This window comes from Embleya sp. NPDC020630 (assembly GCF_044334985.1).
GTDB lineage: Bacteria > Actinomycetota > Actinomycetes > Streptomycetales > Streptomycetaceae > Embleya.
Map to the genome: position 1 here is coordinate 424,027 of NZ_JBIRUB010000005.1, position 57,671 is coordinate 481,697.

Here is a 57,671-nt window from a genome sequence, read left to right on the forward strand (position 1 = left end):
CACGGTGGATCCGAAGGCGATCCCCAGCCGACTGGCCTGGGAGACCGGACAGGCGCTCGCCGACTCGCTGTTGGCCCGCTACCGCGCCGACAACGACGGGAACTGGCCGCGCTCGGTCGGTCTTTCGGTCTGGGGCACCAGCGCGATGCGGACCAGCGGCGACGACATCGCCGAGGTGCTGGCGCTGCTGGGCGTGCGGCCGATCTGGGACGACGCGTCGCGCCGGGTGACCGGGATCGAGACGATCCCGCCCGCCGAACTGGGCCGCCCGCGCGTGGACGTGACGGTGCGCATCTCCGGCTTCTTCCGGGACGCCTTCCCGCACGTGGTGTTGCTGCTCGACGACGCGGTGCGGCTGGCCGCGGAGGCGGACGAGCCGGAGGAGGACAACTACGTCCGGGCACACGTGCGGGCGGACGTCGCGCGGCACGGCGACGCGCGGCGCGCCACCACGCGCGTGTTCGGCTCGCGGCCGGGCGCGTACGGCGCGGGCCTGCTGCCGCTGATCGACGCGCGCACCTGGCGCGACGACGCGGACCTGGCCGAGGTGTACGCGACGTGGGGCGGCTATGCCTACGGGCGGGGCCTGGACGGGGTGTTCGCGCGTGAGGACATGGAGGACGCGTACCGCAGGATCGCGGTCGCGGCCAAGAACACCGACACGCGCGAGCACGACATCGCCGACTCGGACGACTACTTCCAGTACCACGGCGGCATGGTCGCCGCGGTGCGCGCACTGACCGGGACCGCGCCGGCCGCGTACATCGGCGACTCGACCATGCCCGACGCGGTCCGCACCCGCACCCTCCAGCAGGAGACCGCACGGGTGTTCCGCGCCCGGGTGGTCAACCCGCGCTGGATCGAGGCGATGCGCAAGCACGGCTACAAGGGCGCGTTCGAGCTGGCGGCCACCGTGGACTACCTGTTCGGTTACGACGCCACCACCGGCGTGGTGGCGGACTGGATGTACGAGAAGCTCGCGGGCGAATACGTCCTGGACGAGACCAACCGCGAGTTCATGCGCACGTCCAACCCGTGGGCGCTGCGCGGGATCGCCGAGCGGCTGCTCGAGGCGGCCGACCGGGGCATGTGGGAGAAGCCGGAGGCGGCCACGCTCGACGGGCTGCGCGAGGTGTACCTGGATGTCGAGGGCGATCTCGAAGGCGGCGAGGACGCGGGGGATGGCTGACGGGAATCCCGTGTCGTGGCCGGTGTCGGACGCGGTGTCTCTGGCGGGGGCACCGTTCACCGGCACCGGTCCGGTGTCCGTGGTCGGGATCGGGGACGACGGCTGGGCCGGACTGTCCGAGGTGGCCCGGGACTTGGTGCGCGAGGCCGAGGTGTTGGTCGGCGGCGCGCGGCACTTGGCGATGGTGCCCGACACCAAGTCCGAGCGGGTCGTGTGGCCGAAGCCGTTCCAGGTGGGCTTCGTGGCCCACCTGGCGGCGTCCCGCCGGGTGTGCGTACTGGCCAGCGGTGACCCGATGTTCTTCGGCGTCGGGGCCACGCTGGTCCGCAGGTTGGGCGCCGATCGGGTCACCGTGCTGCCGGTGGCCTCGTCGGCGTCGTTGGCCTGCGCGCGGCTCGGCTGGTCGACGCACACCGTGGCCGTGGTCAGCGCGGTGGGCCGACCGCTCGACACTCTGACCGCCGAACTGGCGGCGGAACGGCGGGTGTTGGTGCTCAGCGCGGACGGGCTGACCCCCGGGCGGGCGGCGGCGCTGCTGGTGGCGCGCGGCTTCGGGACGAGCGAGGTCACCGTGCTGGAACACCTGGGCGGCCCGGCCGAGTCGATGTGGCGCGGTACCGCCGACGCGCTCGCGGCGGCCCCAAAGCGCCGGTTCGCGGACCTGAACGTGGTCGCGGTCGAGTGTGGGCCGGGCCCGGGACTGAGCCGGTTGGCCGGCCTGCCGGACGACGTCTACGCGCACGACGGGCAGTTGACCAAGCGGGAGATCCGGGCGGTCACACTGGCCGCTCTCGGGCCGTGTCCCGGCGAACTGTTGTGGGACGTCGGCGCGGGCAGCGGCAGCATCGGGATCGAGTGGATGCGCACGCACCCGTCGTGCCGGGCCATCGCCTTCGAGGCGCGGGCGGATCGGGCCGAGCGGGCCGCGGCGAACGCGACCACGCTCGGGGTTCCGGACCTGCGAATCGTGGTGGCCCGGGCACCGGAGGCGCTGTACGGCGAGCAGCCCGACGCGGCCTTCATCGGCGGTGGCCTGACCGTACCCGGCGTGGTCGAGCGGTGCTGGGCCGCGCTGCGCCCGGGCGGGCGCCTGGTGGCCAACGCCGTCGTCGCCGAGACCGAGGCCGAACTCCTTCGGCATCGTGCCGCCTACGGCGGGGAGTTGACCCGTCTTCAGATCAGCCGGTCCGCTCCGGTGGGCCGATTCACCGGGTGGCGACCGGCGATGCCGGTGACCCAGTGGGTGGCCGTGAAGCCCATGTCCGTCCTCACCTTCGACCAGGAGCAGTCCAACCCATGACCGTGCACTTCATCGGCGCCGGCCCCGGCGCGGCCGACCTGATCACGGTGCGGGGGCTGCGCATCATCGCCGCGTCGCCGGTGTGCCTGTACGCGGGCGCGCTCGTCCCGCGCGAACTGGTCGAGGCCGCACCGCCCGGTGCCCGCCTCGTGGACACCGCCGACCTGAACCTGGATCAGATCGTCGAGGAACTGCGGGCGGCGCACGCCGCCGGGCACGACGTGGCCCGCCTCCAGTCGGGGGACACCTCGTTCTTCAGCGCGGTGGCCGAGCAGCAGCGCCGCCTCGACGCGCTCGGCATCCCGTGGGACATCACCCCGGGCGTACCGGCGTTCGCCGCCGCGGCGGCGGCCATGGGTCGGGAGTTGACGCTGCCGACGGTGGGCCAGACGGTGATCCTGACCCGGGTCGCGGGCAACGCGACGGCGATGCCGCCCGGCGAGGACCTGGCCACCCTCGGCCGCTCCGGCGCGCTGCTCGTGCTGCACCTGGCGATCGGCCAAGTCGAGCGTGTCGTGGCCGAGTTGACCCCGCTGTACGGCCCGGACTGCCCGGTCGCGGTGGTCGCCCGCGCGTCGCGCCCCGACGAGCTGATCGTGCGCGGCGAACTGGCCGACCTGGTATCGCTGGTGCGCGACAACGGGATCAGGGCGGTGGCGGTCATCATGGTCGGCCGCGTGCTGGGCGAACCGGGCTTTTGTGACAGCCACCTGTACAGCGAGGCGCGCGACCGGGCGGCCGAGTCGCAGCCGGCCGGATGAACGCGCGGGCCCTACGCCGGTTCGGCGCGGCCGACGATCGTGCCGCCGCGGTCGATCGCGATCACGTCCACGGTGATCGGGATCGCGCTGCCGCGCAGGAGACCGCGCGCCGCGTCCCGGGCGGCCTCGGCCACCGCGTCGCCGAGCGGGACGTCGGCGGCGCGGGCCAGTTGCAGGGCGTGCAGCGCGGTGTTCGCGGCGCGGATGTTCGCGACCAGCTCCGCGTCCCCGCCCACCGCCGCGGCCCGCTCGGCGAGGTGGTCCAGGTTCACCTGCGAGCGGCCCGAGTGCAGGTCGAGATGGCCGTCGGCGAGCTTGGAGAGCTTGGCGAAGCCGCCGGCGATGGTCAACCGCGGAATCGGGTGCCGGCGCAGGTACTTGAGCAGCGCACCCGCGAAGTCGCCCATGTCCAGCAGGGCTGTGCCGGACAACCCGTGCACTTCGGCGCCGACCCGCTCCGACGTGGTGCCGGTGGCGCCGAGCACGTGCCTCTCGCCGGTGGCCGCCGCGACGTCGATGCCCCGGCGGATCGAGTCGATCCAGGCCGAGCACGAGTAGGGGATCACGATGCCGGTGGTGCCCAGGATGGACAGGCCGCCGAGGATGCCCAGGCGCGGATTCCAGGTCTGCTCGGCGATGCGCTCGCCGTCGTCCACGGACAACTCGACCATGACGTCACCGGTGCCGCCGTAGGCGCCGGCCACCCGCGCCACCGCCTCGCGCATCAGCATGCGCGGGACGGGATTGACCGCCGGTTCGCCGACCGGCAGCGGCAGGCCGGGCAGCGTCACGGTGCCGACCCCGGGCCCGGCCAGGAACGTCACCCCGGACCCGGCCGCCGCGTGCCGCACGGTGGCCCGGATCAGCGCGCCGTGCGTGGCGTCCGGATCGTCCCCGGCGTCCTTGACCACACCCGCCATCGCCGCGTCCGCGCCGCGCTTCTCGACGGCGAGGGCGAACGCCGGCGTCTGCCCGCCGGGCAGGTACACCGTCACCGGATCGGGGAACTCGCCGGTCAGCAGGGCCTGATAGGCGGCCGTCGTGGCAGCCGTGGCACACGCCCCGGTGGTCCAGCCGCGACGCAGCGGGCGATCGGGGCGCGTCATCGGAGCAGGAGCCGGTCATGAGCGGCAGGGCACCATCCGCCGACGGTCGGGTACTGCTGGTGCTCGGCGGCACCTCCGACGCCCGGACCCTGGCCGCACTCGTCGCGGACACGCCCGGACTGCGGGTCGTGTCGTCGCTGGCGGGGCGGACTCGGGCGCCGGTGCTGCCGGTCGGCGAGTCCCGGGTGGGCGGCTTCGGCGGCGTACCCGGCCTGGTGGCGTGGCTGCGGGCCCGGGACGTGGCGGGCGTCGTCGACGCCACCCACCCGTTCGCGGCCCGCATCTCGGCGCACGCGGTCGCCGCCTGCGCCGAGGCCGGCGTACCGCTCCTGCGGCTGCAAAGGCCGGGCTGGACGGCCGTGCCGGGCGACGACTGGCACCCGGTCGACTCGGCCGAGCACGCCGCGCGGGTGTTGCCCGACCTGGCCCGTCGGGTGTTCCTGACCACCGGGCGCCTGGAGACCGCGCCGTACGCGCACCTGGACCGTCTGTGGTTCCTGCTGCGCAGCGTCGAGCCGCCCACCGGTGCACTGCCCAGGGCCTGCGAAGTGCTGCTGGCCCGAGGTCCGTTCACGGTCGAGGACGAGATCGCGCTGATGCGCGACCGCCGCGTGGAGGCGATCGTCACCAAGGACAGCGGCGGCACCCAGACGGCGGCCAAGCTCACCGCGGCGCGCGAACTCGGCCTGCCCGTGGTGCTGATCCGCCGTCCCGAGGCGACCGCGCCGGAACAGGTCGCCGACGCGGCGAGCGCCGCGCGCTGGATCCTGGCCAGGGCGGCCGCCGGCGGGACGCCGGGCGGGACGTGAGTCGTACATATCAGTCACTGTGACACAAACCCGCATGGCGACCCCGCCCCGGACGCTCAGGCCGGGTAGCGACGCGGCGTGTACACGCCGGTGCCGCCATCGGGGCGCGGGTAGGCGCGGGTCTGGGACGAGCCGATGATCAGCAGCGTGCGCATGTCGACCACGTCCGGGTCCAGGTCGGCGAGGCGGACCACCCGTACCGACTCGGTCGCACCGCCGACGTCGCGGCCGACCACCACCGGGGTGTCCGGCGAGCGGTGCTTCAGGAACAGGTCGCGGGCCTCGGCGACCTGGGTGCGCCGGGTCTTCGAGGCCGGGTTGTAGATCGCCACCGCGAGGTCCGCCTCGGCGGCGGCGGTCAACCGGCGCTCGATCACGTCCCACGGCTTGAGGATCGCGGACAGGCTGATCACGCAGAAGTCGTGGCCCAACGGCGCACCCGCGCGCGCCGCCACGGCCTGCATCGCGGACAGCCCCGCGACCACCCGGACCGGGACCTCGGTGGCCGTCTCGTGCGCGGCCTCCAGCACGGCCGAGGCCATCGCGAACACGCCCGCGTCGCCCGAGGAGACCACCGCGACCCGGCCGCCCGCCTCGGCCAACGCGATGGCGTGGCGGGCGCGTTCGGCCTCGACCCGGTTATCGGTGCGGTGCCGCTTCTGGCTCGGGCGGGGCTGGACGCGGTCCACGTACGGGCCGTAGCCGACCACGTGGTCCGCGGCGGCGAGCGCGGCGTGCGCGTCGGGGGTGAGCCATTCGGGGCCGGCCGGGCCCAGGCCGACCACGTCGATCGAGCCGAGTTCGCCGGTGGGTTCGGGGATGGCGTAGTCCGGCTCCGGCTCGCGCGGGGTGCGGTTGGTGGCGAACTCGCCGCCGGGCGCGGTGGAGGGGGTGATCACCAGGGAGAAGTACGGAACGTCGGCCGGTTCGACCTCGGCGAGCGGACGCACCCGCTGCCGCTCGGTGGTGGCGCGCTCCACGTACCACGTGCGATCGGCCAGTCCGGCCTGCTCGAACGCGCCCCGGACGGCCGGGAAATGCCGCTTGCCGAGCTTGATCACCGCGGCCGAGTCGGCCGTGCGCAGCCGCGCCGCGAGCACGTCGGGCGGGAGCGTACCGGGCAGGATCGTCAGCACCTCGTCGTGCTGGACGAGCGGGCGGCCCAGCACCGCCGCCGCGCCGCTGACCGAGGTCACCCCGGGAACCACCTCGACGGGATAGAGGTCGGCGAGCCGTTCGTGCCAGTACATGTACGAGCCGTAGAAGAACGGGTCACCCTCGCACAACACCGCGACGTCGCGACCGGCGTCCAGATGCGCGGCGATCTCGGCGGCGGTCGTGTCGTAGTAGTCGGCGAGCGCGCCGTCGTAGCCGCCGGGGTGATCGGTGCTCTCGGTGGTCACCGGGTATTCCAGCGGCAGGCGCAGCTGGTTCTCGGTCAGATAGGGCTCGGCGATGGTGATCGCGACGCCGCGGGCGCCCTTTTTGACCGGGTACGCGACCACGTCGGCCGAGGTGATCAGGCGATGCGCCTTGAGGGTGATCAGCTCGGGGTCGCCCGGGCCGAGGCCGATGCCGTACAGGCGGCCGGTGGTGGTCACGCTGTGCTCCTGGGGGTGGGTGTGGGGGTGGTGCCGCGGGTCCGCGGGCTGCTCGTGCGGGGCATCGGCTATTCCTGCTCGCTCGCGAGCGCGTTCAGCGCGGCGGCGGTCATCGCGCTGCCGCCGCGGCGGCCGTGCACGACGAGGTAGGGGATGCCGGCGGGGTGCTCGGCGAGGGCCTGCTTGGATTCGGCCGCGCCGATGAAGCCGACCGGGATGCCGATGATCGCGGCGGGGCGCGGGGCACCCTGGTCGATCAGTTCGAGCAGCCGGAACAGCGCGGTGGGCGCGTTCCCGACGGCCACCACGGCGCCGCCCAGGTCGTCCACCCACAGGTCCACGGCGGCGGCGCTGCGGGTGGTGCCCTGCTCGGCGGCGAGCACGGGGGTACGGGGGTCGGCGAGCAGGCAGCGCACGTCGTTGTCCCGGGGCAGCCGCTTGCGGGTCACCCCGGAGGCGACCATGTTCGCGTCGCACAGGATCGGCGCCCCGGCGCGCAGCGCGGCCGAGCCGGCGCGGGCCACGTCGGGATGGAAGCCGACGTCCTGTGGCAGGTCGGTCATGCCGCAGGCGTGGATCATCCGGACGACGACGCGCGAGACGTCCTCGGGGAAGCGGGACAGGTCCGCCTCGGCCCGGATGGTCGCGAACGAACGCCGATAGATCTCGGGGCCGTCCTTGATCCAGTCGTCCACGTCGGCTGCTCCTTCGCCCGCGAGCGGGGTGATGGTGGTCGGGGTGATGGTGATCGGGGTACGTGGCGGTCGGCCACGGCGGGGGTGGGTCGGGGCATGGGCGTGGGCGCTCATGTCCGGCTCGGCGGCCCGGTCGGCGCGGTGGCCCCCTCGGCCCCCGGCGGCCCGGCGGCATCCGGCCGGAGGGCCAGGTAGCCACCGTCCTCCCGGGCCACCAGCACGGTCGCCCCGGCGGGTGTGCCACAGGCGCGGGCACAACCGACCCAGTGTGTGGCGACACGGGTGGGCGATGCCGGACCGGCGTCGCCGGAGAGGTCTTCGTCCAGGTCGCCGTCGAGGACGAGCGCGGCGGCCCGGGAGTGGCCCAGTGCGTGGCGGGTCGCCTCCGCGCGGACGTCGGCCAGGGCTCGGCGGCACGCCCCCAGGCCGCTGCACGCGCTCACCCCGCGCCACGGCGACGCGGGGTCGGCGGACAGGCCGGCCGCCGCCAACCCGGCCGACACGCCCGCCGGGTCGACCAGGTCCCGGACGACCAGGCCCCGGGAGCCGGTGATCCGTACCTCGGCCCCCGTCGCGACCAGCGCGCGCAACTGTTCCGACGTCAACCGCCCGAGCGGCGCCGAGACCCCGACGGCGTACCGGCCGTCGCTTTGCCGCAGCACCCCGATCGGCGGCCCCGCGTCGCGCCGCCGCGTATCCGGGTGCGTCGCCGCGCCGTCCGCGACCGGTCCGGGACGCCCCGGGTCGCCGCCCAGTTCGGCGGCGAACGCCACTGCGCCATAAGGGAGTTCGCGGACGTGCCAGGCGCCGCTGTCGGCACGGGCGGTCAGGAACGCGCGTGCCGCGCGCACGATCGCGGTCGCCGCGTCGGCCGGGGCGAAGCGCCATCCCGTGTCGTGGCCGGCGGCGTACAGCGCGACGGTGTCCGCCGACCGGGCCACCAGGTCCAGGTCGTGGCGGGCGGAGGCGATCGGGAGGCCGCCGTCGTCGATGCCGATCAGGAAGCGGCCGGACAGCGCGGTCAGGTCCGGCGCCGCGCACACGGCCTCGTCCACGGCGGTCAGGATCGGGTCGGCGTCGAGCAGGGCCCGTGGATCGCGACCCGCCAGGGGGCTCGCCAGGATGTTGCGCACCCGGTCGTGGCTGCGCGAGGGCATCAGGCCGGCCGCCTCGACGGCGTCGGCGAAGCCGGGCAGGTCGGCCTCGGCCAGACCGCGCAGCTGGATGTTGGCGCGGGCCGTCAGATCCACCGAACCGGTGCCGAACCGCCTGGCCAGGGCGGTGAGTTCGCGTATTTGGCGGGGTCCGAGCCGGCCGCCCGGCAGGCGTACGCGCGCGATCAGTCCGTCGTCGGCGGGGGAGGTGTCCACGACCCCGGGGCAGGCGTCGTCACGGTCTCGGATCGGCACCGCTCCCACCCCCTTCGTGCCGCCTCGCCGGCCTGCGTCGGGGTTTCCGGTCGGTCGCCCCGGGCCGGATCGTGCACCGGCCAGATGCGACACTGTTGCATATGGACGACGGTGTACAGCACCCCACCCCCGACCCCGTGGCCGAGGCGGTGCGGCAGATCCGCGCGCACGGCGAGCGGGTCACGGTGGCGCGTACGGCGGTGTTGCGGGTCCTCGCCGACGCCGACGAACACCTGAGCGCCGACGCGATCTTCGCCGCCGTCTCCCGCGCCGCGCCGGGGGTACACCGGACCACCATCTACCGGGCGCTCGACGCCCTCGAACGCCTCGACCTGGTCGCCTTCACCCGGCTCCGGCACGACGCGGCCACCTACCACTTGGCGGGCCATCTCGTCGGCGGCGCGCGGGTGTACGTACGCTGCCGGGTCTGCGGCACGGTCGGCCACGCCCCGGGCGACCTGCTGGACGACGTGGCGTTCCGGCTGGCCGCGGAACAGGGCTTCGCCCTCGACCCGACCGCCGTGGCCCTGACCGGCCGCTGCGAACGTTGTGCCAAGCCGACCTGACCCGCCGGCCCCTCCGGCCAGGCCTGGTCCGGGCCCAGGTCGCGTACGGAAGTCGACGTGGGCCCGGCGGCGGTGGCGGCGGCCCGCATCGGGTGCGGGTCAGGCCGGGTGCACGAAGCGGTACCCGTCGGACAGCGCCTCGGGCAGCCATACCTCCAGCGCGGCGATCGTCTGGTCGCGGTCCCCGCCGCCGTCGTGGTTGAGCACGATCGAGCCGGTCGTGAGCGCGCTCCGTACCCGCTCGGCGATCACGTCCGCACCCGGGCGCGACCAGTCCAGCGGATCGACCGACCAGCCCAGCGGACGCAGCCCGCGAGCGCTCAGCGCGCCCATCACCTCCGGCGACCAGCCGCCGTACGGCGCGCGGAACCACTGGACCCGATACCGGGGCAACGCCCGCGCGATCGCGGCGAGGTTGCGGTCGACCTCCTCGGCCACCTCGTCCGGGTTCAGCCGCCGAAGGTCCGGGTGCGACCACGAGTGGCCGGCGATCATGTGTCCGGCGTCGTGGATCGCGCGCACCAGTTGGGGATGCTTCTCGACCTCGCTGCCCACGACGCAGAACGTCGCGCGCACCCGATGGCGACGCAGCACCCGGAGTACCCCGGGGGTGTAGTCGGGATGCGGTCCGTCGTCGAAGGTGACCGCGACGCGTTGGGGGCCGGCGTCGACCGTGCGTACCGGTTCCGGGACGAAGGCGGGACGGGGGGTGGGGTGCTTGTCCGTGGCGGAGGCGGACGGAGCGGCGGCGAAGAGACCGAGAGTGGTGGTTGCGGCGGCGCCCATCAGCAACGTGCGACGCGACGACGTGACGGAAGTGGTGTCCATGTCGTGTGTCTGGCACACGTTTGTGATCACTTCGGTGCGGACACGCACGAGTCGGGCGGAGTTCACCGGTTCGGAGCACATGATCACACCGGCGCGGATCGCCCCGTCGAGGCCGGCCCGTCGCCCCCGACGCCGGCCCACCACCCCCCGACGCCGGCCCGGCTGATCCACCCGAACCGGCGTCACACGCGCGGCCTACTTTTGCGCGGTCCGGTGTCGCTCGGCGGCCAGTCCGACCACGACGCCCATCACCGCCGCAGCGGCCATCAGGCCCGCCTGGATCTCGAATGCCCGGGCGAATCCGTCGATCGCCGCCCGGCCCCGTTCCACGCCCGACTCGACCTGGTTCCTCGTGTGATCGGTGGCGACCGTGACGAGTACCGCGATGCCGATCGCCGCGCCGATCTGCTGGCACGTCGTCACCATCGCCGACGCGACCCCGCCCTCACCCTCGCCCGCGCCGCCGGTCGCGGTATTGATGATCGCGACGAACGCCACCCCCAGACCCAGCCCGGTGATCACCAGCGCGGGCAACAGGTGCGCGGCGAACGAGCTGTGCGCGTCCAGTCGGCTGAGCGACCACATGCCGCCCGCCGCCACCGCCGGACCCACGCTGACCGGCAGCAGCGGTCCCCGCTGCGCGAGCAGCTTGGTGGACACCGCCGCGCCGGCGCCCATGCCGACGCTGAACGGCAGGAACGACAGGCCGGTGCGCATCGGCGACCAGCCCTGGATGCGCTGCATGTACAGGGTCAGGAAGAAGAACATCGCGAACAGCCCGCCGGCCGCGACCAGGACCATGACGTCCGCGAGCACCACGTGCCGCATCCGCAACAGGGCCCGGGGCAACAGCGGTTCGGCCGCCGCGCGTTGGCGCACGGTGAAGCCGAGGGCGAGGATGACGGCCACGCCCAGGCCGACCAGGGTCCGGGTCGAACCCCACGGGTGCTTGTCGGTCTCGACCACCGTGTACACCAGGGTCAGCACGGCGGCGGTGCCGAGCGCCGCACCCGCGAAGTCCGGTACCCGGCGCGGCGCGTCGCGGTCGTCCGGGCCGATCGTGCGGGGCAGCGCGAACAGCGCGAGCGCGCCGATCGGCAGGTTGATCAGGAAGATCCAGCGCCAATGGGTCCATTCGACGAGCGCGCCGCCCAGGAGCAGCCCGGTGGCCGCGCCGAGTCCGGTGAGCGCGGCCCACGTGCCGAGTGCGCGGGCCCGCTCGGCGGGGTCGCGGAAGGTGGCCAGCAGGATCGACAGCGCGGCGGGGGAGAGCATCGCGCCGGCGATGCCCTGCGCCGCACGGGCGCCGATCAGCACCCCGGCGTTCGGGGCCAGTCCGCACACCGCCGAGGCCAGGACGAACACCGCCAGGCTGATCCCGAACAGCCGGCGCCGGCCGAGCAGGTCGGCCAGCCCGCCGCCGATCAGCAGGAAGCCGCCGAAGGTGAGGAAGTAGGCGTTGGTGACCCAGGAGAGCGAGCTCTCGCCGAACTCGAGGTCGTCGCCGATGGTCGGCAGGGCGACGTTGACGATCGTGTCGTCGACGAGCAGGACGAACTGGGCGACGCACACCAGCAGCAGCACCAGCCTGGGGTTCGTCGGGCGGCCGGATCGCTTGGGCGCGGACGTGTCGATCCCCCGTGGCGCGGCGGTGACGGGTATCCCTGAGGCAGCCATCGGCCATTCCTACGTTCGTAGAAGTAGTTTCTATAGTTGTAGAGAAAATCTCTACAAGCGTCAAGCTCGGGGATAATGGACCCATGCCGCACGACAACGAACCCGCCACGTCGTCCCCGCCCCCCGCACGGGCCGACCGCCGCACGCTGATGCTCGACGCGTCGATCCGGGTGCTTGCCTCACAGGGGTTGCGCGGTCTGACCCATCGCGCGGTGCAGGAGGAGGCGGGACTGCCCAACGGCTCGGTGACGTACTACTTCAAGACGCGCGATCAGCTGATCCTGGCGGTGATCGACCGCATGGCCACCCTCGACAAGATGTACGCCGGCGAGATCACCCACGAGCTGATGCGGATGACGGCGGTGCGCCCGATCGCCATCGACTACCCGCGGATCGCCCGGTCCCTGCGCGAGTGGTGGAACGACGGCCGGGATGTGCAGTTGGCCCGGCTGGAGCTGGAACTCGCGGGCGCGCGCGAGCCGTTGATCCGCGAGGAGATGATCCGCTGTCAGGCCGAGTTCCGCGGCTTCGCCGAACTGGTCGCGCTGGCGCTGGGATCGACGAACGCGCGCCTGGACGGGCACGTCCTGCTCGCCCTGCTCCAGGGGCTGCTGTTCGACCACGTCACCCGCGACTGGGAGGACCCGGAGATCCTGGAGGTCGGTCTGCGCCGGGCGATCGAGTCGGTGCGGTACTGAGGCCCCGGGGGCGCGTCGGGACCCGCGACGGACCGGCCCCGGGTGCCGGCGCCGAAGCCGTCCGACGGTCAGTGCCGGTGGTGGCCGTGCGAGTCCGAGTCGTGCACCACGTCGGTGATCCGGCTGACCCCGTTCACCCGCTCGGACAACGACGGCAGCACGCCGAGCGACGGCCCGACCGCCAGTGCCACCACCATCAGCACGAGCATCGCGGCGGCCTGCGTGGTCCGCCTGGTCCACCAGCGCACGCCCGCCGCCCGGCCGGGTGCCCGCTCGTTGTCGTTGCGCGTTCGTGTTGCCATCGCTCGACGAACAGCCATCTCTCCGACTCCCCATCCATCGCACGCCACCCTTCGACGGTTGTGGCCTCGCGCCGTCGATCCCCTGCCGTGCTGCCTCCACTCTCGTCCTTTTCCGCCCGGACGTCACGGGGCGTGAACCACTTCGCACAGGGTTCTCACAGACTTGTGACAGTCCATTGGTCCCGGCAACACCGACCATGGGGATTCCCGCCACGGAACGGCACGCGTCGGGCGGCGGATCGGGCGGGTCAGCCGCCGAGTTCGACCGGCAGGCTGCTCAGTCCGCGCACCCGGATCGAGGGCTGCCAGGAGATCGGCGCGTGCCGCCGGACCTTCGGGAAGCGGGTCAGCACGGTACGGACCGCGATCTCGCCCTCCAGGCGGGCCAGCGGCGCGCCGATGCAGTAGTGGATGCCCTGGCCGAAGCTCAGGTGGCGGGCCGGGTCGGGCCGATCGAGCCGGATGCGGTCCGCGTGCGGGTAGCGGCGCGGATCGCGGTTGGCCGCCGCGATGGACAGGAAGACCGTGTCGCCCGCCGGGATGGTCACTCCGCCCAACTCCAGATCCTCCAGCGGGAATCTCCGGATCGCGAGCAGCGCCGGGGACATGTGCCGGGCCACCTCCTCGACCAGGGTCGGCACCGCCTCCGGGTCGGCCCGCAACGCGTCGCGCAACACCTCGTCGTCCACCATCGCGTACAGCGCGCCGGCCATCAGATTGGCCGAGTTCTCGTAGCCGGCGAACAGCAGCAGGAAGGCCAGTGAGGTGAGTTCGTCCTCACTGAGCCGATCGTCGGCGTCCCGCGCGGCGATCAGCGCGGACAGCAGGTCGGAGCCGGGATTCGCCCGTTTGGCCGCGAGCAGCGCGACGAAGAAGGCGTACATCTCGCGCACGGTCGCTCGGATGCCCTCGCGCGTGGCGTCGGCGCCGAGCACCGCGTTGGTCCAGGTGCGGAAGTCGGTTCGGGACTCGGCCGGTACGCCGAGCAGTTCGGAGATCGCGCCGACCGCGAATGGGGTGGCGAAGTCCCGGACCAGATCCGCCCGTTCGCGGCCGGCGAGGTCGTCGGCCAACGCCTGGGCCGCACGCTCCAGTTCCGGGCGCAGGCTCGCGGTGTGCCGCGCGGTGAACGCCTGGCCGGCGAGTCGACGCAGCCGGGTGTGGTCGGGCGGGTCCATGTTCAGCAGGTTGGCGTCCAGGGCGGGCGGAAGTTCGAACCCCTTGTAACCACCGGGCCTGGCATGGGACTTGTCCAGCGAGAACCGGGGATCGCCGAGCGCCGCCTGTACGTCGGCGTGCCGGGTGACCAGCCACGCCGGGCTGCCGTCGGGCGCGACGATCGTGTGTACGGGACCGGCCTCGCGCATGCGGGCGAAGACACCGTGCGGATCGTGGGCCATGGCGCGGGCGACATCCACCGGGAACCGCTTTCGATCGGCGACAACACGTTTTGCCAACCTATCGACGCCACCGGGCGAAGCCAAACCGCCCGGCCCGGGGCCGCTCCGCCCGGGTCCGCCCTGCCCGCGCCCGGCTCAGCGCGGGAGTCGGCTCAGGAAGTCGGCGATCAGTGGGGCCACCTCCGCGAGCTTGTCCTCCAGCGCGAAGTGGCCGGTGTCCAGCACGTGCACCTCGGCGTCCGGCAGGTCGGCCAGGTAGGCGTGCGCGCCGGCCTCGGGGAAGAACATGTCGTTGCGGCCCCACACGATCAGCGTCGGCGGGCGGTGCTCGGCCAGCCACGCCTGCCAGCTCGGGTACAGCGCGACGTTGGCGTGGTAGTTCAGGGCCAGGTCGACCTGGGCGTCCTTGCGCCCCGGCAGGTCCAGGAAGTGCTGGTCCAGCGTCCAGCCGTCGGGGGCCACCAGCGTCGGGTCGGCCGTACCGCCCTCGTATTGGCCGCGCGTGACCGGCAGGACCAGCAACTCGGCCGCCCGATCCCGCGCACCGGCGACCTCGGGGGTGAGCGCGACGAAGTCGCGGGCCACTTCCGACAGGCCCTCGGTGTACATGTTCGCGTTCTGCACGATCAGCCCGGCGACCGCCGCAGGTCGCCGCTCGGCCAGCCGCATGCCCACCGGCCCGCCGAAGTCGAAGGTGTAGAGCACGTAGCGGGTCAGGCCGAGCGCGTCCACGAACCCCTCGACCACGTCGGCCAGCCGGTCGAACGAGTAGGTGAACCCGTCCGGCACCTCGGTGTGCCCGAAGCCGGGGTAGTCCGGCGCGACCAGGTGGAAGTCGTTGCCGAGCACGTCGATCAGCCGGCGGAACTGATGCGAGGCCGACGGGAATCCGTGCAGCAGGAGCAGTGTGGGCGCGTCGGCGGGTCCGGCCTCGCGGTAGAAGACCCGAACCCCGTCGACCTCCACGAACCGGTGCGCCACCTGCGGCACCACGGCGATGTTCATGATCTTCTGCCTTCGTCGTCGGGCTGGTGGGTCAGTTCTATCGATCTTTGATCTAATGAGTCAAGGAGAAAATGTGCATTAGCAATATTGGTATATCCGAAACGATATGCGTGAGCCTCCAACAGGTATTGGACGGGCATGCCGTGGCGCGGGAGGCTCGGGGTGGGAAAGCCCGAGGTGACAAACCCGGGGGCGGATGATCGACAACGATGGCGACGGCGATCGTCACCGCGGCGAAGGGATCGGCGATGGCACGATCGGTGGTCGGGAGGGCGGTCCGGCCCGCGCACTACGTGGCGGGGGAGTTCCGGCCCGCGGGCGCCGCGCGGTTCCCGCTGGTGGACCCGGTGAACGGGACGGTGGTGGGCGAGGTGCCCGAAGCCGACCGGGAGACGGTGGACGCGGCCGTGGCGGCGGCCCGGGCGGCGCTGGCCATGTGGGGCACTTCCTCGGTCGAGGCGCGGGCCGCGGCGCTGCGGCGGATCGCGGACGGCGTCGAGGCCCGTTTCGACGAGTTCGTCGACGCCGAGGCCGCGGACACCGGCAAGCCGCGCGACCTGGCCGCGAGCGTGGACATCCCGCGTGCGATCGGCAACTTCCGGGCCTACGCCGACCTGCTGTACGGCCGGCCCGAGCGGGCCCACTCGACCGCCGTGCCGGGATGGAGCGGCGGCACCGGGCAGGCGCTCAACTACACCGTGCGCCGGCCGCTCGGCGTGGTCGCGATCGTCTCGCCGTGGAACCTCCCGCTGCTGCTGCTCACCTGGAAGGTGGCGCCCGCGCTCGCGGCCGGCAACACCGTGGTGGCCAAGCCGTCGGAGGAGACGCCGTCCACCGCGACGCTGCTCGCCGAGGTGATCCACGAGGTCGGCCTGCCGGTCGGCACGTTCAACCTGATCCACGGTCACGGCGCGGGCGCCGCCGGGGAGTTCCTGACCGCGCACCCGGACGTCGACGCGATCGCATTCACGGGCGAGTCGGCCACCGGCACCGCGATCATGCGCGTGGCCGCCGAACACATCACCCCGGTCTCCTTCGAACTCGGCGGGAAGAACCCGGCGATCGTGTTCGCCGACGCCGACTTCGAGCAGGCCGTGGCGGGCACCCTGCGCTCCGCCTTCACCCACTCCGGGCAGATCTGTCTGTGCACCGAGCGGGTCTACGTCGAGCGCTCGATCCACGCCGATTTCGTCGCCGAACTGGGCCGCAGAGCCGCAGCGTTGACCGACTACGGGCCGATGATCTCGGCCGCGCACCGGGACAAGGTGCTGTCCTACTACCGGCTCGCGGTCGAGGAGGGCGCGACGGTCGTCGCCGGCGGCGGGGTACCGAGCTTCGGCGACGAGCGCGATCGGGGCTTCCACGTCGAGCCGACCGTGCTGACCGGCCTGCCGCAGAGCGCGCGCACCGTGCGGGAGGAGGTCTTCGGGCCGATCTGCCACGTGGCGCCGTTCGACACCGAGGACGAGGCGGTCGCGCTGGCCAACGACAGCCCGTACGGCCTCGCGGCGACGGTCTGGACCCGCGACCTGTCCCGCGCGCATCGGGTGGCTCCGCGCGTCGCGGCCGGGATCGTCTGGGTCAACTGCTGGAACCTGCGCGACCTGCGCACCCCGTTCGGCGGGATCAAGGCATCGGGCATCGGCAGAGAGGGCGGCGAATACTCGCTGGACTTCTTCTCCGAGCCGGTCAACATCTGCATCGCCGTCTGAAAGCGTCGAAACGTCGAAGGCATTGAAGACATCGAAGGCTCTGGAGGGTCCGGAACAGTGACGAATGCCAGCGGGACGGCCGGCGAGGCGGCCGACGGGGGAGCCGTCGAGGCGGCCGCCGCACGACTGCTCGACGCGGAGCGAACGGGCGTGCCATGCGCACCGGTTCGCGACCTGATCCACGGCGTCGAGCAGGCGTACGCGGTCCAGGAACGACTCACCCTGGCCCGGCTCGCCGAAGGCCGCCGGCTCGTCGGTCGCAAGATCGGCCTGACCTCCGCCGCCGTGCAGGGCCAACTCCGGGTGCACGAGCCGGACTTCGGCATGCTGTACGCCGACATGGCGGTGCCCGACGGGGCGGAGATCCCGGTCGGCGCGGTGCTGCAGGCGCGTGCCGAGGCGGAGGTGGCCCTCGTCCTGGCCGCCGACCTCACGCACGAGCGGCACACCGTCGCCGACCTGATCCGGGCCACCGCGTTCGTGCTGCCCGCGATCGAGGTGTGCGGCAGCCGGGTGCGCGACTGGGACATCTCCATCGCGGACACGATCGCGGACAACGCCTCGTCCGGGATGTACGTGCTGGGCAATCGCCCGGTGGCGCTCGCCGACGTCGACCTGCGGCTCGCCGGCATGGTCCTGGAGCGGCGCGGCGAACCGGTCTCCACCGGCGTCGGCGCGGCCTGCCTGGGCCATCCGCTGCACGCGGCCCTGTGGCTCGCCGACCGCCTGGTCCGCCTCGGCCGCCCGTTGCGTGCCGGGGACACCGTGCTCACCGGCGCGCTCGGCCCGATGGTGCCGGTCGTCCCGGGGGATGTGCTGGAGGCCCGGATCGACGGACTGGGCGACGTCCGGGTCGCGTTCGCCGCGAACGACACCAAGGAGAACGACCGATGAGCGGTTCGCACGACGCAGACCTCGTCGCGGCGCTCGCCGCCCGGCTGGACGAGGCCGCGCTCGCCGGGCGGACCGCCCGGCGCCCCACCGACACCGCCGACCTCGATCCGGCGACCGCCTACCTGGTCCAACGCGCCGTGATCGAGCGGCGGATCGCCCGGGGCGAGGCGCCGCTCGGCGTCAAGATGGGCTTCACCAGCCGCGCCAAGATGATCCAGATGGGCGTCGACGACGTGATCTGGGGCCTGCTCACCGATGCGATGCTGATCGAGGAGGGCGGGGTCCTGGACACCGCCGGCCTGATCCAGCCGCGGATCGAGCCGGAGATCGCGTTCCTGATCGGCCGCCCGCTCGCCGGCGCGGTCACCCCCGCCGAGGCGGTGCGCGCGATCGCCGGCGTCGCGGTCGCCTACGAGGTATTGGACTCGCGCTACGCCGACTTCGCCTTCACCCTGCCCGACGTGATCGCGGACAACGCGTCGGCGGCCGGCTTCGGCGTGGGCCCGTGGCGGGACCCCGGCGCGGTCGATCCGGCCAACCTGGGCCTGCTCGTCGAGATCGACGGCCGGCCCGTGGCGACCGGGTCGTCGGCGGCCATCCTGGGCAACCCGCTGCGCTCGCTGATCGCCGCCGCCCGGCTCGCCGCCGGGGCCCGCCTGGAACTGCGGCCCGGGTGGATCGTGCTGGCCGGCGCCGCCACCGCCGCGCTGCCGCTGCCGAGGGGCGTCCATGTACGGGTGTCCGCGGCGGGGCTTGGCCGGGCCGAGGTGAGCACCCGATGAGTGCCGACGACGCGATGGTGGTCGCGGGCAAGGCCGCCCCGCGCGGCCGGTTCCCGCACGTGCGCCGGGCCGGCGACTTCGTCTACGTGTCGGGGACCAGCTCGCGGCGCCCCGACGGCAGCTTCGTCGGTGCCCGGGTGGATTCGGCCGGCACCACCGACCTCGACATCCGCGCGCAGACCCGGGCCGTGATCGAGAACATCGCCGACCTGCTCGCCGCCGCCGGGGGCGGGCTCGCCGACGCGGTCTCGGTGACCACGTACCTCGTGAGCATGAACGACTTCGGCGGCTACAACGAGGTCTACGCCGAGTACTTCGACGAGACCGGCCCCACCCGCACCACCGTCGCCGTGCACCAACTCCCGCATCCGCACCTGCTGATCGAGATCTCCTGCGTCGCCCACATACCGCGGCCCGTCCCGTCCGGGGAACGTCCGGGGACGCCGCCACGATCCGAACCGTCTCCTCCGCTGCCTCCGTCGTCGAGTCCTGAGAGGGCGAGATGAATCTGCCGAAGCCGAGCAACGGCCTGCCGTTCAACTTCACGGCCTGGATCGACGAGCACCGGGACCTGCTCCGGCCGCCGGTCGGCAACGTCCAGATCTGGACCGGGACCGACCTCGTGGTCACCGTGGTCGGCGGCCCCAACCAGCGCACCGACTTCCACGACGACCCGCTGGAGGAGTTCTTCTACCAGCTCCGGGGGTCCATGGTGTTGCGGGTGATGGAGGAGGAGGGCCGGCCGCCGGTCGACATCCCGATCCACGAGGGCGACGTCTTCCTGCTGCCGCCGCACGTCCGCCACTCCCCGCAACGCCCGGAACCCGGCAGCGTCGGACTGGTGATCGAGTCCAGTCGGGCCGAGGGCGAGGTCGACGCGTTCGAGTGGTACTGCGTCGAGTGCCACCACCTGGTGCACCGCTCGCCGGTACAGGTGCGCTCGATCGTGGACGACCTGCCGCCGCTGTTCGAGGCGTTCTACGCTGGCGACCGCGCCTGCCCGCGGTGCGGCGCGATCCACCCGGGCCGGGTCTGGCCCGAGGCGATGCGGCCGAGGATCCTGCCCCGGCCCGGGGCGGCCGAATGAGCCCCGATCGCGCCGCCCGCTTTCCCCACGCCCCGACCGTCGGCCGAGTCCGGCGGTGGACCACGGAGGTTCCGTGACTGTCATCGACGTCCACGCGCACGTCTTCCCCAGGATCTCGCGCGCCGAGAGCCGCGTGCTGGCCGGCGCGGGCGAGCCGTGGTTGCGGGTGCGCGGGGACGGCACCGGGATGATGATGAGCGGCCCGGCCGAGTACCGCCCGGTGCGCGCGCCGCTGTGGGACGCCGAGAGCCGGTTGGTCGAGATGGACACGCTCGGCGTGGACGTCCAGGCGATCTCCTCCACCCCGCTGATGTTCGGCTACGCGGCTGAGACGGCGCGCGCGGTCGAGTGGTGCGACCTGGTCAACGACCGCATCCTCGACTACTGCTCGGCCGACCCGGGGCGGCTGCTGCCGCTGTGCCAGGTGCCGTTGCAGGACCTCGGCGCCGCCCGGGAGACGGTGTCGCGGGCGGTCGCGGCCGGGCATCGCGGCGTACACATCGGCAATCACGTCGGCGAGCGCTACCTCGGCGACGACGGCATCGTCGAGTTCCTGGCGCACTGCGGGGACGAGGGCATCCCGGTCCTGGTGCACCCGTGGGACATGCTCGGCGGCGACCGGATGCGCGACCACATGCTGCCGTGGCTGGTCGGGATGCCCGCGGAGACCCAGCTGAGCATCCTGGGGATGATCCTGCGGGGCGCGTTCGAACGGCTGCCCGCGTCGTTGAAGTTGTGCTTTTGCCACGGCGGCGGCAGCTTCGCGTTCCTGCTCGGGCGGGCCGACAACGCGTGGCACAACCGGGATCTGGTGCGGGCCGATTCGCCCAGGCCGCCGTCGGAGTACGTGCGCAGGTTCTACGTCGACTCGGCCGTGTTCGACCCGCGCGCGTTGCGATTGCTGGTCGAGGTGATGGGCGCGGACCGGGTGATGCTCGGCACCGATTTCCCGTTCCCGCTGGGCGAGTCGGACCCCGGCGGGGTGGTTCGGGGCTGCCCGGAGCTGAGCCCCGACGAGCGGGCGCTGATCCTCGGCGGCAACGCGGCGCGCTTCTTCGGCCTCGCCGACCCGGCCGCGGATCGCGCCGTCGGCCGGGCGTCGGCGGAACTCGGGCCGGGCCGGTGGGTCGGTGCCGGCCGACGCGATCAGGCCGGCTGGGCCGGGGGTTCGCCCTCGATCGTGACGCGCGCGACCGAGTCGTAGAAGCACAGGTGACCGGCGATGTCGGGCACCGACTCGATCGGCTTCGGGTATTCCCATGCCACGTCCGGGCGCGGGGCGGAGTCGGCGCCGCCCAGGTAGCTCCAGTAGGACGCCTCGCCCTTGAACGGACACGTGGTGTGCGTGTCGGTGGGCTCGAAGCGGGTCAGGTCGACGTCCTCCGGCGGCAGGTAGTAGCGGATGGGCAGACCCGTCTCGTAGAGCACGACGGGGCGGGTGGACCGGGCCACCACCTCGCCGTCGATCTCGACGGTCACGGTCTGGGTGCTGTGCACGGTGGTCACGACATGGCCGGGTGTGGACGTCGGCATCGGCTCTCCTCCGGCGGGCAGTGGTGGTGGTCCTTCGTTGGTACAACCGACCGGACCCGGGGAGCATTCCGGCCGGGCACGGGCCGAACGTGTGAGCAACGTGTGGATCGATGCATGGATCGATTCAATTGGTATAGACCTATTGCTCGGGTCGAGGGCACCGGCTAGCGTTTTCCGCGTGCGCGCCGGCACCACATGTTCCACATGTACAGCCCGAACGACCTTTCCAACGCCCCGAGTCGCCCTCGGGACGAGAACGGAGTCGAGCACATGCGCAAGGCTATGGCGGGTATCGCGTTGGCCGCGGCAATGTTGGGTGTGGGGGTTGCCGCGCAACCCGCGATGGCGGATCCGAGCGGCTTCTACCTCTGGGGTTACTACCCGAGCGCCGAGTCGTGCGACGCGGCGGGCAAGGCCACGGTCCCGGCGCACGGACCGGTGTACCTGTGTCTGAACAACGGCGGCACCGTCTACGCCCTTTGGGTGCACTGACGGATCGGTAGCCAGGGACGGCTACCCACCGGCTCGTCGGGCGGGGCGACGTCATCGCGGGATGACGCCGCCCCGCCCCACGGCGTCACACCACCGCCGGCGCCGCCACGATCGCGGCCGCGCCCCGGGAGGAGTCCTTGGCCCGAAAGGCCACGAGGCGCCGGTCGCGCCCGACCGCGGTGACCGGGGGGACGAGCGCGAACGCCATCACGAGGTCGTTGCTCTCGTCCGTCATCGTCGGGTACAGGACCAGGCAGCCACGCCGCGGTGCGGCCAGACCGTCGGCGACCGGGTCGCCGATGGAGGGCGATGCGCCGGCGATGCGGTGAGCGGCAAAACGATGCCGGGGTGCGGTGACGCTGGAAAAGAAGCCGGGTCGACGTCGACGTCGGATGACCACGTCGAGCGGACCGAAACCGTACAACTCGATCGGTTCCAACTCGGCGTCGTTCAGCTGCGGCACCAGCACGATCCAGTCGTCGATGCCTGCGACCACCTCGGGGTTGCCGAGGTAGGCGAGGTCCGGCGCGAAGCGCTCCGGGTCGTACCAGCGCAAACCTTGGAGGATCGGCAGCAGTCGGTCGTGTGTGACGCGCCCCTGGTAGGCCGGGAAGGTCAGGAGCCCGGGCAGGTTTGCCCGCGGGAAACTGAGATCGATTCGCTCCGGCTGCAACGCGGCGATCACCGGGGCGAAGAGTTCGGCGTTGTGCCGGAGGTCTGCCGACTTGGTCGGGTAGGCCATGGGTTCCACGATCCGCCCGGGCGATCGTGTCTCCACGAGTTCCGCGTTGAACATCTTGTTGCGCGACGTGGGCTTGAGCCAAGGCAGCCGTTGGGTCACCAGTGGAGGAATCCGAGCCGGGGTTACCTGCGGTACACCGTCCACCAACTCGGCATAGAGCCGGAGCTGTTCTCGGAATTCGTCCTCATCCCGACATACGGCCTCGAAGGCCTCGTACAGGTCGCCGTTGCGACCGCCCTCTTCGCGTCCGATGTACAACCTGACCAGGTCCCGGTAGTTCGGCCGGAAACCGAACCATCGACCCATTTGCATCAGGGTGTCGGCAGCCAGGGTCTTGCGCCGGTAGTACGAAACGGTCAAGCCTTCGATGGTGAAGCCGCGGGAGAGTTTTGCTCCGCCGACGAGGATCCGCCAGACATCCTCCCGGTCGAAGTCGGCAGTGCGCTCCTCGATTTCCTTGTCGCCGTTGATCACGATAACGGGACTGCCGTTGGCATTCTGGATCTTCATGGCGGCCGGGCCGATATACGGCGCGACCTCCGCGAACGAGCGCGGAATGGCTGCGCCTGCGGCATGGGCCTCGCTCACCGGCCGGAGATCCTGCTCGTAGAGTCGGTGCAGGCGTTCGTACGCCCCCGCCCCCAGGTAGGCAGCACGCGTCCAGATTTCGTTGATCCGCTGGGCCTGACCCCGATGGACATCGGTCTTGACCGATTCGTGTACGAGCATCGTGTGGTGGCGGAAGGGCGTCTCGCCTTTGATCGATTCGGCTCGGAACAACTTGACGGCTCCGGTGAGCACGAACATGTCGATGGCTGTGCACAGGTCGCCGTCGTCGTCATCGTGACGCAACTGCACCGGTCGCACATGGGCGAGTTCGGCCGAGGTGGCCACCGTGCGCTCTGCCGAGGGGACCGTGGAGTCGATGTCGTGGAAGTCGGCGACGCCCATGTAACCGTCCGGGCGGTCGAGCGAGATGACGAAGTCCTTGGGGAAGATGTCCTCGGCGTCGGCCGGATCGATGAACACGTTTGCGAACGGGGTCGCGGTGTATCCGACGTACTGAGCACGCGGCAGCATGCGGAGCAGTTCCGAGATGATCCCGTTGATCGCCGTGCGCTGGACCTGATCCTGGGCCCACTTCTTCGGGTCGGAGGTGTTGACCGAAGCCTGATCGGATTCATCGTCGATGATCAGCGCGGGAATCTCGCTGCGCTCGGTTTTGATCCGGGCCAGGTCCTTGACGAGCTTCTTCAGCACCGACGCGTTCTTCTTGACCACCATCAGCCGGGCCGAACTGCGATGCAGGTTCTCGGGCGCGTAGAGCGGTGTGAACCGGTCCGCCTTCTCGAACTCCAGCGCACTGAGCCCCTGGCGCAGCGCCTGGTAGTCGTCCTGATGCCGGGTCAGCCGAACGATGTCGAACCCGCCCAGTCGGGACGGCAACGCGCCGTGTCGGAGGAACTTTCCACCGAGCCGGTCCCGGTCATCGAGGTAGTCGTAGTCCCGGAACGGGAGCGTGCCGGAGTCCGGATCCTGGCCGTAGTAGATGTTCTCGACACCGACGAGTTCCATGTCCAGGCGGCGCTGGGTCTGGGCGCGCAGGGTTTCGATGGTGCCGGTGAGCACGATGACCAGGCGGTAGCCCGCGTCTATTGCCTTGGCGGCTACCCCGGTGAAATTTGCGGTCTTGCCGCTCTGGACATAGCCGACCACCAAGCCCTTCGACTGGTAGGGCTGTTCGGAGGCGGGATCGGCCAGACGTTCGACAACCTTGGTGGTGTTGCGGTCGAGGGCCGAAATGGCATCGGGCTGCCACTGCTTGCGCACGAGACAGCTGCGGTATCCGTCCCAGTAGTGACTACGGAGCCGGGCAACCGTCGGGGTGTACCACGGCTGCCAGTCTTCGTCCGTGATCACCACCGCTCCGGTACTGGGCGCAAACGGCGAACGCCGATCGAGGAGTTCGCGGGTGGTCGATTCGAGGCCGAGCGCATCGTACGTGGCGTTGCGACGCTTGGCGGTGTTGGGCGGCGTGTCGCCGTCCGCGAAATCCCAGCGGCTCAATCGATCGCGCCACAGGAAGAGCAACGGGTCGTCGGGGTGGGCGTGGTGCAGGCGTCGGCGCAGTGCCGATTCGTCCAGGGCGGGCAGCGGCCCGGCATGCTCTCCCGCCTGGAAGGCGAGTGCCTTGGCAAAGTTCCTGGGCGGGCCGGACATGCCACCGAATGCGGCTCGGTGCAGGTCCAGCAGTACGAGGTCGTCGTCGTTCACCGAGAGTCGTCCTTCGGGTCGTGCAAGTCTGACGCGACATCGGGAGGCAGCACCCGCAACAGGTCGACCACCACGCCGATTCCGTCCGGTGCAGCCATGGCCGGAGAGCCCGCGTCGGCGACATCGATGCGGTAGTCCACATCGAGGATACGCGCGGCCGTGGCCGGTGGGAGAGTCGCGAGGATACCGCCGGTCAACCGCGGAAAGTGCTCGTCGACCGGCATCGCCAATGGGGCTTCGTGAGGTGACCAACGGTGCTCGCGGGGGACTTCGTACTCGGACCCAAGCCACGACTGGAGCCGCGTGTCGAAGCCGTCCAGCGCCGAGGGAGCCGCGATCCGGACCGACGATCGGATCCCCTCCACAAGTCCGAGCACGGAGCGCCCCGAATCGCTTGCGTCGAGCACATGCGAGACGAACCACAGTGGCCGATTCCGATGTGGGGTGAGCTGGCCCAGGCCATGGATCGTGTGCACCCGGGCGCCGCCCGCGACCGTCTTGACCTCCAGGTCGTAGAGATCGACGGTGAAGTCGTGGTCCGCGCACTCGGGGTGTTGCCAGGCGTCCACCGCAGCATGCCAGCCGCGGGCTGCGGCCAGCCCGATCAGTGTCAGCAACTCCCCGAACAGGCCGACCTCGGCCTCCAACGGCATACGGCGTCTGCGCGCCAGGAGTTTGCGCCAAGCCATCACTGTGGTGTGGACGGCAACGACCGGCGCGGTCCCCTCCAGTTGCACCCGATCCGCGATCTCGCAGCACACGATGTGGAACTCGCGCAGCAGGTCCATCTGTTCGGTGTACACGTGCAGGAACTGCTCGCCGCCGTCCAGGACGCACACCGCACGCACGCCCTGCATGCCGAGCCGGGGTGCCTTCGTGCCTGCCGGGACCGGGATGCGCAGTGCGGGTCGCCGCCCGCCCGCCTCCAGGTGCCAGTACAGCGGCGGGTCGCCCTCGACCGGGATCAACATCGGTGCCCCGTTGTCGAGATGGTCGCGCAGCGCCTCGCAGCCCAGGTGTCGGCTCCGCCCGTCCGCGCCGCTCACGCGCCGCCCTCCGAGCCGTACTTCGCCGTCTCGCTCTTGACCGCTGTGAGCAGCAACGACTGCCACAGGTCGAGGTTGTCCTTGACCCGGGGGCCGATGCGCTCGCCGGTGAACGCCTCGTTCATCAGCAGGTACAGCAGCGTCTTGAGCACCGGCACGTCGTTGAGCCCGCCACGCCGGCCGCCGAGCAGCGCGGCGCGGAACTGCTTGTTCAGCAGCAGTCGGCGCTCGTCCCGGTCGATCGAGAAGAACACGTCCCCGCCGAGCGGCACCCAGCGCACCTCGATCGGCTCCTCGCCCGGAACGAACGGCAGTTCCTCCTCGATCGCCGTGCGCAGCTCCGGCGCGAAGCCCTTCCCGGGCGGCAGTACCGCCTTGCGCTCGCGCGTGGTGGTCCGGGCCTGCCGATAGGCGCCCTCGGCGTCCTTGAGGTAGTCGAGGAAGGTGTGCCCGTCGGCGTCCACGGCCCGCTCGACCGCGTCCACGAAGCCCGGTACGGGCTGGAGTTCGGCCTTCTTCACGGTCAGCCCGAACGCATGCTCGGAGTCGGCCGGCAGGTCGAACGCGACCCGGGCCAGCGACAGGTGCTGCTCGCTCTGGCGCAGGCCGTACCAGCCGCCGGCCTGGACGAGCCGGTCGTGGCGGTACGCGTACAGGCCCTGACGGGCCAGAATCCCGCCGGGCAGGCGGAATTGCTCGGCGTTCGAGCGCGGCGTCCAGACGTGCGCGGTCAGCGTCAGCGGGCCGACGCCCTCCAGTTCGGTGGTGAACACGCGCGGATAGCCCGGCAGTCCGGACACGGTGTAGCCGAACGGGTCCACGGCCTGGACCTGCCAGGTCATCGGCGGCACCTCGTCGTCGGTGCCGGAGACCGCGATGGTGATCCGGATCCGCCCGTCGGCGAGGAACCGGTGCAGGTGCAGGCCGAGGTGGTCGGCCAGCGAACGCATCGTCTTGGTCACGTAGATGTCGGTCTGCCCGGCGTCACCGCGCGCCGGGAAGTCGCGGACGCCGTCCCACCGCACCGCCGTGCCGTTCCACACCACGTACTCGTCGTATAGGTCGAGGAAACGTTTGGCGAACTCCAGCTCGACGATGTCGCACTGGAAGCTCTCCTGCGCCGACTCGGTCCGCCAGCGCCGCCCGACGGTACCGGCGCGCTTGGCCCGACTGATCACCGTGACGCTCTCGGCGTGGCCGAAGGACGCGGCCTTCAGGCCCATCCCGAACATGCCGAGCGACGTGTCGTCGTACGCCCGCCGCTTGCCGACGGTCATCGCGGTGTCCAACTCGGCCTCGGTCATGCCGCGTCCGTTGTCCACCACGACCAGCGAGGTCAACAGGTCGCCGGTGCGCCGGAAATGCACCACGACCTCGGACGCGCCGGCGTCGATCGAGTTGTCCACGAGGTCGGCCACCGCCTCCTCGAAGCGATAGCCCTGACTGGCGAGTCCCTTGATGTACCCGGGATCCGGAGGCAGGTGCTTGCTGCCGTTCGTAGGTACGTCGATACGCCAGTCGTCCATGCCCACCCCTGGATCCCCACACCTTCGGTGCGCGCTGTCACGCGCCCGCCCCCACTTGCGCCGGACCGACCGTAGCGGTTGGACCGACGCGCCGAAAGCGGAACCCCCGAGTCGTGACCGGGTGGTGCCCGAGCGCAGATGTGCCGGCCGCGATCATGGCCGGAAGACACGGCCGGAGCTCATGGCCGAAGGGCGTGCCCGGAAGCCGCGTCAGAGGTCGCGGCGCAGCCGGGAACGGGCGAAGTCCGCCCAGTGCGTGGGGAAGTCGGCCTCGACCCGCCGGGCGAGCGCGACCTCCTCGCCGTAGAGCAGGCCCCACGTGAAGGCGTTCTCGCCCGCGGCGTGCGCGGCGATCGCAAGCCGCCGCAGCGCCTTGCGCGTCTGCACGCTGTCCTGGTGCGTGCCGAGCAGGCCCTGCATCGCCTTGGCCCGCTTGGTGAGCCGCTTGGTCGGCTTGCCCAGGGCCGGGCCGGTGGCCTCGCCGGCGTAGCGGACCCGCTTGGCGGCCTTGCGCACCTCGTGCAGGGCGGTGTCCCGGGCCCGGCCGGCGGGGGTGCGCAGGGCGACGCGGGCGCGGCGAAAGGTGCGGCGGTCGGCCCGGCGCAGGGCCGCCGCGGCCGGCCGCCGGGCCGGTCGATTCGCCTTGACCGTGAACGGCGGACGCGCGACCAGGGCGTCCAGCGCGTCCAGCAGCGCGAAGTAGCGGGGGCCGTCGAGATCGGCCAGGATCCGGGCCCGCGCGTCGTTGCGCCGCCGTGCGTCCCAGGCGGTCAGGCGGGCCTCCACCGGCCCGAGCACCGCCTCGGTCGGCAGCGCGGCGACTCGCTCGCGCAGCCGCGCGGCCAATACCTCCTGGTCCCGGGCCCGACCCAACTCGGCCGCCAGCCACTTGAGTTCGGCGCCCAAAATCCCGGTCACCCGCTCGTCGAGCACCCGCGAGAACACCCGGAACGCGCTGCGCAGCCGCCGTGTGGCGACGCGCATCTTGTGCACCGAATCGGGCTCGTCGAGCCGGACCCGGGGGTCGTACGCGAACAGGGTGTCGACCTGCTCCCGGACGTAGTCCAGCGCCACCGCCCCGGCGCTGCCCGCCCGCGGTTTGGCGATCCGCCGCTTCGGCCGCGCTCCCGCCTCGGCCAGCGCGTGCCCGAGCTTGGACGCGGACTCGGAGCGCCGCCAGCCCTCCTTGATCAGCCGCCGCTCCAGCGCGTTCGCCAACGCCGCGTCGCCGTCCACCAGTTCGACTTCCAGCTCGGACCAGGAGGTGGTGGTCACCTTCGACCCGAGGAAGACGTCAGCGGTCACCGTGTCGTGCGCGATCTCGGCCAGCGCGGGTCCGTCCGCGCGAGCGATCCGCAGCTCGCGCACGGTCCGCAGGCGCACCACGGGCACCTGCTCCGCGCCGCGCGTGTACGCGCGGATCCGCACCGCGAGGTCGTCCGGCACCACTCGCTCGGACGCACCCAGCGGCGCCCGTACCTCGTCGCGCGCGTCCACCCCGGCGGGCAACTTCAGATGCCACCCGGCATCCCCGCCCCCGGTCCGCCGCCGCAGCGTGATGCCGCGCGCGGCCAGCGCCAGGCCGGGCGTGTCGAAGTACATCGCGTCCAACTCGACGGTGTCGCCGACCTCGACCCGCACCCCGTCCGCCACCCCGACGAAGTCCGGCACGCCCACCCCGTGCGGCGCGACATACTTCCGCTCGACCTCACGTACGACCTCTGCCATGGCACGCACCTGCTTCCTGGGGGCGGCACGAGGCGTTCGACCGGGTGGTCGAACGACCCTCGGGGGCGGATGGTCGGCACGTCCGGGACCGGAGCTCGCCGACCGGGCTCGCGGATACGTGTGCCCGAATCGGCCGGTCCGACACGGATCGCCCGGGCGGGGTGGGGTCAGGTGTCGAAGGTCCAGCCGAACATGGTGTGGTCGGATTCGGTGGCGGGGGCCGTGGAGCGGTAGGTGGCCATGGCGGCGACGTTGTCGCGTTCGGTGAGCACCCACATGCCGTAGCAGCCGCGTTTGCGGGCCAGTTCGGCCAGGGCTTCGGTGAGGGCACGGCCGATGCCGAGGCGCTGGTGGCTTTCGGCGACGGCCAGTTCGTACAGGAACATCTCGGTGCCCTTGTCGGGATGGGTCGTCTCGACGCCGGTGACCATCCCGACCGGGGTGGCGGCCACGTAGGCGAGCAGTATGTGATGGCCCGCCTCGCCGAGGAAGCGGGCCGCCCAGTCCGGGCGCACCGGTTCGTCGAACAGGTCCCCGGCCGCGAGCACATCGGCCACCGTCGTCACACGCCGAATCGACGCCACATTCGTATCCACGACGACATTCAACGAGATTTGGTCCCATTCCAGAAGCCGCTGTCGGCAATGGACACCCCATGATTGGGGGACCTCTCGGGATGGTACGGGGCGAAATGGCGGTATCGAGCTACCTGTCGTCGGAGGAGCCGCGGCCGCGGAAGCCGAACGCGCGGCGTACGTCGCGGCCGGCCAGGCGCGTCTGCTCCCAGACGGTGCGGAACACGGCCCGGACCGGGACGACGGTGTGCCCCCAGGCGCGCCGGGCCGCCCGACCGGCGGGCGCCACGATCGCCCGACCGACCCACGCCGAAGGCCGCACCACCGTCGCCCGCAGCCCACGACCGGCCATCCGGGCACCCGACCGGGCCCGCCGCCCACCCCACAGCGCGGGCCGCACGATCACGAACCGCAGCCCCCGGCCGAGGAACCGGACCACGAGCACGACCTTGCGGCCGGCCCACCGGGCGGGAAGCACCGTGAGGACGTACAGGCCCCGGCCGAGCAGGCGGACGAGAAGCACGACCTTGCGGCCGGCCCATCGCGCCGGCAGCACGGTCAGGACGTACAGCCCGCGCCCGGTCGCGCGGCCGAGGCGGATGCCCCGGCGCCAGACCCAGGCCGCCGGCCGCGCCACCAGCACGACGAACCCGACGCGGATTCCGCGCCCGGTCGCGCGCAGTCCGCGCAGGAAGCCGCGAGCGAGCCATCGAGCGGGGACGAACACGCCGTGGTACAGGCCCTGCCCGACGGCCCGGGTCACCACCACCGCGCCGCGCCACACCCACCGGGCGGGGATCAACACCAGCCACCGAAGCACGACGACGACACCGCGCCCCACCAGCGCCAGACCCCGAAGCAGGGCGCCCGCCCCGCGCAGCGCGACCCGACCGCAGGCGACGAGGCCACGCCACAGCGCCTTCGCCGGCACGACCAGGACGTAGTACAGCCACCGCCCGAATCCCCGCGCGAGCACCCGAGCCACGCGCCACGACCACCGCCCGGGCACCAGCACGAGGTAGTACAGCGTGCGCCCGAGCGCATGGGCGACCCACCGACCGGCCGTGACCAGCCCGGCGGCCAGGGGCCGCAACACCGCGTCCCGAAGCCACCGCAGCGGCAGCACGATCCCGTACCGCCCGAGCAGCCGCAGTCCCCGCCAGAGGCCCTTCCCGACCAGCCGCAGCCCGCGCCACAGCCCGATCAAGGCCCAGCGAAGCCCACGCCACACCACCCGGGCAACCGCCGCCGCCCCGCGCCACAGCCCCATCACGGCCCAGCGCAACCCGCGCCACACGACCCGGGCAACCGCCGTCAGCCCGCGCCACAGCACGTTCTCGACCAGTCGGCGCAGCCCCCGGCCGACAACCGCGAGCGCATACGCGATCGGTACCAAGAGCCGGTCCCACAACAACCATCGCAACCCGCGCCCGATCACCGCGACCAGCCGCCCCACCGGGACCAGCACCCAGTCCCGGACCGCGCGCCCGGCCACCTTCAGCAGTTCCCACGCCAGGCGGGCGGGCAACAGCACGATCAGCGCGACGATGCGGATCGGCCAGCGGATCAGGTGATAGAGCACCCCGGTCGGCTCCTCCGCCGATGCGGCGCTGCCGGGACGGTCGCCGGGCCCATCGCCGGATCGCTCCACCGGCCGATGGGCCGGCTCCGCGTCGATGCCCGTTCGAGCAGCGGTCGCCGCCCGGTGATCCTTGCCCAGATCGACCGGAACAACTGCTTCCGCTTGTCTGCCATCGCCCATCGTGTCCCCCGTGTGCACCGTCGCGCCGACCCCCGTCGGGTCACGTGCTCTTGGGACACGCCGAACGGCGCGTGTTCACGGTCGGTTCGCAAAGATTTTCGGCTCCGCGCGCGTGAACCGCGTCACTGCGGCCCCGCGTACCGCCGGAACGATGCCGAAGACGCGGCGGGGCCGAGTGGTCCCGCCGGATCCTGGGCCCGGTTCGCGTCGCCGAGTCGTGGTGACGCGAACCGGGCCCGGTGCCGATCAGGCTTCCTGGCGCGCGGGTTCGGGCCGGGCCGCGTCGCCTTCCTCCGCCGCTTCGGCAAGTGCCGGCTCGGGGGCGGCGCCGGCCGCGTCCGCCGCCGGACCGCGGCGCAGCACCAGCCCGACCGCGCCGACCACCAGGGCGATCGCGATCAGATAGCCGAACGTGCCCTGGAAGGCCGGGACGACCGTGTGCGCCTCGGAGCGGTTCTGCAGGACCAGCGCGGCGATCGCGATGCCGAGCGTGCCGCCGATCTGGTTGCTCAGGTACACCGCCGCCGTGGCACTGGGCACCGACTCGGGCGCTACCGAGCCGAACACCGACGACATCGCGGGCGCCCCGACGAAGCCGAGCCCCGCTCCCGTCACCACCGAATAGCCCACGAGCAGCCCAGTGTTGGTGCCGCCATCGGCCGTACTGAAGCCCAGGATGCCCAGCGCGGCCAACACCCCGCCGAACGGGATCAGCGCCCGGGCGCCGACCTTGTCGAACAGCTGCCCGGCGATCGGCATGCCGATCCACACCCCGACCCCCTGCGGCACCAGCAGCAGACCGGCCGCCATCACACCCCGGTCCCGGGCCAGTTGGTAGTAGAGCGGGATCAGGAACAGCAGCGAGAAGAGCAGGACGCCGGTCAGGAACACCGCGCCGATGCCGCCGGCGAAGCCGCGGATCCGGAACAGCCGTACGTCGATCAGCGGGTGCTCGGCGCGCAGCGCGTGCAGGACGTAGCCGGCGATCAGCGCTACGCCCGCGATCAGCGCCGCGAGCACGCGTGGTGCCCCGAAGCCGCTGTCGCCCGCGGCCTGGGAGAGGCCGTAGACGACCACCGCGAATCCCGGGCACAGCAGCGCGATGCCCCGGGCGTCCAGCGGCGGCGGGTCGCCCTCGCGCGGCGGGTCGGCGGGGATCTGCCGGTACGCCAGCGCCAGAGCGACCAGGCCGATCGGCAGGTTGATGATGAACATCCAGCGCCAGTCGACGTGTTCGAGCAGCACACCACCGAGCACCGGGCCCAGGATCGGACCGAGGGTGACCACCGCGCCGACGATGCCGATCATCTTTCCGGCCCGCTTGGGTCCGGCGGCGACGGCCAGCATGGTCAGCAGGGTCGGCTCCAGGGCGCCGACGCCGACACCCTGGATCACCCGGAAGGCGATCAGGCTGCCCGCGTTCCAGGCGAGGGCGGACAGCGCGGAGCCGGCGAGGAAGACGATCAGGCCGGTCAGCCAGACGGTCTTGCCGCCGAAGCGGCCCGCCGCCCAACCGGCCAGCGGCACGGTCGCGGCGAGGGCCAACAGGTAGCCGGTGGCCACCCATTCGATGGTTTCCAGCGGTGCGTCGAAGTGGGCGCCGAGGGTGTCGATGCCGACGTTGACGATCGTGGTGTCGAGGATGCCCATCACGCCGCCGAGCAGCATCACCAGCATCAGGCGCAGGAGTGGTCCATCGATCTTGGTCTCTGGATCGGGGGGTGCGGCGGGCATGTACGCCTCCAAGTTACCGATGAGATCAGTTAACTAAACTCGCGAGTAAAAATTAACAGCACGTCTGGTAACGTCGCAACATGGTCGAGGAAACGAGACGGTCGACGCCCCCGCCACCCGCCGCCCCCGCCGCCACCCGCGGCCGGATCGACAAGCGGCGGGCGATCCTGGCCGCCGCCGAGGCGGTGTTCACGCGCGAGGGCTACACACTCGCCGGGATCGACGCGATCGCCGCCGAGGCGGGCGTGTCCAAGCCGACCATCTACAACCACCTCGGCGGCAAGGAGAACCTCTTCCGCACCGTCGTGGTCGAGGCCGCGATCGAATCCAGCGGCCGGATCCTGACCGCCCTGGAGGCGTTCCCGACCGACGCCGAGGAACTGCATCCGCGCCTGACCGCGATCGCGCACCGCGTGGTGCAGTGCCAGGCCGGCGAGAAGGGCTGGGCGTTGCAGCGCCTGGTGTACGCCGAGGCGGCCCGTTTCCCGGACCTGTACGACACGATCCGCGAGGGCGGCACGGTCCGGATCGTCGACGCCCTGGCCGGTCGACTGGCCCGGCTCGCGCACGGCGGACACCTGGACATCGACGACCCGGTCACCGCCGCGAACCAGTTCCTCGCGCTGATCTCCGGCGACCTGCCCACACTCACCGCGCTCGGCACCCGGCCCGTTGACGACGCGGCCCTGCATCGCGCGGTGACCGCCGGGGTGACCACGTTCCTGCGCGCGTTCACCCCGCGCGCGGAACCCGCCGATCCACCCGCGTCCGTCGCCGGGGCGGGCACCCGCGCGTCCGGCCCGATCACGGCAGCGCCCCGCCGCTGAGCACCCGCCCGGCCGTACGCTTCGCCGGTTCCGGCGCGGCGTCTGGTGCTGCGCCGTCGACGGGTCCGGGCGGACGCGGTATCGCCGCCAGCAACTCCCGGGTGTAGGGCGCCTCGGGCCGGGTGAACACCCGCTCGGCGTCCCCGCTCTCCACCACCCGGCCGTCCTTCATCACCAGGATGCGATCGCTGACGTGCCGGATCACGCCCAGGTCGTGCGAGATGAACAGCAGCGCCAGGCCCAGTTCGGCCCGCAGGTCGGCGAGCAGGTCGAGGATCTGCGCCTGGATGGACACATCCAGCGCGGAGACCGGCTCGTCGCAGACGATCAACTCGGGCGAGGGCGCCAACGCGCGTGCGATCGCCACGCGTTGCCGCTGACCGCCGGACATGTCGCGCGGCCGACGTGCGAGCAGGTCCGTGGACAGGCCCACCAGATCGAGCAGTTCGGCCACCCGGGCCCGATGCGCGGCGCGGGTGGGGCGCAGCCGCCCGCCCGGCAGACCGGCGGCGGCGACCGCTTCGCCGAGGATGCGGGCCACCGAATACCGGGGGTCGAACGAGCCGAGCGGATCCTGTTGCACCGCCTGGATCCGGCCGCGCGAGGCCCTTCGCGCGGACTCCGGCAGCGTGCTCCACGGGGCGTCCCGGAAACGCACGGCCCCCGTGTCGGGGCGCTCCCACCCCAGTACGATCCGCGCGGCCGTGGTCTTGCCGGAGCCGGACTCGCCGACCACCCCGAGGGTTTCGCCGGCACGAACGGCGAACGACACGTCGCGGACCGCGTGGTGCCGGGTCCCGTCCGGACCGCGGAAACTCTTGCCGATGCCGGTCACGTCGAGCAGGACGTCGCCGACCGGGGGCGCGGGTGGGGTCGCCGGCCGGGTGCGGCCGACCGGCGCGGACAGCCGGGTGCCCTTGGCCCGGCCGGTCGGCACCGCCGCGAGCAACGCCCGCGTGTACGAGTGCTCCGGCTCGGCCAAGACCTGCTCGGTGGGCCCGTGTTCGACGATGCGACCCGCGTACATCACCGCGACCCGATCGGCCAGCCGGGCCACCGCCGCCAGGTCGTGGCTGATCATCAGCACCGACGTGCCCTCGTCCCGGAGCCGGCCGAGCAGCGTGAGGACCTGGGCCTGCACGGTCACGTCGAGCGCGGTGGTCGGCTCGTCCGCGAGCAGCAGTTCCGGCCCGGCGGCCAGCGCCGAGGCGATCAGCGCACGTTGACGCAGGCCGCCGGAGAGCTGGTGCGGATACTGCCGGGCCCGCCGGGCCGGATCCGGGATGCCGACGTCGGTGAGCAGTTCGAGCACTCGGGCACCGACCTGCCCGCGCGGCAACACGGCATGCGTCCGCAGCGCCTCGGCGACCTCGGAACCGACGGTGCGCAGCGGATCGAGCGAGACCAGCGCGTCCTGGAGCACCAGACCGATCCGCCGCCCGCGCAGCGCACGCCACCGCTTCTCGGACAGCGCGGTCAGGTCGGTGCCGTCGAAGGACAGCCGACGGGCCGTCACCCGGGCGCCGCCGCCGGTGAGTCCGACAAGGGTGCGGGCGGTGACACTCTTCCCGGAGCCGGATTCGCCCACCACGGCCAGGCATTCGCCGCGGTCGAGGGTGAACGAAACGTCCCGCACCACCGGTTCGCGGCCGGGGAAGGCGACGTCGAGCCCGTCCACGACCAGGAGGGGCGTGGCCGAGGCCGAGTGCGGGTTCGAGGCGGGGGCGAGGTCGGTGGTATGCGTGCTCATCGGGCAGTCCCTCCGGCGAAGCGGGCGCGGGCGTGTCGGCCGGCCACGTTCACCGCGATCACCGCGCAGGTCACCGCGGCGCCGGGGAACACCCCGATCCACCACGCGGTCTCCAGGAAGCCGCGCCCCTCGGAGAGCATCGCGCCCCACTCGGGGGACGGCGGTTGGGCGCCCAGGCCCAGGAAGCTGAGCCCGGACGCGTAGATCAGCGAGGTGCCGAAGCCGACCGTGCCGAGCACCAGGAGCGGCCCGATCGCGTTCGGCAACACGTGCCGGACGATCAGCACCCCGCGACGCAGGCCGAGGCCGGCCGCCGCCTCCACATAACCCGATCGGCGCACCACCAGCGCCTCCGCGCGGACCAGCCGCGCATAGCCGGGCATGGCCGCCACCGCCACCGCGACCATCACGTCGACCGTGCCGCGCCCGAGCAGGGTGACCACGAACAGCGCGAGCAACAACTCGGGCAGCGACAGCATGATGTCGGCCAGCCGCATCCCCACCTGATCGGCGACCCGCCCGCCCAGGGCCGAGGCCAGTCCCCACAGCGTGCCGCCGATCAGCGCGAACACCGTGGCGCCCAGGCCGAGCAGCAGCGAGGGGCGGGCGCCGTGCAGCACCCGTGCGAATACGTCCCGGCCGAGCTGGTCGGTGCCGAACCAGTGCTCGGCGCCGGGCCCTTGGAGCGCGGCGAGCGGGTCGGTCTCGATCGGCGAGGTGTCGGTGAACCACCCCGGGGCTAGGCCGATCAGCGCGAACAGCACGAGGACGGCGAGTGCGCACGCCACGCCGGGGCCGACCCGGCCGCGTCGCCGGATCCGTACCGGCCGCACGCTCTCGATCGTTGCCTGGGCCATCGGGTCACCCCTTCCGCAGCCGTGGATCGATGACGAGGTAGAGCAGATCGGTGACCTGCGAGATCACCACGAACACCAGGGCGGCGAGCAGGACGACGCCCATCACCACCGGCATGTCCTTGGTGTTCACCGATTGCAGGGTCAGCGCGCCGATCCCGGGTCGGGCGAAGACCTTCTCGACCAGTACGGTGCCGCCGAGCAGGGTGCCGGTCAGCCAACCCGACAGGGTCAGCAGCGCAATCGCCGCGTGCCGGAACGCGTGCCGCACGCGCACCGCGATCCGGCTCAGCCCGCGCGCTCGTGCGGTGACCACGAACGGCTCGGCCAGCGCCGTCTCCAGGCCCTCGCGCAACACCTGGGCCAACACCCCCGCGATCGGCAGCGCGAGTGTCACGGCCGGCAGCACCAGGGTCTGTACACCCTCGGTGCCGGCCACCGGGAACCACTGGAGTCGGAACGAGAACACGGTGAGCAACACGATGCCCAGCCAGAACGACGGCGTGGAGACCGCGACCAACTCCCAGGCGCTCAACGCCGAACGCAGCCCGGACCGGCGCCCGGCGGTGGTGATCGCCGAGACCACGGCGATCACCACCGCCAACCCGAGGGCTGCCGAGGCCAGTTCAAGGGTCGGTTGGAACTGCTCGCCGATCAGGGCGGAGACGGGTTGCTGGAGCTGATAGGACTCGCCGAGTCGGCCGTGCAACAACTCGCCCAGATAGTGCAGGTATTGCCCAAGGACCGGTTCGTCGAAGCCGTAGTCGGCGCGGATCTGCGCCCGTACGGCGGGCGACGCGGTGGTCTGCGGGCCCAGGAGCGTGGCCACCGGATCGCCCGGCAGCAACTTGAGCCCGACGAAGGCGAGCGTCGCCGCGCCGAGCAGCACGGAGGCCACGGCCACCAGCCGGGCGCCGATCGCGCGCAGCAGCCGCGGCGGGCGCGGCGGGCCCGGCGGATCGGCGGACGCCGCGGCCTCGGCCGGGGCGGACGCGTCGACCGGGGTCGGCGCGTCCGCCATCGTCGGTGGGGAACTCATCGCCGCGCGCTCCACACGTCGTGGAACAGCGGCCAGGCGTTGGGGTCCAGGCGCAGTCCGTTGACGTGCTTGCCGGTGGCGAAGATCGTGGTGGCCGCGTAGAGCGGGACCACCGCCGCGTGTTCGATCACCCAGCCCTGGGTCTGCGCGTACAGCCGGTCGCGGGTGGGCCGGTCCAGCGTCGCCGCCGCCGCGTCCGTCCACTGGTCGATCTGCGGGTTGCTCAGCCAGGCCGCGTTTTGCCCACCGGTGCTGGGCAGGTTGGCCGAGTTGAAGTACAGCCGCAACACGTCGGGTTCGAAGCGCGCCCAGCTCATGTCCAGCACGTCGTACTTGCCCGCGTAGGCGTTCGTGGTGAACGCGCCCAGGTCCAGGGCCGGCCGCTGCACCTCGACGCCGATCTTCTTCAGGTCCGACTGCACGGCCTGGGCCAGGATGTCGCGCTGTTCGCGCACCGCGGCGGGCGCGCTGGGCCACTGCACGCTCAAACGTTTGCCGTCGCGGGTCCGGTATCCGTCGCCGTCCCGGCCCGTCCACCCGGCCTCGTCCAGCAACCGGCCCGCCAGCGCCGGGTCGTACGGCCAGGAGTTCTCCAGTGCCTTGTCGTAGCCCGGCGTGGCCGGGCCCAACGGGCCCCAGGCCCGCTTGTACTGGTCGAAGTAGATGGACTGGACGTTCGGCCCGATGTTGATCGCGCGCTGAACGGCCCGCCGCACCCGTTCGTCGTCGAAGGGCGCCCGGGTGGTGTTCAGGAAGAGGCTGTAGACCGCGCCCGCGAAGTCGTGGCGCAGCACGCGTACGTCCGAACGCCCCTCCAGGCCCTTGACGTTGACCGGCGGGATCGACCCGGCGATGTCCACCTGGCCGCCGGCGAACGCGCCGACCCGGACCGAGTCCTCGGTCAGGAACCGGAACGTCAGCTTGTCCAGGTAGGCGGCGCCCTGGTGTTTGGCACCGGCCGGTGCCCAGTTGTACGCGGGGTTGTTCTCCAGGGTCAGACTCTGGCCCTTGGTGTGCGCGGCGAAGCGGAACGGGCCGGTGCCCACCAGTTGTGGTCCGCCCGCGCACAGCTTGTCGCCGTTGGCGGCGAGCGTCTGCGGTGAGTAGAAGCCCAGGTAGGCGGTGCTCGCGGCCTGGAGGAAGGGAGCGAACGGCTTGGTGAAGGAGACCTTCACCGTCGCCGGGTCGAGCACCTCGGTGCCGGCGTAGGGGCCGAGCAGACTCGCCGCGTACTGCGACTTGGTGGTCTTGGCCGCGATCCGGTCGAAGTTGACCTTGACCGCGTTCGCGTCGAACGTGGTGCCGTCGGTGAACTTCACGTCGGTGCGCAACTTGAATGTGTAGTGGGTCAGGTCCGGTGCGACCTCCCACGAAGTGGACAGCCAGGGCTGAAAGTTGCCCTGCTCGTCCTCGGCGACCAGCGAGTCGAACACGTTGCGTTGGATGGACGCCGTGATGTCCTGGGGGCTGACATGGATGTCGAAGCACGTGGGCTCGGTGTTGATCGCCACCGTCACCGATCCGCCCTTGACCGGCGGTCCCGCCGCCGGCTCCGCCGCGTTCGGGCCCGTCTTCGCGGTGGAGGAACAGGCCGACAGGACGAACGCGGCGGCCAGGGCCGCTCCGACGATTCTGGGTAGGCGTGGTCGGATGACGCGCATGGTCGAGTCCTGTCGAGAGTCGGGGATGCCACGAAGCGGCGCAGAGCGGGGCGAACAGCTGCCCCGGCCCTGAGGAAACTAGCCGCGCCGTCGGGACGCCCAGCACCCCTAGCGGACCCCTACCGACCCTTGCGCGTGCGGACGGGGTGATCCTCGCGTCCGCATGTCGCCTTTCTTTCGCGAGACCTTCGTGTTGACGCGACGCGGGCAGATTTCTAGACTGCCGGTCAGCTATGGAGCGAAAGTCCGAATCACCGATTCCGGACTCTTCCACTTCTTTTTCGGAGACGGCCGTGCAGGGGACCCGTGGAGCGAGCGCCTGGCGCCTCGCGCTGGTGTCCCGCCTCGACGTGGACCTCGCCCGCATGTCCAGCGGGCTGTGTCGCTGAATCCTCCGTGACTCGACCGGGGTCGGATCGACCCCACCCCGACGGCCGAGGTCGCCTCGGCGCGTCGGCAGGCCCGGCGGCCCCCGCGGATCGGGCCCGATAACACCTGTTTCGGCCGTTGTGTGCCGACGAGCCGCCGAACCGGGATATTCCGCGACGCCGCGGCCCCGACGTGTCCCCGGCGTGCGCAAATGTTAATCAGAGGCAATAGCTAATTCAACAAGCGGAAACACTTGGATTTCCGCCGGGGGAGTGGCACGTGTTTTTCGTGGGGCGAACCGAGGAACTCAGCCGACTGGATACCGCCCGGGCCCGCTGCGCGACCGGGGTCGGCGGCGCGACCACTGTCTGCGGGCCCGTGGCGGTCGGCAAGACCGCGCTCCTGCACGCCTTCGCCGAGCGGCCCGCCGCCGACGAGGCGCTGTTCCTGCGTGCCATCGGTACCCCGATGGAGCAGGACTTTCCGCTCGGGGTGGTGCGCCAACTGCTCCAGTCGGTCCCGCTCGCCGACGAGGATCCGGCCCGGATCGACCGGCTCCTGGAGGACGGGGCCCATACCGCCGCCTTCGGCGGCACCGACGCGTTGGACGCCACCACGGTGCGGGCGGTGCACGAACTGTCGGCGGTGGTACTGACGTTGGCCGAGTCGCGACCGGTCGTGGTGGTCGTGGACGACATCCAGCACGCCGACCCGGTGTCGTTGCAGTTCCTGGCCCACCTGATCCGGCGGATCCGCACCGCACGGGTGCTGGTCCTGCTCGGCGAACGCGAGTACGCCGCGGCCCCCTCGGCGGCGTTCGCCGCCTTCTCCGCCGACGTCGAACGCCAGCCGCACCACGGGCGGATCCGACTCGGCCTGCTCGGCCGCGTCTCGGTCGGCGAACTGCTCGAACCCGCCGTCGGCCCGACCGCCGCCGCCCGGCTGACCGCCGATGTGCTCGAACTCACGGGCGGAAACCCGCTGTTGATCCGAGCCTTACTGGAGGACATGGGCGCGGGACAGCGCTCCGACAGTGCCCGGCGCCCGCTCCGGGCGACCGCGGCCGACGCCTACTGCCGAGCCCTGGTCGGCTGCCTGTACCGCCTGGACCCGGCCACCGTGGAGGTCGCGCGCGGCCTGGCCCTGCTCGGCGAGTCGGGTACGAGCGAGGGTCTGGCCGAACTGGTCGGCCTCGAACCCGCCACCGCCACCCGGGCGGCCCGCACCCTCAACGACGCCGGACTGGTCGCCTGCGGACGATTTCGCGACGACCGCGCCCGTGCGGCCGTGCTGAACACGATGACCCGGCCGGAGCGCGAACGTGGACACGGCCGGGCCGCGACGCTGCGACACATCGACGGCGCGCCGTCCGAGGCGGTGGCCAAACACCTCGCGGGCGCCGGGGAGTTCCGCGCGCCGTGGGCGGTGCGCACGCTGCGCGAGGCGGCCGAGGCGGTGGTCGCCGAGGGCGATCTGCGCCTCGCCGTCGACTACCTCAAGCTGGCCGAACGCATCGCCCCGGACGAATGCACCCGGGTGTCGATCAAGGCCTTCCTGATCGGACTGGAGTGGCTGGTCAACCCGGCCGCCGCCGCGCGACACGTGCCGTGGCTGGCCGCCGCGGTGCGCGACGGGCGGCTCAGCGGCCGGGACGCCCTGGCGTGCGTGCGCTACCTCGCCTGGTACGGCCGGCTCGAGGAGGCCAGGATCGTGATCGAGGCGGGTCGGCAATCGTGCGCGCCCGGCGAGTCGGCCGACTGGGTCACCGCCGCCGAGACCCGGGCCGCCCGGTTCTGGCTCAAGTACTGGTACCCGGCCGTCGACGCGGGCCTGCCCGAATACGGGACCGAGGTGTCCCCGCTGCCCGCGACCATCGGCCGGATCGAGGGATTGGACCTGCTCACCGACGTCCTGGCCGGCCGGCTCGACGCCGACCGGGTCTGCGACCGGGCCGAGCGCATCCTGCGCGGCGCGCGCCTGGAGGACGCCACGGTGGAGTCGCTCACCTCCGCGCTGACCGCGTTGGTCTACGCCGACCGGGCCGCCGAGGCCCAGGAGTGGTGCGTGGCGCTGATCGACCGGGCGGCCGGTCGGCGCAGCCCGATCGCCCACGCGCTGTTCTCGGCGGTGCTCGGCGAGATCACCGTGCGCCAGGGCGACCTGCTCGGCGCCGAGGAGAGCGCCGCGACCGCGCTGACCCGGATCGCCCCCGAGGGCTGGGGAGTGGCGGTAGGGGTTCCGCTGGCCGCCCGGATCGTCGCCGCGGTCGCGCGCGGTGACCGGGAGCAGGCCGCCCGGCTGCTCGAACTCCCGGTCCCCGGAGCGATGTTCCACACCCCGGCCGGGCTGCACTACCTGCATGCCTGCGGGCGGTACAACCTGGCCACCGGCCGCGCCGACGCGGCGCTGCACGACTTCCTGTCCTGCGGCGAGCTGATGACGGCGTGGCGGATCGACCTGCCCGGCCTGGTGCCCTGGCGGGTCGAGGCGGCCCGGGCCCACGTACACCTCGGCGACCACGACGCGGCCCGCGAGTTGTTGGCCGAACAGTTCGACCGGCTCGCGGATGAACCGTCGCGCACCCGGGGGCTCGCGCTCGGCGTGCAGGCGTCCGTGGTCGAACTGCGGCGCCGCCCGGCGCTGTTGTGGGAGGCGATCCGCGAACTCCAGGCCTGCGGTGACCGCTTCGAGTTGTCCCTGGTGTTCGCCCAACTCGGCAACGCCTACCGCGAACTGGGCGACTTCGGCCGGGCCCGACGGGCGGCCCGACGTGCCCGACACCTGTCCGAGGTGTGCCGGGCCGAGCTGCCGCACACCCTGTCGCGTACCGACCGGCTGGCCGCCGTACCCGACCGGGACGGTGCGATATCTCGCCTGCGCGGCACGACACCCGAGCCGGCGCCGATCCACGAACCCGCGACGAACCGCGAGGCGGACCGGATCGCCGAACGCCCCGGGCGGCCCGAGCACCGCGAAACGGCTCGCATCACGTTGCCGGCGGTGTCCCGGAGCGCCTCCCCGAGCCACTCCGCGAGCGCCTCCCCGGGCGCCGACGAGCAGCCCGGCGCGGGTCTGAGCGACGCCGAACGCCGCGTCGCGGCGCTGGCCGCCCAGGGCCAGACCAACCGGGAGATCTCCCGCCGGCTGTTCATCACGGTCAGCACCGTCGAACAACACCTGACCCGGGTGTACCGCAAACTCGGGGTGGCCCGCCGACTGGACCTCCCGCCCTGGCTGGAGGAGGAGATCGCGGGCTGAATCGACCCCGATCGGGGAGCACGACCGAGGGCCGCCGCGCATCCGGCGCGGCGGCCCTCCGCATGCCCCGACAGGGGTCGTTTCGGACCCCTTCCGCTATGGGGTCGGTAGGGGATCGACAGGGGTATTCGGGCGGGGTGCGCCGGACGAATCCTGAGGTCGTTCGGCGCACTCGTCGCCGTTCGGGATCGGACCGTTCGGCATGGGGGGCGACACTCCGCGATGATGACGACCAGTGAGAACACCGCCGGCGACCGCGATCGGCACGGCGCCGCGATCGCCGTCATCGGAACCGCCTGCCGGCTGCCGGGCGCCGCCGACCCCGCCGCGTTCTGGCGGCTCCTCGCGGACGGTGTGGACGCCGTCGGCGAGGCGGGCACCGAGCGCCGGCGCGGCGCGGAGCTGCGGCCCGGGGGCTACCTCGACCGGGTGGACACCTTCGACGCGGCGTTCTTCGGCATCTCGCCACGCGAGGCCGACGCGATGGACCCGCACCAGCGGCTGGCCCTCGAACTCGGGTGGGAGGCCGCCGAAGACGCCGGCCTCCTGCCCGGATCCCTCGCGGGCACCCGGGCCGGCGTGTTCGTCGGCGCGATCGCCGGCGACTGGTCCACCGTGGTGCACCGGTACGGAACCGACGCGATCACCCGGCACACCTTCACCGGCGTCGCCCGAGCGCTGATCGCCAACCGCCTGTCCTGGGCCCTGGACCTGCACGGCCCGAGCCTGACCGTCGACACCGCGCAATCCTCCTCGCTGGTCGCGGTACACCTGGCCTGCGAGAGCCTGCGCAGCGGCGAGTCCACCGTCGCGTTCGCCGGCGGCGTGCACCTGAACCTGGCGGCGGAGAGCACCGTCGCCGCGGAACGTTTCGGCGCGTTGTCCCCGGACCACCGCTCGTTCACCTTCGACGCCCGCGCCAACGGCTTCGTACGCGGCGAGGGCGGCGCGGTGTTGCTGCTCAAGCCGCTGGACCGGGCGCTGGCCGACGGCGACCCGATCCACGCGGTGATCCACGGCAGCGCGGTCACCAGCGACGGCGACACCGACGGCCTCACGGTGCCGGACGTCGGCGCCCAGACCGAGGTGCTGCGCCGCGCCGCGGCCGCCGCCGGGGTGGCGCCCGACCGGATCCAGTACGTCGAACTGCACGGCACCGGCACGCGCGTCGGCGACCCGATCGAGGCCGCCGCGCTCGGCACCGCCTACGGCACCGGCCGCACCGGCGCGGACCGGCTCGCGGTGGGCTCGGTGAAGACCAACATCGGTCACCTGGAGGGCGCTTCCGGCATCGTCGGACTGCTCAAGACGGTACTCGGAATCCGCCGACGTACGCTGCCCGCGACCCTGCACCACACCACCGCGAACCCGGCGATCGACCCGGCCGGGAACGGACTGCGGGTGCAGACCGAAGCGGGACCGTGGCCGCACCCGGATCGGCCGCTCCTCGCGGGGGTCAGCTCGTTCGGGATGGGCGGTACGAACTGCCATGTGGTGGTGGGCGAGGCGCCCGCGGCGGTGGCCCCGGATTCCGCGCCCGACGGCCCCCGTGCGCTCGTCGCCTCCGTCCTGCCGTGGCCGCTGTCCGCCCGCGACCCGCGCGCGCTGCCCGGCCAGGCCGGCCGGCTCGCGACGGTGGACGCCGCGCCCGAGGACGTCGCACTCACCCTCGCTGCCCACCGCACCGCATTCACCCACCGGGTAGTGCTCCTGGGCGAGGACGCGGCCGAACTCCGCGAAGCCGCCGCCGCGTCGGCCGCCGGTCTGCCCAGCGCCGGCGCGGTCACCGGCGTCGCCCACCCGCACACCTCCACCGTGTTCGTCTTCCCCGGCCAGGGCTCCCAGTGGATCGGCATGGCTCGGCAACTCCGGGCCGAATCGCCGGTGTTCGCGACACACCTGGAGGCCTGCGCGGACGCGCTCGCGCCGCACGTCGACTGGTCGCCGCACGACGTCCTGCGGGACGTGCCCGGGGCACCCGGGCTCGACCGCGTCGACGTCGTACAACCCGCGCTGTTCGCCGTGATGGTGTCGCTGGCCCGCCTGTGGGAGGCGTTCGGCGTGCGCCCGGACGCGGTGATCGGCCACTCGCAGGGCGAGATCGCCGCCGCGCACATCGCCGGCGCGCTCACCCTGGCCGATGCCGCGCGTCTGGTCGCCCGGCGCAGCCGGCTCCTGGCCGGCCTCGCGCTCGGTGGCGGCATGGCCTCCATACCGCTCCCGGCCGACGAGGTGCGCGCCGCGCCCGGCGTACAGGCCGGCCGGATCGCGATCGCAGCGATCAACGGCCCCTCGTCCACCGTGGTCTCCGGTGACCGCGACGCGCTGGACAAGCTGCTCGCCGACTACACCGAGGCGGGCGTCGACGTCCGGTCCATCCCGGTCGACTACGCCTCGCACTCGGCCCACGTGGAGCCGCTGCGCGTCGACCTGGCCCGCGAACTCGACGGACTCGCACCGGCATCGAGCGACGTCACGTTCTACTCCACGGTCACCGGCGGCCCGCTGGACACCGCCGGGCTCGACGCCGACTACTGGTATCGCAACCTGCGCGGCACCGTGCGCTTCGAGGACGCGGTCCGCGCCGCGCTCGCCGACGGCCGGCGCGCCTTTGTCGAGGCGAGTCCGCACCCCGTGTTGACCATGGGACTTCGGCAGATCCTCGACGGAGCCGGCGCCGAGGATGCCACCGCGGCGCTGACGGTGGGCACGCTGCGGCGCGACGACGGCGGGGCACGCCGGTTGTTGACCTCGCTCGCCCAGGCGTACGTCCACGGCGTTCCCGTGGACTGGACCGCCGCGCTGCCGGCCGACGCCCGACGGACCGAACTGCCCACGTACGCCTTCCTGCCGACAGCGCACTGGATCGCGGAACCGACGGCGGCGCCGGCGGGCGGGGCAGCCGGATCCGTGCGAACCGAGGGCATTGGTGCCGGTAACTCCTCAAGCAGCGACGGCGGTTCGCACCACAGCGACGACCCCGGACGCACCGCCCTCGACCCCCTCGTCCTCGTCCGCGCCACCGCCGCCGTCGTGCTCGGCCACGCCGGCCCCGGTGCGGTCGACCCCGATCGCACCTTCAAGGACCTCGGCTTCGACTCGGTCGGCGCGCTGGAGTTCCGCGACCGGCTGGCCGCCGCGAGCGGGACCGCGCTGTCCGCCTCGCTGACGTTCGACCACCCGACCCCCCGGGCCGTCGCCGGCCATCTCGCGCACCGCACGGCCGGCACCGTGCCCGCGGATGCCGGCGCGCCCGGGACCGGCCCGGCGCCGGCCGCGCCCGAGGACGATCCGATCGTCATCGTCGCGGCCGGCGGCCGGTGGCCCGGCGGCGCGGACACCCCCGAGGCGCTGTGGGACCTGCTCGCGACCGGCACCGACACCATCGGCCCGTTCCCGACCAACCGTGGCTGGGACCTCGACGCGCTCCACGACCCCGACCTCGAGCACGGCCGACCCGGGACGACCTACGTACGCGCGGGCGGGTTCCTGCCCGCCGCCGACACCTTCGACGCGGGCTTCTTCGGGATCAGCCCGCGCGAGGCCGCCGCGATGGATCCGCAGCAGCGGCTGCTCCTGGAGACCGCGTGGGAGGTGGTCGAGCGGGCGGGCATCGCCCCGAGCACACTGCGCGGCACCCGGGCGGGCGTCTTCGTCGGCACCATGCCGCAGGAGTACGGGCCGCGCCTGCACGAGGCATCCGAGGACCACGCCGGACACCTGCTCACCGGCGCGCTGACCAGCGTCGCGTCCGGGCGGCTCGCGTACACCCTCGGCCTGGAGGGCCCGGCGCTCACGATCGACACCGCGTGCTCGTCGTCCCTGGTCGCGCTGCACCTGGCGGCGCGTTCGTTGCGCGCGGGCGAGTGCACCCTCGCGCTGGCCGGCGGCGTCACCGTGATGTCCACGCCCGGCATGTTCACCGAGTTCAGCCGGCAGCGCGGGCTCGCCCCCGACGGCCGCTGCAAGCCGTTCGCCGCCGCCGCGGACGGTACAGCGTGGGCCGAGGGCGCGGCCCTGGTTCTCCTTGAGCGCCGCTCCGACGCGCGCCGCAACGGGCATCCCGTACTCGCCGTGCTGCGGGGCAGCGCGATCAACCAGGACGGCGCGTCCAACGGCCTGACCGCGCCCAACGGGCCCGCGCAGCAGCGGGTGATCCGCGCCGCGCTGCACGACGCCGGGCTGAGCGCGGCCGAGGTCGACGCGGTCGAGGCGCACGGGACCGGCACCACTCTGGGTGACCCGATCGAGGCCGAGGCGCTGCTGTCCACGTACGGCGCGGACCGGCCGGCCGATCGACCGCTGCTGGTCGGCTCGGTCAAGTCCAACCTCGGACACACCCAGGCCGCCGCCGGCGTCACCGGCGTGATCGCGCTGATCGAGGCCATGCGACACGGCGAACTCCCGCGCACGCTGCACCTGGACGCACCGTCGCCGCACGTGGATTGGGCCCGGGGCGGGGTGCGTCTGCTCGCCGAGCCCACCCCCTGGCCCGACACCGACCGGCCGCGCCGCGCCGCGGTGTCCTCGTTCGGGATCAGCGGCACCAACGCGCACGTGATCCTGGAGCAGGCCCCGATCGAGGCGCCGCCGACCCAGGCGGCCCGGGACGACGCCGGGCCGTGGACGTTGTCCGCCGCGAGCGAGGACGCGCTGCCCGCTCAGGCCGCCCGGCTGCGGACACACCTGGCCCAGCGACCCGACCTCGCGCTCGGCGACCTGGCCCTGGCCCTGGCCGGCACCCGGGACACCCTCGCGCACCGTGCGGTGATCACCGGCAACGGACGGGACGACCTGGTGCGCGGGCTCGACGCGCTCGTCGACGGCCTCGACGCGGCCAACCTGATCGAGGGAGTCGCCCGCCCGAGCGCGCCGCTCGCCGTGCTGTTCAGCGGCCAGGGCAGCCAGCGCATCGGCATGGGCCGCGAACTCTACGCCGCCGAACCGGTGTTCGCCCGCGCCCTGGACGAGACGCTGAAATACCTGGACGCGGCCCTCGAACGCCCGCTGCGCGACCTGCTGTTCGCCGAACCGGGAAGTGCCGAGGCCGCGATGCTCGGCGAAACCGCTCACACCCAACCCGCGTTGTTCGCGATCGAGACCGCGCTGTACCGCCTCGCCGAGGCGTACGGAGTGCGTGCCGACCACCTGATCGGCCACTCGATCGGCGAACTGACCGCGGCCCACATCGCCGGCGTGCTCGACCTCCCGGACGCCGCCGCCTTGGTCGTCGCCCGGGGCCGTCTGATGGGCCAACTGCCCGCCACCGGTGCGATGGTCGCGCTCCAGGGCACCGAGGACGAGATCGCCGCCCTGATCGCCGGCCACCCCACCGAGGTCGGTATCGCGGCGGTGAACGGCCCCGACTCGGTGGTGATCTCGGGTACGGCCGACCTCGTCGAAGCGCTCGCCGACCGGTGGCGGACCGCCGGTCGCAAGAGCAAACGACTCCGGGTGAGCCACGCGTTCCACTCCCCGCACATGGACGCCGTGCTGGACGAGTTCCGCGCGGTGGCGGCGGGTATACGCTTCGGCGCGCCGCGCATCCCGATCGTGTCCAACCTGACCGGGGACCTCGCCGACGCCGCCGAACTCGCCGATCCGAACTACTGGGTCCGGCACATCCGCGAGGCGGTGCGCTTTTGCGACGGCATCCGCCGACTCGCCGACCTCGGCACCACCACCTTCCTCGAACTCGGCCCCGACGCCGTGCTGACCGCGCTCGCCCTGGCGAACCTGGACGACCCGTCGGCGGTCGTGGTCGCCGCGCTGCGTGCCGACCGCCCCGAACCGGCGACGTTCACCCACGCGCTGGCCCGGCTGCACGTCACCGGCACACCCGTCGACTGGACCGCGACACGCCGCGAGGGGCGCGAGATCGGCCGGGTCGACCTGCCCACCTACGCGTTCCAACGTCGCCGGTACTGGCTGGACACGTCCCGGGCGAGCACCGACGCGACCTCGGCCGGTCTCGACCCGAGTGAACACCCGTTCCTGGGCGCGGATCTGACCCGCGCGGACGGCTCCGGCCGGGTTTGGACCGGGACCCTGTCCACCAAGAACCGACCCTGGCTCGCCGACCACGCGGTCCAGGACACGGTCCTGTTGCCCGGCACCGCCTTCGTCGACCTCGCGCTGTACGCCGCCGAACAGAGCGGCGCCGGCGGCATCGGCGAACTCGTGCTGGCCGCACCGCTGGTGCTGCCCGACGCGGAGCCGGTCCGGATCGAACTCGCCGTCGGCGCCGAACAGCCGGACGGCACCCGGGCGCTGACCGTACACTCGCGGGCCGCCGACACCGAGACCTGGACCAGACACGCCACCGGCCGACTGGACCCGGCCCGGGACACGACCCCCGCACCGAACGACACCGCGTGGCCGCCACCCGGGGCGAGCCCGATCGACGTCGACGACGTCTACGACCGCCTTGCCGCCCTGGGCTACCACTACGGCCCGGCGTTCCAGGGCCTGATCGCCGCCTGGCGGGCCGGCGACGACCTGCTCGCCGAGGTGGAACTGCCCGACCACGTCGAGGAGATCGGCCACCGGGTCCACCCCGCGCTGCTCGACGCCGCGCTGCACGCCGTGGTGGCGCTGCTGCCCGGCTCCGACCCGGCCGCGCCCACCCGGCTGCCGTTCGCCTGGGCCGGGGCCACCGCGCACATCGACGGCGCCCGTGAACTGCGGGTCCGGATCAGCCCGATCGGCCCGGACACGATCGCCCTGACCGCCACCGACGACCAGGGCACGCCGGTCGTGACGATCGACCGGCTCACGCTGCGCGCGATCCCGGCGGACCGGCTCGCGACCCGACCGGGCTCCGACCCGGGTTCGGGCCCGGACTCGGCCGCGGACTTCTGGTACCGGGTCGACTGGATGCCCGTGCCGCCGGGCGAGTCGACGGCGGAGCAGGGCCGTTGGGTCATCCTCGGCGAGCCCACCGACCCGCTCGGTCTCACCGCGTTCGCCGAAGCCGACGACCGGTCGGTGGTGTTCCACTCCGACCTCGACGCGCTGCGGGCCGCCTTGGCCGCCGGCGCCCCCCGCCCCGCCCGTGTGCTGGTCCCGTTCGCCCGGCCGATCCCGGAACTGGGCACCGTCGTGGCCACACACGCGGTCACCGAGCGGGCCGCAACGCTCCTGGGCTCCTGGTTGGCCGACCCCGAACTCGGCGACATCACACCGGTCCTGATCACCCGCGAGGCGATCGCCACCCACCCCGGCGAAGATGTGCGCGACCCGACCACCGCCGGTCTGTGGGGCCTGGTCAGGGCCGCCGCCGGGGAACACCCGGGCCGGCTGCGCGTGCTCGACCTGGACACCCATCCCGACTCGCTCGCCGCACTGCCCGCCGCACTGGCCGCACCCGAGCCGCAACTCGCGCTGCGCGGCGGCGACATCCTCACGCCGCGGCTGGCCCGGGTGCGCCCCGACGACGCGCTGGAGCCACCGCGCGCCGACGAACCGTGGCGGCTCGACGTCACCGAACCGGGCACGATCGACAACGTCGCGATGCTGCCGGCCCCCGAGGCCGCCGCGCCGTTGGCGCCCGGCCAGGTCCGGATCGCGCTGCGCGCCGCCGGGCTGAACTTCCGCGACGTGCTGATCGCCCTCGGTGTCTACCCCGGCGCCGCCCGGATCGGCGCGGAGGGCGCCGGCCGGGTCCTCGAAGTCGCCCCGGACGTCACGGAACTCGCGGTCGGCGACCGGGTGATGGGCCTGCTGCCCGGTGTGCTCGGGTCCCGGGCCGTGGTCGACCACCGCCTGCTCACCCCGATCCCGACCGGGTGGACGTACGCCCAGGCCGCCACCGTGCCCGTGGCGTTCCTGACCGCCTACCACGGCCTGGTCGAACTGGCCGGGCTGCGCGCCGGGGAATCGGTCCTGGTACACGCCGCCACCGGCGGGGTCGGTACCGCCGCCGTACAACTCGCCCGACACCTGGGCGCCGACGTACACGGCACCGCGAGCCCGGCCAAGTGGCCCACGCTGCGCGCCCAGGGCCTGCCCGACGAGCGCATCGCCTCCTCCCGCACCCTCGACTTCGAGGACCGCTTCCGGGACACCACCGCAGGCCGGGGCGTCGACATCGTGCTCAACGCGCTCGCCCGCGAGTTCACCGATGCCTCCCTGCGACTGCTCGCCCGCGGCGGCCGATTCGTCGAACTGGGCAAGACCGACCCGCGCGACCCGGCCCAGGTGCGCGCAGCACACCCAGGGGTCGACTACCGGGCCTTCGACCTGCTGACCCTGGACCCCGCGCACGTCGCGCGCATGTTGCGAGCCCTGGCCCCGCTGTTCGCGACCGGCACGCTCACCCCGCTGCCGGTCACCGCGTGGGACGCCCGACACGCGATCCCGGCGCTGCGCCGGCTGAGCCAGGCCCGCCACACCGGCAAACTCGTCCTCACCATCGCGCCCACCCCCACCCCCTTCGACCCCGCCGGCACGGTCCTGATCACCGGCGGCACCGGCACCCTCGGTGCCCTCGCCGCCCGCCGCCTGGTCGCCGAACACGGCGCTCGACACCTGCTCCTGGTCGGCCGGCACGGCCCGGCCGCCCCCGGCGCGGCCGAACTGCGCGCCGAACTGGCGACCGCCGGTGCCACGGTCGAGATCGCCGCGTGCGACGTGGCCGACCCGACAGCGCTCGCCGAGCTGCTGGCCGGCATCCCGACCGCACACCCGCTGACCGCGATCGTGCACACCGCCGGTGTGGTCGCCGACGGCGCGCTCACCGGCACCGACCCCGACCGCCTGCACGCCGTACTGCGGCCCAAGGTCGACGCCGCCTGGCACCTGCACACGCTCACCGCCGACCTGGACCTGTCCGCCTTCGTGCTCTACTCGTCCGCCGTCGGCGTACTCGGCAACCCCGGGCAGAGCGCCTACGCCGCGGCCAACACCTTCCTCGACGCGCTCGCCCACCACCGGCACAGCCTCGGCCTGGCCGCCACCTCGATCGGCTGGGGCCACTGGGCCGAGGCGGGCGGCCTGGCCGCACACCTGACCGACGTCGACCGGCGCCGGCTCGCGGGCAGCGGCCTGGCCCCGATGCGCACCGACACCGCCCTCGACCTGCTGGACCGGGCCCTGGACACCCCGCTGCCCGCACCGATCGCGGCCCGCATCGACACCGGCACACTGCGCCCGGACGCGGCCGCCGGCGTACTCGCCGGCCTGACCCGCGCGGCCGGCCAGGCCCGGGTGCCCGCCCAGCGCGGCGCGGCCCGGAGCAGCCGCAAACCCGCCGTCGGCCTGCGCGATCGCCTCGCGGGTCGCCCGGTCGACGAACAGCGTCGCGAACTCCTGCTGTTCGTGCGCCAGACCGCCGCGGCCGTGCTCGGCCACGACGGACCCGCCTCCATCGCACCCGAACGCGGTTTTCTGGAGGCCGAGTTCGACTCGCTCGGCGCGATCGAGCTGCGCAACCGGATCAACGCCGGCACCGGCCTGGACCTGCCCTCCACGCTGGCCTTCGACCACCCCACCCCGATCGCGCTGGCCGAGCACCTGCGTGACCTGCTCGCCCCGGCCCCGGCCGTCCCGGACGGCGGCCGACTGCTCGCCGAACTCGATCGCTGGCAGGTGTCGTTGACCGACCTGCTGGACGCCGGGGCCGGTCCCGACGAGGGCTTTCGCACCGATGCGGTCGCCCGGCTGTACGGGCTGCTCGGCCGGCTCGGCGTCGACGCCCCGCAGGATCCGACCTCGGCGGTGATCGCCCGACTCGGCGCGGGTACGGACGACGAACTCTTCGACTTCATCGACAACGAACTCGGCATCTCCTGAGCCGGCACAGCGCGCTCACCCAGGCAGGAGCAGGACCGAGCACGCCCGAGCGGCCCGCGTGGATCCACGCGGGCCGGCCGGGCACCCCGACGCGTACCACATCACGGCGAAGCCGCCGCACGGAAAAAGGCTGATACCCCATGGCGAACGAAGAGAAGCTGCGTGACTACCTGACCCGGGTGACCGCCGACCTGCACCAGGCCCGGCGCCGGTTGCGGGAGAACGAGGAGGCCCGGAACGAGCCGATCGCCGTGGTCGGCATCGGCTGCCGGCTGCCCGGGGGCGTGCATTCGGCGGCGGACCTGTGGCGGCTGGTGGCCGAGGGCCGGGACGCGATCGGCGGCTTCCCCACCGACCGGGGCTGGGACCTGGACGGCCTCTACGACGCGGACCCGGACGCGGTCGGCAAGACGTACACCCGACAGGGCGGATTCCTGCACGACGCCGCCGAGTTCGACGCAGCGTTCTTCGGCGTATCGCCGCGCGAGGCGCTGGCCGCCGACCCGCAGCAGCGACTGCTCCTGGAGACCGCCTGGGAGGCGCTGGAGGACGCCGGGATCGACCCGGCGGCGGTCCGCGGCTCGGCCACCGGCGTCTTCGCCGGCGTGATCGCGCAGGAGTACACGCCACGCCTGTACAAGTCCACGCCCGACCGGGTCGACGGCTACGTGTTGACGGGCAGCACCACCAGCGTCGCGTCGGGCCGGATCTCGTACACCTTCGGCTTCGAGGGTCCGGCGGTGACCGTCGACACCGCGTGCTCGTCGTCGCTGGTCGCGCTGCACTTGGCGGCCCAGTCGCTGCGCTCGGGCGAATGCGACCTCGCCCTCGCGGGCGGGGCCACGGTGATGGCCTCGCCCGGGATGTTCGTCGAGTTCGCCCGCCAGCGCGGACTGTCTGCCGACGGCCGCTGCAAGGCGTTCGCCGGCGCCGCCGACGGTACCGGCTGGGCGGAGGGCGTCGGCCTGCTCGTCCTGGAACGGCTCTCGGACGCCCGTCAGGCCGGCCACCGGGTGCTCGCCGTCCTTCGGGGCAGTGCGGTCAACCAGGACGGCACCAGCAGCCAACTCACCGCCCCCAACGGCCCATCGCAGCAGCGGGTGATCCGCCGGGCACTCGCCAACGCCGGCCTGACCCCGGCCGACGTGGACGCGGTCGAGGCACACGGCACCGGCACCCGGCTCGGCGACCCGATCGAGGCCCAGGCACTGCTCGCCACCTACGGCCGCGACCGCACGCCGGAACAGCCGCTGTGGCTGGGCTCGTTGAAGTCCAACATCGGGCACGCCCAGGCCGCAGCGGGGGTAGCCGGGGTGATCAAGATGATCGAGGCGCTGCGCCACGGCGTGCTGCCCGAAACGTTGCACGTGGACGAGCCCACCTCGCATGTGGACTGGTCGTCGGGCGGGGTGCGGTTGTTGACCGAGTCCCGGCCGTGGCCGGACGTGGATCGGCCTCGGCGGGCGGCGGTGTCGGCGTTCGGGGTGAGCGGGACCAACGCACACGTGATCCTGGAACTGCCGGACGAGGACCGGGAGGTCGCCGAGCCGCCGACGACCGTGTCGGCGCCGTCGATTCCGTGGGTGCTCTCCGCCAAGTCGGTACCGGCGCTGCGCGCGCAGGCGGCTCGATTGACCGACGTGCCCGGCGCGGCCGAGGTCGGCTTCGCGCTCGTCTCTTCCCGCTCGGTCCTCGGCGAGCGTGCCGTCGTCCTGGGCGCGGACCGTACGGAACTGGTCGCCGGGCTCGACGCGTTGGCGCGCGGCGAGCAGACCCCGGCCGTGGTCACCGGCACGGCCGGGGCACCCGGCCGCACCGTCTTCGTCTTCCCCGGCCAGGGCTCGCAGTGGACCGGCATGGCCGCCGACCTGTACGCCCAGGCACCGGTGTTCGCGGCCCGTTTCGACGAGTGCGCCAAGGCCGTCGAACCGCATCTGGACTGGTCCTTGGTCGACGTACTGACCGGGGTCGAGGGTGCGCCGTCGTTGGATCGCGTGGACGTGGTCCAGCCGGTGTTGTGGGCGGTGTTGGTGTCGCTGGCCGAGGTCTGGCGGGCGTACGGAGTCCTCCCGGACGCGCTCGTGGGTCACTCCCAGGGTGAGATCGCGGCGGCGGTGGTGGCCGGCGGGTTGTCACTGGAGGACGGCGCCACGGTCGTCGCCCTGCGCAGCCGGGCGATCCTGGCCTTGTCGGGGCGGGGCGGGATGGCGTCGGTGGCGCTGCCCGAGCCGACGGTGCGGGAGCGGATCGCGGCGTGGGATGGGCGGATCTCGGTCGCGGCGGTGAACGGTCCGGGTCAGGTGGTGGTGTCCGGTGAACCGGACGCGTTGGCCGAGTTGGTGGCGGCCGTGACCGACGAGGGCGGTCGGGCGCGGTTGATCCCGGTGGACTACGCGTCGCATTCGGCGCAGGTGGAGGAGATCCGGGCGCGGATCGTCGCGGATCTGGCCGCGATCGCGCCGGTGTCCGGGACGGTCCCGGTGTGGTCGACGGTGACCGGGGACTGGCTGGACACCGCCGAGATGGACGCCGCGTACTGGGCGACCAACCTGCGCGAGACCGTGCGCTTCGAGGAGGCGGTACGCGGCCTTGCCGAGACCGATCACGGTGTGTTCGTCGAGGTGAGCCCGCACCCCGTGCTGACCGCCGCGATCCAGGACACCCTGGAGGCGGCCGGCGCGGTCGACCCGGTCGTAGTCGGCACGCTGCGCAGGGAGCAGGGCGATCTGCTTCGGCTGCACACCTCGCTCGCGGAGGCGTTCGTCCGCGGGGTGCCGGTGTCCTGGGAGGCCGCGTTCGCGTTTGCCGAGGGCACCCTGCCGCGGGTCTCGCTGCCCACCTACGCCTTCCAGCGCGAGCGGTTCTGGCTGGACACCGGTGAGCACACCGAACCGGTGGAGGCCGTGGCGGACTCGGCCTTCTGGGAACTCGTCGAGGGTGGTGACCCGGCGGGGTTGTCGGCTGCCCTCGGGGACGTGGACGGGGATCTGGCCGAGCCGTTGGGCGCGGTACTCCCGGCCCTGTCGTCCTGGTGGGAGCGGCGGCGGTCCGGCGCGGTGACGCAGTCCTGGCGACACCGGATCGTCTGGCGTCCGGTGGCCGATCCGGGGCGGTCGCGGCCGGATGGGATCTGGCTGCTTGCGGTGCCGGACGACCCCGAGGTCGCGCCGTGGGCCGAGTGGTTCGGCGATGCGCTCGCGGCTGCCGGCGCCCGGGTGGTGCCGCTGGCGGTGGCTCGGGAGGACGCGGATCGTGGGACGCTGCGGGACCTGCTGACGGACGCGGTCGCGGCGGCGGGCGGACCCGTCGCCGGCATCGTGTCGTTGCTCGCCCTGGCCGAGGGCCCGGTGCCCGGCTTCGCCGCGGTGCCGTGGGGTGCGGCGGCGACTCTGGCGCTGGTCCAGGGCCTGGGGGACGCGGGTGTGGTCGCCCCGGTGTGGGCCGTGACCGGCGGTGCGGTGTCGATCGGCGCCGAGGACCCGGTGCGGGTGCCCGAACAGGCCCAGGTATGGGGCTTCGGCGGGATCGCCGCGGCCGAACTGCCCGACCTGTGGGGCGGCCTGATCGACCTCCCGGCGCGGATCCCGACCGGGGCGGCGGCCGACCGACTGGTCGCCGTGCTCTCCGGGGCCACGGGCGAGACCGAGATCGCGGTGCGCGACGCGGCGATCTGGGCGCGCAGGCTGGTCCGGGCCGCGCCGGACACCGGCCCGGACCCGACGCCCTGGCAGCCCACCGGGACCGTGCTCGTCACCGGCGGCACCGGCGCGCTGGGCGGGCACGCGGCCCGCTGGGTGGCCGAACGCGGCGCGCCGCACGTGTTGTTGGTGAGCAGGTCCGGAGCGCACGCCCCGGGAGCGGCGGCGCTCGCGGCCGAGGTGGGCGCGTTCGGTGCCCGGGTCTCGTTCGCCGCGTGCGACGTCGGCGACCGTGCGGCGCTGGCCGACGTACTCGCCGCCATCCCGGCCGACCTGCCGCTGACCGCCGTCGTGCACACCGCCGCGGTGCTCGACGACGCGGTGATCGCCGATCTGACCCTCGATCAACTCGACCGCGTGCTGCGGGTCAAGGTGGACGGCGCCCGGCACCTGGACGAACTCACCCGCGATCTCGACCTGTCCGCGTTTGTCCTGTTCTCCTCGCTCGCGGGCATCTGCGGGGTGCCGGGACAGGGCAACTACGCGCCGGGCAACGCCTATCTGGACGCGCTGGCGGCCCGCCGCCGGGCCGCCGGACTGCCCGCGACGGCCATCTCCTGGGGCCACTGGGCCGGTGGCGGCATCGCCGCACCCGAGGTGGAGGAACGACTCGGGCGCCAGGGATTGCGGATGCTCGATCCCGAACTCGCCATCCGGGTGCTGGGCCGGGTTCTCGACGCCGGCGACAGCCACCTGACGGTCTGCGACATCGACTGGGACGTGCTGTTCCGCGACCGCCGCGCCCCGCTGGTCACCGAACTGCTCGACGCGACCGGCGGCGCTACCGGTGCCCGCCCGGCCGCGCTCGACGCCCCGTCCGCCGACGGCTTCGCCGCCCGACTCGCCGCGCTCGGTACGGCCGACCGCCCGCGCTTCCTCGTGGAGAGGGTGCGGGCCCAGGCGGCCGTTGTCCAGGGGCACGCGAGCCCCGCCGTCGTGGACGTCGCCAAACCCTTCCGGGATCAGGGATTCGACTCGCTGACCTCGGTGGAACTGCGCAATCGACTGTCCGCCGAGACCGGCCTGAAGTTGCCCGCGACGCTGGTCTTCGACTACCCGACCCCGAACGCGCTCGCCGAGTTCCTGCGCGGCGAACTGCTGGGCGGGGTCGAGGCGGCGGACGTGGTCGAGACGGCCTCCGGGCCGGACACCACCGACGATCCCGTGGTGATCGTCGGGATGGCCTGCCG

General features: G+C 72.9%; 38 protein-coding genes (2 of these 38 only partly in view). 17 read left to right on the forward strand and 21 right to left on the reverse strand.

Annotated elements, in window-relative coordinates:
- The 3 genes in view from cobN to cobM are tightly spaced (each overlapping or abutting the next) and all read left to right on the forward strand, a layout consistent with a single transcriptional unit that may run on beyond the window.
- Window positions 1-1,189: the final stretch of a cobaltochelatase subunit CobN gene (gene cobN / locus ACH4XV_RS20655; RefSeq protein ID WP_395791751.1), read on the forward strand. It extends 2,459 nt beyond the left edge of the window; 1,189 of the gene's 3,648 nt are visible here — the last part of the coding sequence; the start codon falls outside the window, past its left edge; its stop codon occupies window positions 1,187-1,189.
- Entirely contained in the window at window positions 1,182-2,489 is a 1,308-nt protein-coding gene (cbiE, locus tag ACH4XV_RS20660; RefSeq protein ID WP_395791753.1) for a precorrin-6y C5,15-methyltransferase (decarboxylating) subunit CbiE, read from the forward strand. The genes cobN and cbiE overlap by 8 nt, the downstream gene beginning before the upstream one ends.
- Entirely contained in the window at window positions 2,486-3,250 is a 765-nt protein-coding gene (cobM, locus tag ACH4XV_RS20665) for a precorrin-4 C(11)-methyltransferase (RefSeq protein WP_395791755.1), read from the forward strand. The genes cbiE and cobM overlap by 4 nt, the downstream gene beginning before the upstream one ends.
- A gap of 11 nt (window positions 3,251-3,261) precedes the next feature.
- Here cobM and ACH4XV_RS20670 read toward each other — a convergent pair whose 3' ends face one another.
- A complete protein-coding gene (locus ACH4XV_RS20670) occupies window positions 3,262-4,356 on the reverse strand; it encodes a cobalt-precorrin-5B (C(1))-methyltransferase (RefSeq protein WP_395791757.1) in 1,095 nt (364 codons plus the stop codon).
- A 17-nt stretch (window positions 4,357-4,373) separates the two neighbouring features.
- On the opposite strand from ACH4XV_RS20670, the gene ACH4XV_RS20675 reads away from it, so the two are divergent.
- Window positions 4,374-5,165, forward strand: coding sequence for a cobalt-precorrin-6A reductase (locus ACH4XV_RS20675; protein WP_395791759.1), 792 nt, complete (start codon window positions 4,374-4,376; stop codon window positions 5,163-5,165).
- Between the two features lie 56 nt (window positions 5,166-5,221).
- On the opposite strand, the gene ACH4XV_RS20680 is transcribed toward ACH4XV_RS20675, so the two are convergent.
- From ACH4XV_RS20680 to ACH4XV_RS20690, 3 genes are all read right to left on the reverse strand, one after another.
- Window positions 5,222-6,766 (reverse strand): precorrin-2 C(20)-methyltransferase, encoded by a 1,545-nt coding sequence (locus ACH4XV_RS20680; protein WP_395791761.1) that lies wholly within the window; start codon window positions 6,764-6,766, stop codon window positions 5,222-5,224.
- Window positions 6,767-6,834: 68 nt separating this feature from the next.
- A complete protein-coding gene (locus tag ACH4XV_RS20685) occupies window positions 6,835-7,461 on the reverse strand; it encodes a precorrin-8X methylmutase (RefSeq protein ID WP_395792012.1) in 627 nt (208 codons plus the stop codon).
- Between the two features lie 110 nt (window positions 7,462-7,571).
- Entirely contained in the window at window positions 7,572-8,870 is a 1,299-nt protein-coding gene (locus tag ACH4XV_RS20690) for a cobalamin biosynthesis protein CobG (RefSeq protein WP_395791763.1), read from the reverse strand.
- A 101-nt stretch (window positions 8,871-8,971) separates the two neighbouring features.
- On the opposite strand from ACH4XV_RS20690, the gene ACH4XV_RS20695 reads away from it, so the two are divergent.
- Entirely contained in the window at window positions 8,972-9,436 is a 465-nt protein-coding gene (locus tag ACH4XV_RS20695; RefSeq protein ID WP_395791765.1) for a Fur family transcriptional regulator, read from the forward strand.
- 99 nt (window positions 9,437-9,535) lie between these two features.
- On the opposite strand, the gene ACH4XV_RS20700 is transcribed toward ACH4XV_RS20695, so the two are convergent.
- Both ACH4XV_RS20700 and ACH4XV_RS20705 read right to left on the reverse strand, forming a co-directional pair.
- Window positions 9,536-10,264 carry a polysaccharide deacetylase family protein gene (locus ACH4XV_RS20700; protein ID WP_395791767.1) on the reverse strand — a complete coding sequence of 243 codons (729 nt, stop codon included), beginning with the start codon at window positions 10,262-10,264 and terminating at the stop codon, window positions 9,536-9,538.
- Window positions 10,265-10,459: 195 nt separating this feature from the next.
- Complete coding sequence (locus tag ACH4XV_RS20705) at window positions 10,460-11,941, reverse strand: MFS transporter (RefSeq protein ID WP_395791769.1); 1,482 nt, start codon at window positions 11,939-11,941, stop codon at window positions 10,460-10,462.
- An 83-nt stretch (window positions 11,942-12,024) separates the two neighbouring features.
- On the opposite strand from ACH4XV_RS20705, the gene ACH4XV_RS20710 reads away from it, so the two are divergent.
- Window positions 12,025-12,639, forward strand: a complete 615-nt coding sequence (locus tag ACH4XV_RS20710; protein ID WP_395791771.1) for a TetR/AcrR family transcriptional regulator — start codon at window positions 12,025-12,027, stop codon at window positions 12,637-12,639.
- A 68-nt stretch (window positions 12,640-12,707) separates the two neighbouring features.
- On the opposite strand, the gene ACH4XV_RS20715 is transcribed toward ACH4XV_RS20710, so the two are convergent.
- The 3 genes from ACH4XV_RS20715 to ACH4XV_RS20725 all read right to left on the reverse strand — a co-directional run bounded on the left by ACH4XV_RS20715 (window position 12,708) and on the right by ACH4XV_RS20725 (window position 15,346).
- The gene (locus tag ACH4XV_RS20715) at window positions 12,708-12,941 is read right to left on the reverse strand and encodes a hypothetical protein (RefSeq protein ID WP_380038116.1); all 234 of its coding nucleotides are present in this window, start codon (window positions 12,939-12,941) and stop codon (window positions 12,708-12,710) included.
- 248 nt (window positions 12,942-13,189) lie between these two features.
- A complete protein-coding gene (locus ACH4XV_RS20720; RefSeq protein ID WP_395791773.1) occupies window positions 13,190-14,341 on the reverse strand; it encodes a cytochrome P450 in 1,152 nt (383 codons plus the stop codon).
- Window positions 14,342-14,476: 135 nt separating this feature from the next.
- Window positions 14,477-15,346 (reverse strand): alpha/beta fold hydrolase, encoded by an 870-nt coding sequence (locus ACH4XV_RS20725; protein WP_395791774.1) that lies wholly within the window; start codon window positions 15,344-15,346, stop codon window positions 14,477-14,479.
- A gap of 248 nt (window positions 15,347-15,594) precedes the next feature.
- On the opposite strand from ACH4XV_RS20725, the gene ACH4XV_RS20730 reads away from it, so the two are divergent.
- The 6 genes from ACH4XV_RS20730 to ACH4XV_RS20755 all read left to right on the forward strand — a co-directional run bounded on the left by ACH4XV_RS20730 (window position 15,595) and on the right by ACH4XV_RS20755 (window position 21,025).
- On the forward strand, window positions 15,595-17,058 hold the full coding sequence (locus ACH4XV_RS20730) for a 2-hydroxymuconic semialdehyde dehydrogenase (protein WP_395791776.1): 1,464 nt from the start codon (window positions 15,595-15,597) through the stop codon (window positions 17,056-17,058).
- 57 nt (window positions 17,059-17,115) lie between these two features.
- Window positions 17,116-17,952, forward strand: a complete 837-nt coding sequence (locus ACH4XV_RS20735; RefSeq protein WP_395791778.1) for a 2-keto-4-pentenoate hydratase — start codon at window positions 17,116-17,118, stop codon at window positions 17,950-17,952.
- Window positions 17,949-18,734 carry a 2-keto-4-pentenoate hydratase gene (locus ACH4XV_RS20740; protein ID WP_395791780.1) on the forward strand — a complete coding sequence of 262 codons (786 nt, stop codon included), beginning with the start codon at window positions 17,949-17,951 and terminating at the stop codon, window positions 18,732-18,734. The genes ACH4XV_RS20735 and ACH4XV_RS20740 overlap by 4 nt, the downstream gene beginning before the upstream one ends.
- Window positions 18,735-18,748: 14 nt before the next feature.
- Complete coding sequence (locus tag ACH4XV_RS20745; protein ID WP_395792014.1) at window positions 18,749-19,240, forward strand: RidA family protein; 492 nt, start codon at window positions 18,749-18,751, stop codon at window positions 19,238-19,240.
- Window positions 19,237-19,821: a 3-hydroxyanthranilate 3,4-dioxygenase gene (locus ACH4XV_RS20750; protein ID WP_395791782.1), complete on the forward strand. Its 585-nt coding sequence runs from the start codon at window positions 19,237-19,239 to the stop codon at window positions 19,819-19,821. The genes ACH4XV_RS20745 and ACH4XV_RS20750 overlap by 4 nt, the downstream gene beginning before the upstream one ends.
- A gap of 73 nt (window positions 19,822-19,894) precedes the next feature.
- Window positions 19,895-21,025, forward strand: coding sequence for an amidohydrolase family protein (locus tag ACH4XV_RS20755; protein WP_395791784.1), 1,131 nt, complete (start codon window positions 19,895-19,897; stop codon window positions 21,023-21,025).
- Here ACH4XV_RS20755 and ACH4XV_RS20760 read toward each other — a convergent pair.
- On the reverse strand, window positions 20,968-21,354 hold the full coding sequence (locus tag ACH4XV_RS20760; protein WP_395791786.1) for a DUF427 domain-containing protein: 387 nt from the start codon (window positions 21,352-21,354) through the stop codon (window positions 20,968-20,970). The two genes, ACH4XV_RS20755 and ACH4XV_RS20760, sit on opposite strands and share 58 nt — an antisense overlap.
- A gap of 270 nt (window positions 21,355-21,624) precedes the next feature.
- On the opposite strand from ACH4XV_RS20760, the gene ACH4XV_RS20765 reads away from it, so the two are divergent.
- Window positions 21,625-21,846, forward strand: coding sequence for a hypothetical protein (locus ACH4XV_RS20765; RefSeq protein WP_143657836.1), 222 nt, complete (start codon window positions 21,625-21,627; stop codon window positions 21,844-21,846).
- A gap of 85 nt (window positions 21,847-21,931) precedes the next feature.
- Here the strand turns inward: ACH4XV_RS20765 and ACH4XV_RS20770 are convergent, their stop codons facing one another.
- From ACH4XV_RS20770 to ACH4XV_RS20800, 7 genes are all read right to left on the reverse strand, one after another.
- A complete protein-coding gene (locus tag ACH4XV_RS20770; protein ID WP_395792016.1) occupies window positions 21,932-24,808 on the reverse strand; it encodes a Z1 domain-containing protein in 2,877 nt (958 codons plus the stop codon).
- A 50-nt stretch (window positions 24,809-24,858) separates the two neighbouring features.
- Window positions 24,859-25,908 carry a PD-(D/E)XK motif protein gene (locus tag ACH4XV_RS20775; RefSeq protein WP_395791788.1) on the reverse strand — a complete coding sequence of 350 codons (1,050 nt, stop codon included), beginning with the start codon at window positions 25,906-25,908 and terminating at the stop codon, window positions 24,859-24,861.
- Window positions 25,905-27,434, reverse strand: a complete 1,530-nt coding sequence (locus ACH4XV_RS20780; protein ID WP_395791790.1) for an ATP-binding protein — start codon at window positions 27,432-27,434, stop codon at window positions 25,905-25,907. Before ACH4XV_RS20780 ends, ACH4XV_RS20775 begins: the two co-directional genes overlap by 4 nt.
- Window positions 27,435-27,644: 210 nt before the next feature.
- Entirely contained in the window at window positions 27,645-29,162 is a 1,518-nt protein-coding gene (locus ACH4XV_RS20785) for a CHAD domain-containing protein (RefSeq protein WP_395791792.1), read from the reverse strand.
- Between the two features lie 167 nt (window positions 29,163-29,329).
- The gene (locus ACH4XV_RS20790; RefSeq protein ID WP_395791794.1) at window positions 29,330-29,758 is read right to left on the reverse strand and encodes a GNAT family N-acetyltransferase; all 429 of its coding nucleotides are present in this window, start codon (window positions 29,756-29,758) and stop codon (window positions 29,330-29,332) included.
- 109 nt (window positions 29,759-29,867) lie between these two features.
- Window positions 29,868-31,388 (reverse strand): hypothetical protein, encoded by a 1,521-nt coding sequence (locus ACH4XV_RS20795; protein WP_395791796.1) that lies wholly within the window; start codon window positions 31,386-31,388, stop codon window positions 29,868-29,870.
- A gap of 357 nt (window positions 31,389-31,745) precedes the next feature.
- On the reverse strand, window positions 31,746-33,233 hold the full coding sequence (locus ACH4XV_RS20800) for a DHA2 family efflux MFS transporter permease subunit (protein WP_395791798.1): 1,488 nt from the start codon (window positions 33,231-33,233) through the stop codon (window positions 31,746-31,748).
- An 80-nt stretch (window positions 33,234-33,313) separates the two neighbouring features.
- Between ACH4XV_RS20800 and ACH4XV_RS20805 the strand changes: the two genes are divergently transcribed.
- A complete protein-coding gene (locus ACH4XV_RS20805; RefSeq protein WP_395791800.1) occupies window positions 33,314-34,060 on the forward strand; it encodes a TetR/AcrR family transcriptional regulator in 747 nt (248 codons plus the stop codon).
- On the opposite strand, the gene ACH4XV_RS20810 is transcribed toward ACH4XV_RS20805, so the two are convergent.
- Genes ACH4XV_RS20810 through ACH4XV_RS20825 form a run of 4 tightly spaced genes read right to left on the reverse strand, consistent with a single transcriptional unit; the run spans window position 34,038 to window position 39,364 of the window.
- Window positions 34,038-35,810 carry a dipeptide ABC transporter ATP-binding protein gene (locus ACH4XV_RS20810; protein ID WP_395791802.1) on the reverse strand — a complete coding sequence of 591 codons (1,773 nt, stop codon included), beginning with the start codon at window positions 35,808-35,810 and terminating at the stop codon, window positions 34,038-34,040. The two genes, ACH4XV_RS20805 and ACH4XV_RS20810, sit on opposite strands and share 23 nt — an antisense overlap.
- On the reverse strand, window positions 35,807-36,667 hold the full coding sequence (locus ACH4XV_RS20815; RefSeq protein ID WP_395791804.1) for an ABC transporter permease: 861 nt from the start codon (window positions 36,665-36,667) through the stop codon (window positions 35,807-35,809). Before ACH4XV_RS20815 ends, ACH4XV_RS20810 begins: the two co-directional genes overlap by 4 nt.
- A gap of 4 nt (window positions 36,668-36,671) precedes the next feature.
- Window positions 36,672-37,703, reverse strand: a complete 1,032-nt coding sequence (locus ACH4XV_RS20820; RefSeq protein ID WP_395791806.1) for an ABC transporter permease — start codon at window positions 37,701-37,703, stop codon at window positions 36,672-36,674.
- Window positions 37,700-39,364, reverse strand: coding sequence for an ABC transporter substrate-binding protein (locus ACH4XV_RS20825; protein ID WP_395791808.1), 1,665 nt, complete (start codon window positions 39,362-39,364; stop codon window positions 37,700-37,702). Before ACH4XV_RS20825 ends, ACH4XV_RS20820 begins: the two co-directional genes overlap by 4 nt.
- A gap of 648 nt (window positions 39,365-40,012) precedes the next feature.
- Between ACH4XV_RS20825 and ACH4XV_RS20830 the strand changes: the two genes are divergently transcribed.
- The 3 genes from ACH4XV_RS20830 to ACH4XV_RS20840 all read left to right on the forward strand — a co-directional run.
- On the forward strand, window positions 40,013-42,991 hold the full coding sequence (locus tag ACH4XV_RS20830; RefSeq protein WP_395791810.1) for an AAA family ATPase: 2,979 nt from the start codon (window positions 40,013-40,015) through the stop codon (window positions 42,989-42,991).
- A 225-nt stretch (window positions 42,992-43,216) separates the two neighbouring features.
- The gene (locus tag ACH4XV_RS20835) at window positions 43,217-52,783 is read left to right on the forward strand and encodes a type I polyketide synthase (protein WP_395791812.1); all 9,567 of its coding nucleotides are present in this window, start codon (window positions 43,217-43,219) and stop codon (window positions 52,781-52,783) included.
- 179 nt (window positions 52,784-52,962) lie between these two features.
- Window positions 52,963-57,671: the beginning of a type I polyketide synthase gene (locus ACH4XV_RS20840; protein ID WP_395792018.1), read on the forward strand. Its footprint extends 4,807 nt past the window's final position; only the first 4,709 of its 9,516 coding nucleotides appear in the window; it begins with the start codon at window positions 52,963-52,965; its stop codon lies beyond the right edge, outside the window.

Bases quoted from the DNA above. Each gene is read 5' to 3' on its own strand.
- cbiE (WP_395791753.1), top strand. From the start codon at position 1,182: ATGGCTGACGGGAATCCCGTGTCGTGGCCGGTGTCGGACGCGGTGTCT.
- cobM (WP_395791755.1), top strand. From the start codon at position 2,486: ATGACCGTGCACTTCATCGGCGCCGGCCCCGGCGCGGCCGACCTGATC.
- ACH4XV_RS20670 (WP_395791757.1), bottom strand. From the start codon at position 4,356: ATGACGCGCCCCGATCGCCCGCTGCGTCGCGGCTGGACCACCGGGGCG.
- ACH4XV_RS20675 (WP_395791759.1), top strand. From the start codon at position 4,374: ATGAGCGGCAGGGCACCATCCGCCGACGGTCGGGTACTGCTGGTGCTC.
- ACH4XV_RS20695 (WP_395791765.1), top strand. From the start codon at position 8,972: ATGGACGACGGTGTACAGCACCCCACCCCCGACCCCGTGGCCGAGGCG.
- ACH4XV_RS20700 (WP_395791767.1), bottom strand. From the start codon at position 10,264: ATGGACACCACTTCCGTCACGTCGTCGCGTCGCACGTTGCTGATGGGC.
- ACH4XV_RS20705 (WP_395791769.1), bottom strand. From the start codon at position 11,941: ATGGCTGCCTCAGGGATACCCGTCACCGCCGCGCCACGGGGGATCGAC.
- ACH4XV_RS20710 (WP_395791771.1), top strand. From the start codon at position 12,025: ATGCCGCACGACAACGAACCCGCCACGTCGTCCCCGCCCCCCGCACGG.
- ACH4XV_RS20715 (WP_380038116.1), bottom strand. From the start codon at position 12,941: ATGGCAACACGAACGCGCAACGACAACGAGCGGGCACCCGGCCGGGCG.
- ACH4XV_RS20720 (WP_395791773.1), bottom strand. From the start codon at position 14,341: ATGGCCCACGATCCGCACGGTGTCTTCGCCCGCATGCGCGAGGCCGGT.
- ACH4XV_RS20725 (WP_395791774.1), bottom strand. From the start codon at position 15,346: ATGAACATCGCCGTGGTGCCGCAGGTGGCGCACCGGTTCGTGGAGGTC.
- ACH4XV_RS20730 (WP_395791776.1), top strand. From the start codon at position 15,595: ATGGCACGATCGGTGGTCGGGAGGGCGGTCCGGCCCGCGCACTACGTG.
- ACH4XV_RS20740 (WP_395791780.1), top strand. From the start codon at position 17,949: ATGAGCGGTTCGCACGACGCAGACCTCGTCGCGGCGCTCGCCGCCCGG.
- ACH4XV_RS20745 (WP_395792014.1), top strand. From the start codon at position 18,749: ATGGTGGTCGCGGGCAAGGCCGCCCCGCGCGGCCGGTTCCCGCACGTG.
- ACH4XV_RS20750 (WP_395791782.1), top strand. From the start codon at position 19,237: ATGAATCTGCCGAAGCCGAGCAACGGCCTGCCGTTCAACTTCACGGCC.
- ACH4XV_RS20760 (WP_395791786.1), bottom strand. From the start codon at position 21,354: ATGCCGACGTCCACACCCGGCCATGTCGTGACCACCGTGCACAGCACC.
- ACH4XV_RS20765 (WP_143657836.1), top strand. From the start codon at position 21,625: ATGCGCAAGGCTATGGCGGGTATCGCGTTGGCCGCGGCAATGTTGGGT.
- ACH4XV_RS20770 (WP_395792016.1), bottom strand. From the start codon at position 24,808: ATGTCCGGCCCGCCCAGGAACTTTGCCAAGGCACTCGCCTTCCAGGCG.
- ACH4XV_RS20780 (WP_395791790.1), bottom strand. From the start codon at position 27,434: ATGGACGACTGGCGTATCGACGTACCTACGAACGGCAGCAAGCACCTG.
- ACH4XV_RS20785 (WP_395791792.1), bottom strand. From the start codon at position 29,162: ATGGCAGAGGTCGTACGTGAGGTCGAGCGGAAGTATGTCGCGCCGCAC.
- ACH4XV_RS20800 (WP_395791798.1), bottom strand. From the start codon at position 33,233: ATGCCCGCCGCACCCCCCGATCCAGAGACCAAGATCGATGGACCACTC.
- ACH4XV_RS20805 (WP_395791800.1), top strand. From the start codon at position 33,314: ATGGTCGAGGAAACGAGACGGTCGACGCCCCCGCCACCCGCCGCCCCC.
- ACH4XV_RS20810 (WP_395791802.1), bottom strand. From the start codon at position 35,810: ATGAGCACGCATACCACCGACCTCGCCCCCGCCTCGAACCCGCACTCG.
- ACH4XV_RS20815 (WP_395791804.1), bottom strand. From the start codon at position 36,667: ATGGCCCAGGCAACGATCGAGAGCGTGCGGCCGGTACGGATCCGGCGA.
- ACH4XV_RS20820 (WP_395791806.1), bottom strand. From the start codon at position 37,703: ATGAGTTCCCCACCGACGATGGCGGACGCGCCGACCCCGGTCGACGCG.
- ACH4XV_RS20825 (WP_395791808.1), bottom strand. From the start codon at position 39,364: ATGCGCGTCATCCGACCACGCCTACCCAGAATCGTCGGAGCGGCCCTG.
- ACH4XV_RS20835 (WP_395791812.1), top strand. From the start codon at position 43,217: ATGACGACCAGTGAGAACACCGCCGGCGACCGCGATCGGCACGGCGCC.